Origin of the sequence: Micromonospora sp. NPDC005172, assembly GCF_040608555.1 — a bacterium.
Lineage (GTDB): Bacteria > Actinomycetota > Actinomycetes > Mycobacteriales > Micromonosporaceae > Micromonospora.
The window spans coordinates 1-57,551 of sequence record NZ_JBEXIL010000020.1 but is presented as its reverse complement, the minus strand read 5'-3'; the positions used below and the strand labels follow the sequence as shown (position 1 = coordinate 57,551).

The window sequence follows — 57,551 nt, the reverse complement described above, 5'->3', positions numbered from 1 at the left end:
GCCAGCGCGACGTCGACGCCGTCCAGGTACATCCGCATCCGGCGCGGGAGCGACATCTCGGTCAGGTTGGAGAGCTTGGCCGGCGGGTGGACCGGGGTCGCCGGGGCGGGCTCGGCGTGCTGTCCCTGGTGGTAGGCGTCCGCCATCCACCAGCCCAGTCGCAGCGCGGTGACGACGCAGGCGCGCTCGTCACGGATCAGCGGGTACGCGTCGTCCCGCGCGGTCGCCTCGGCTCGTGCGTCCGCCGCGCCAGCGCGGTGCAGGGGTGACATCGCCGCTGCCCTCCCGCCCGGTCGATCGACGGATGATCAACCGAGCGTACGGCAGCGTACCGTCGCTTATGTGGCTTTTTGTCGGTTTGGGGTGCCTCGCCCCGCCAACAGGCCCCGCGGGCGGACCGAGCGCACCGGCTCGCCCGCGACGCCCTGTTCGCGCAGGATGTGGTTCGCCGCGATGATCCCGGTCGACGCGGACCGTTCCATCAGGGCGGTCGGGAAGTCCGTCGCGATCCCGTCGCCGGCCAGATAGACACCGGGAGCCTCGGTGCGGACCCCGGGACGCCAGGCGTGGCTGCCCGGCGTGAACGCCGGCGCCTGCGCCTCCACCCGGGCACGCAGCTCCCGGACCCGCAGGTCAGCCGCCTCCGGCCAGAGTGGCACCAGCTCGCGGCGCATCCGCTCGGCCAACTCCTCGGCGGGCACACCGGGCTCGCAGGCGTACGCGTGCAGCTCGACGACCGAACCGCCGGTGCGGCGCGCCCAGCGCCGCGACTCGTTCTCCAGCCGGTGGTACAACGTCACCGAGTCCAGTGTGGGCTGCCGGGACACCCCGCTGAACACCGCCCGGTCGGCGGCGACGTCACCGTCGCACCAGTACCGTGCCACCGCGTACGGCGGGCCCGGCGTGCCGAAGCTGGGCATCCGCGCCGCCAGCCCCGGTGCCCGCGCGACCAGGTCGGGGGAGGTCGCCACCAGCGCGGCGAGCGCGGGCGGATCGACGGCCAGCACCACGTGGGCCGCCCGGTGGTCACTGCCGTCGGTGGTCGTCACCCGCCAGCCGTCGCCGTCGCGGTGCACCCCGGTCACGCCCGAGCGGGTGAGCACGCGACCGCCGTGCTTCTCCACATGCCCGGTCAGCGGCTGCCAGATCGCCGTCGCGTAATCCTCGTCGGGGCAGTCAAAGGCCAGCCCCTCCGGGTTGCCGAGCAGGTAGAAGTGGAACTGGGCGACCATCTCGGCGGCCGACATCTCCGCCTCGTGGTTGAAGAACGAGTGCGAGAAGACCTCGAACAGCATCGCCCGCGCCCGATCCGGCAGCCGCAGCGAGGCCAGCAACTCGTCGGCGGTGGTGTCGTCCAGCTCCGCGTAGGTGCGCACCGGGTCGTAGGTGAGCAGCGGCAGCGCCGCGTCCCGGTCCATCGACCGCAGGTCGGCCAGGCGCAGGCTGGGACTGCGCAGCAGCAGCGCCAGCAGGTTCGCCGGGGGCGCGGGAGGCAGCCTGCCGAACTCCTCGGTCGGCCACTCGGCGCTCAGGATCGGATAGCCCGGGATCGGCTTGAGAAAGCCCAGGTCGGGCTCGACGCGGCGGAGGATGGACCGCCAGTTGTAGTACTGCCGAAAGAACGCGTGGAAGCCGTGCTCGTTCTGCTGTTCCCCGTCGGGCAGGGCCTCGGGCCAGGCGCCCAGCCGTCCGCCGACGGTCGGTGCCGCCTCCAGCACCGTCACGTCCACGCCGCGCTCGGCGAGCACCACCGCCGCCGACATGCCGGCGATCCCACCGCCGACCACGACCGCCGTGACCGGTTGCGGCACGCGGTCGGCGCCAGCACCGCCCGGGTCCACCAGGTGCTGGCGTACGCCGATGAGCCGACCCACCACACGCGACAGCGCCACGGGTACCTCCCTCGTCTGCCGCCAGTCTCCTACGGCAGGCAGCGCCGCGCCCGGTCGGACGCGGGCCAGACGTACTCCAGGTCGTCCGGTGTGTCGACGCCGAAGATCGGGCCGTAGTGCGTCGGGTCCTTGCGGAGCAGGGACGATCGGTGGCTCAGGTGCAGGTCGTCGCGGCCGAGCCAGGGCGGCAGGTCACCCGCCTGGGCCAGCTCGTCCTGCGTACGTACGACACCTGCCCCGCACGCGGCGGCGAGGTCGACGGTCAGCGTCGTGGCGCAGGTGTCGGCCCGGCCCGGCTCGGTCCAGACCGCGCACATGTCCAGCCCGTAGCGGGTCAACGCCTCCTCGTACCCGGCCCACATCTTCACCGCAGGGTGGTTGCGCCAGCCGTACCCCGGCCAGGTGAGCCCGCGCAGCACCTGGATGGCCTCCACCCGCTGCTTGCCCAGCCGCTTCTGGTCCAGCACGCGGGCGCTGGCCAGAAAGTCCGGGTACGGGAGGAAGGTCTGCATGGCAGTGCTCTACCCACCGCCCGGGTCGCCATGCCTGCCCGGGGACGAACCGGGCGGGGTCGCCCGGGGTGTTCGTGCTGGTTACGATCCGGGCATGGCGGAGCCGTGGCGGGACCGGGCGCGACGGGCGGTCGAGTGGAACTGGCGGCTCCGCTCCGCCGGCGACCCGCGACCGCACTACGTGATCTGCGGCCGGGACGCCCTCGCCTACTACGTGGCCCGCGCGATGCTCGAATCCGACCTTCCCGTCGGCGGCGCACGGGTGACCGTCGTGGTGCCGGAGCGCTACCGCAGCACCGGTCCGGACGTGGCCGGCCTGCGCGGTGTCCGCGTGATCCGCTCGGAGCGCCTGGACGTGGCGACCTTCGAGGCGGCCGGGCTGGCCGGCGCGACCGGGTTGGCCCTGCTGCACCAGGACGACGTGGGCAACCTGTACGCCGCGCTCTGTGCCCAGGCCGTCGACCAGCGGGTCCGCCAGGTGCTGCGGATGTTCAACGGCACCCTCGCCGACGGCGTCCGCAAGCTGATCAAGGCACCCGTCGAGGTGCTCTCCGACGCCGAGATGGCGGCCCCGGCGTTCGTGGCCGCCGCACTCGGCGAGGTCGACCCCAGTTCCTTCCAACACCGGGACAAGACGTTGCGGGTGGCGCGCCGTGCCGACGTCCGGGCGCAGGACGTGGTGTGCGCGCTGGCCCGCCCCGACGGGCAGCAGGGGATGGAGCTGTTGCCTACCGAGCAGGCCGGCGCGGACCTGGTGCTCGCCGAGGCGACCGGTCAGCCGCCGGGCACCGAGGTCGCCGCGCGGCGGCTGGTCCGGGCCCGACGCCGACGACGTCCGGTCGCGGTGCTGCTGCGGGCCCTACGCGGCTTCGCCACCCGCAAGATTGGCATCGCGGTGATGGTGGTGCTCGCGGTGATCGCGGTGCTGGGCGCGCTGATCTCCCGCGCCGAGGACGTCTCGCCGTTGGAGGCGCTGTACCTGACGCTCGTCACCACGCTCAGCGGCGCCGACCCGGACACCGGCAAGGCCGCCGACGCCCAGATCATGCAGGTGGTGCTCAACCTGGCGGGGCTCGCACTGATCCCGCTGATCACCGCTGTGGTCGTGGACGGCATCGTCAACGCCCGGCTCGCCCTGCACACCGGTCTGCTGCAACCGGCTCGCGCCGGGCACGTCGTGGTGATCGGCCTCGGCAACGTCGGCACGCGGGTCATGGCCCAGCTGCGCGAGTACGACGTCGAGGTCGTGGCGATCGACAAGGACCCGGCGCCGCGCGGAGCGACCCTGGCCCGGCAGTTGGAGGTGCCCCTGGTCATTGGTGACGCCGCGCTGCCCGAGACCCTGGCCGCCGCGTCGGTCGCGAACTGTCAGGCGCTGGTGGTGGCGTCCACCGACGACGTCGCCAACCTGGAGGCGGCGTTGGCGGCCCGTGACCTCCGCGACGACCTGCGGGTGGTGCTGCGGCTCTTCGACGGCGACTTCGCCGAGCGGGTGGAGGAGAGCTTCGCTCTCGGGGTGTCCCGCTCGGTCTCCTATCTGGCCGCGCCAGCCTTCATCGGCGCGCTCACCGAACGCGCGGTCATCACCACCATCCCGGTCGACCGGCACGCGCTTCCGGTCGCCGAGGTGCCGGTCGCCGCCGGTTCCGAGCTGGACGGTCGGCCGCTGGACACGGTGAACCGGGACGGGCAGGTCCGGCTGATCGCCCGGACTCCGACCGGCGGGGCAAAGACGATCTGGTGGAAGGACCTCGACCCGCGACAGGTGATCTTCGCGGGCGACCGGCTGACGGTTGTCGCCCGCCGACGCGGGTTGGACTGGCTGACCCGCCAGTGCGCCCCGCCCGCGGCGACCAGCCCGGTGCCGCGCGCGACGGACCTCTCAGCGATCCCGCTGCCGCAGGCCGTGCCACACGGCCCCGGCGGCGAGTACGCCGAAACCGGCGACGACGCTGCCCAGCGGCAGGTTGAGCGCGAGCAGCAGGCAGCCGACCAGCCCGAGCCCGGCGAGCACCTGCACCGGTAGCCGTCGCCCCCGGTCCCGCCCCAACGTGAGCGCCGCCGCGTTGGTGATCGCGTAGTAGACCAGCACCGTGCAGCTCGAGAAGCCGATCGCCTGCCGCACGTCGCCGAGCAGCACCACCGCGATCACCACGGCGGCGACGGCCAGCTCCGCGCGGTGCGGCACCCGGTGCACGGGGTGTACGGCGGCCAGCGCGCCGGGCAGGTCGCGTCGGCGGGCCATGGCGAGCGTGGTCCTGCCGACCCCGGCGACCAGGGAGAGCAGCACCCCGACGACGGCGACGGTCGCCCCGGCGCGGACCACCCAGGCCAGACCCGGCAATCCGGCGGCGGTCACCACGTCGACCAGGGGCGCTGCGGACGCGGCCAGCCGGTCGGCACCGAGCACGCCGAGCGTGATCACGGCCAGCGCCAGGTAGATCGCGAGCACCGCCCCGAGCGCCAGCGGCACCGCGCGCGGGATGGTCCGCTCCGGGTCGCGGACCTCCTCGCCGAGCGTGGCGATCCGCGCGTACCCGGCGAAGGCGAAGAACAGCAGCCCGGCGGCGGTGAGCACACCCCGCGCGGAGCCGCCGGGGTCGGCCAGCCGGTCCAGGTGCACCGGCCCGCCGACCAGACCGACGACCGCGACGAGGGCCAGCACGGCGAGTACCAGCGCGACCAGCGCCTTCGTGGCGGTGGCCGTCTTACCGATGCCGCGCAGGTTCACGGCGGTGACCGCGAGCACCGCGCCGACGGCGACCAGCCGGGCTTGCCCCGGCCACAGGTACGCCCCGATGGTCAGCGCCATCGCCGCGCAGCTCGCCGTCTTGCCGACCACGAATCCCCAACCGGCGACGAATCCCGCCAGCGGTCCGAGGCGTTCCCGGCCGTAGACGTAGGTGCCGCCGGACTCCGGGTAGCGAGCCGCCAGGCGCGCCGAGCTGGTCGCGTTGCAGAAGGCGACGAAGCCGGCGAGCAGCAGCGCGGGCAGCAGTCCCGCGCCGCCGGCCGCCGCCGCGGCGGGCGCGAAGACCACGAAGACGCCCGCGCCGAGCATCGAGCCCAACCCGATGACGACCGCATCGCGTACGCCCAGCCGCCGTGCCAGTCGATCCACGAGCCGAACCCTAGGTGTACGACGTGAACGGCCGGTCCCACTCGCGTAACCGACCGGGGAGCGGCAGATCGTCCCACGGCACCCGGTGCAGCAGCCGGTCCAGGAGCAGGCCCAGCAGCAGCCCGGCCACCGAGTCGGTCAGCCAGTGCCAGCCCAGGTAGGTCGTGGTGGTGAGGACCACCAGCGGCGGCACGATGCGGATCACGGTGACGAGCCGTGCCGGCAGGTGTCGGCCGAAGCTACGGGCCAGCGGAGCGAGCAGCAGTGCGATGACGCCGTACCAGACGATGGCGTTGGCGACGTGCCCCGACGGGTAGGACTGCGCGAACCGCACCGGCAGGTCGTCGTGGAACAGCGGCAGGGTCTGCTCGGGCGTCAGGAACGGCTCCTTGCTGCTGGCGCTCGGTGCCGCCCGGGCCGTCCACACCTTGAGCGGACCGATCGTCAGGTAGGTCAGGATGAATCCGACCACCGGCGGCAGGATCGGCCGGATCGAACGCAGCCGGACTGCCAGCAGCACACCCAGCCCGGCGGCGATCAGGGTCAGCGGGGTGCCCTGGCCGAGGTGGTTGAACACCCAGGCCACCCAGTAGGCGACCGTCGGTCGATGCCCGTCGGCCCAGTCGGCGACCGCCCGGTCCAATCCGAAGAGTTGATCGGCGGCGAGGGCAACCGTCAACCCCACCAATCCGGCCAGCAGGAGGGCGTCGAACCACCAGCCGGCCGGGCGGACGGGCCGTAGCCGCAGGTCACGTCGTACACCCGTGGGTTTGAGCACGCGACCACGCTACCGGCCCGGCGCGAGGCCGGGGTCCGCGGCGCTGTGGGCCCAGCCACGATGTGAGGCGGATGCGGGGGCCGAGGCGTCATGCTTGTCCCCGTGCGGATCACGTCTGCCCTCGTCGACCCGGCGCTTCTCGACCTGCCCTGGTCGACACCGCTGGAGGAGTGGCCTGCCCAGCATCTGGTGGCCCTGCCGCAGGGCATCTCCCGACACATCGTCCGGTTCGTCCGGTTGGGCGACTATGTGTACGCCTTCAAGGAGACCCGGGAGCGGATCGCCGAGCGGGAGTACGACCTGCTCCGGTCGCTGGAGCGGATCGACTTTCCCTCGGTCGAGGCGGTGGCGGTCGTCGCGGACCGGCAGACCGACGACGGGGAACCCCTCGAGTCGGTGCTGATCACTCGGCACCTCCAGTTCTCGCTGCCGTACCGGGCGCTCTTCTCGCACACCCTGCGGCCGGAGACGATGAGCCGGCTGCTCGACGCGCTCGCCGCCCTGATCGTGCGGATGCACCTGACCGGCTTCTTCTGGGGCGACTGCTCGCTGTCGAACACGCTGTTCCGCCGGGACGCGGGGGCCTTCGCCGCCTACCTGGTCGATGCCGAGACGGGGGCGCTGCACCAGTCGCTCTCCAACGGTCAGCGTGGCGAGGACCTGGAGATCGCCCGGGTGAACATCTTCGGGGAGGCGCTGGACCTGCAGGCCGCCGGCCTGCTGCACGAGTCCATCGACCCGGAGGCGGTCTGCGAGGAGGTCGTGCAGCGCTACGAGCGGCTGTGGCACGAGATCACCTATGAGCAGGCGATCGAGCGGGAGGCCCGGCACGACATCGAGGGCCGGATCCGTCGCCTCAACGACCTGGGTTTCGACGTGGCCGAGGTGGCCATGTCGAGTGCCGAGGACGGGCGTTACCTGGTCCGGCCGAAGGTCGTCGACGCCGGCTACCACACCCGGCGGCTGCTGCGGCTGACCGGCCTCGACGCCGAGGAGAACCAGGCCCGCAAGCTGCTCAACGACCTGGACGCCTACCGCGCGGAGAGCGACCTGACCGACGAGCAGCAGGCGGCGCACCGCTGGCTGACCGAGGTCTTCGAGCCGGTGGTCCGGGCCGTGCCCGCGCACCTGCGTCGCAAGTTGGAGCCGCAGGAGCTGTTCGCGCAGATCATCGAGCACAAGTGGCTGCTCTCCGAGCGGGCCGGCCGGGACGTCGGGATGGCGCCCGCTGTGCAGACGTACCTGGCGGACGTGCTGGTGCACCGCCCCGACGAACAGGCCATCCTCGGCGTCGACGCCCCCGCCCTGGGCTGAGCCGACTGCCGCTTCGTCACTCCACCCAGGAGCCTGCGCGCAGCACCCGCACGACGTTCAGCTCGTCGTCGAGCACGACGAGGTCGGAGCGGAGACCGACCTGGAGGGCACCGAGCCGGTCGCCCAGACCGATCGCGCGGGCCGGGGTGGTCGCCGCCATCCGGGCGGCGTCGGCCATCGGGATTCCGGCGTGCACCGCGTGCCGGAGCGCCGCGTCCATGGTCAGCGTGCTGCCGGCGATCGCGCCGTCGCGGGCGAGCCGGGCCACGCCGTCGGTCACCGTGACGGCCTGACCGCCCAACTCGTACTCACCGTCGGCCATTCCGGCGGCGGCCATGGCGTCGGTGATCAGCGCGGCCCGGTCGGGCCCGGCGGTCGTCGTGGTGAAGGTCAGCATGCCGTCGTGCAGGTGCACGCCGTCGGCGACCAGTTCGCAGACCACCGTGGACGCGTCGAGCAGGGCCACCACCGGGCCCGGCTCACGGTGGTGCACCGGGCGCATGCCGTTGAACAGGTGCGTACCCACGCTCGCCCCGGCGGCGATCGCGGCCCGGGTCTGCTCGTAGGTGGCGTCGGTGTGGCCCACGGCGGCCACCACGCGCTGCGCGGTGAGCAGCTTGATCGCCTCCAGCGCTCCGTCGCGCTCCGGGGCGAGGGTGACCATGCGGATCGCGCCGCGGCCCAGCTCGATCAGCTCGGCCAGCTCGTCGGTCGACGGGTCGCGCAGGTACTCGGGGTTCTGCGCGCCGCAGCGGTCGGCGGAGAGGTAGGGGCCCTCGAAGTGGATTCCCGCCAGCACACCCTCGTCGACGAGCGGGGCGAACGCCTCGGTGGCCGAGCGCATCACCTCCAAGGGCGCGCTGACCAGGCTGGCCAACAGCGTGGTGGTGCCGTGTCCCAGGTGGAAGGCGGCCGCCGCCCGGGCCTGGTCGGCGTCCCCGGTGGTGAAGGTGTGCCCGCCGCCGCCGTGCGTGTGCATGTCGACGAAGCCCGGCAGGATCCAGTGCCCGTCGCGGACCGACGGATACTCGGCCACGGCGGTGATCCGTTCGCCGTCCCACTCGACGCACCCCTGCCGGATGACACCGTTCGGGGTCACCACTCGGCCGTTCACCCGTTCGGTCATCGTTCCTCCTGATGGTCAAGCACGGTCAGGGTGTCCAGCGCGAGGAGAGCGGCGCCCAGGCAGCCCGCCTCGTCGCCGAGGGCCGCCGCGACGAGACGCGGCTCCCGGTGGAAGGTCATCCGGTCGTGCAGGGCCGCCCGCAGGGGGACGAGCAGCAGGTCACCCGCCTGGGCGAGACCGCCGCCGAGCACGATCGTCGTCACGTCGAACAGCGCCTGCCCGGTGGCGAGGCCGTCGGCGAGTGCCTCGACGGCAGCTCGCCAGACCTGGGCGGCGAGTGGTTCGCCGGCCGCGGCCCGTTCCGCGACGGCGGCCGCCGTCGCCGGGGCGTCGGGGCTGCCGTCGGCCAGTTCGGTGTAGCGCCGGCCGATCGCGGACGCCGAGGCGACCGCCTCCAGGCAGCCGGGTCGCCCGCATCCGCAGCGTGGGCCGTCGGGTCGGACCATGATGTGGCCGATCTCGCCGGCCGCGCCGTGCGCACCGACGGCTGCCACCCCGTCGACCACGTGCGCGGCGGCGATGCCGGTACCGATCGCCACGAAGAGCACGTGGTCGGCGCCGCGTCCGGCGCCGAGCCGGGCCTCGGCGAGACCACCGACGCGTACGTCGTGGCCGAGCGCGGTGGGCAGTCCGAGCCGCCGCACCGCCAGGTCCCGCAGCGGTACGTCCCGGAAGCCCACGTTCGCCGACCACACCGCGACCCCGCGTGCCTCGTCCACGACCCCGGGGACCGCGACGCCGATCGCGACCGGGGTGAGGCCGTCGGCGCGGGCCTTGGCGGCCAGTCCCTCGGCGACGTCGAGGATGGTGTGGACCACGGCGGCCGGGCCGCGCGCGGCGTCGGTGGGGTGTCGTTCGGTGCGTACGGCGACGCCGTCCGGCCGGACCAGGGCGCACTTCATGCCGGTGCCGCCGATGTCCAGCGCCACGACCACCCGGTCGCTCATGCGAGTACCACGGACCGGGACAGGTGTCGGGGAGCGTCGGCGGACAGCGAGGCGGCCTCCCGCCAGCAGTCGGGTTGGCTCGCGATCTCCGCGTCCACGTACGCCATCGGTAACTCCTCGCAGGGCCGACCTGTCTGCGCAATACGGCTCGTTAGGGCCATATTTCGCGCGTTATTCTGCGCGAACCGGGGTGGTCGTGGCAACCGGCCGGCCGATCGCGCAGACCGGCCTTTTGCGCCCGCCCAGTTTCGCGCACTAGTGTGCACGCAATCAATCACCGAGCGTGCAGTTGCTGGGAGGGTCGCCGAGGTGGACCGGTACGCCAGATGGAACGCCCTGCTGGAGATGCTGACCGACAACGGTCGGGTCAGCGTCGAGGCGGCCGCCGAGCGGCTGGACGTCTCCCAGGCCACCATCCGGCGCGACTTCGACCAGCTCGCCCAGCAGCAGATGATCACCAGAACCCGGGGTGGCGCGGTCGCCAACGGCGTGTCGTACGACCTGCCCCTGCGCTACAAGACGGCCAAGCACTCGGCCGAGAAGCAGCGGATCGGGGCCGCCGCCGCGGCGCTGGTCACGCCCGGCACCGTGGTCGGCCTGAACGGCGGCACCACCAGCACGGAGGTGGCCCGGGCGCTCGCCGTCCGGCCGGACCTGAACACCAGCGCCGAAGGTGCCCAGCTCACCGTCGTGACGAACGCGCTGAACATCGCCAACGAGCTGCTCGTGCGGTCGCGGATGAAGGTCGTGGTGGCCGGCGGCGTGGTGCGCCCGAAGTCGTTCGAGCTGGTCGGCCCGCTGGGCGGCGCGTTGCTGCGTGAGGTCACCCTCGACGTCGCTCTGCTCGGCGTGGACGCGATCGACCCGCAGCTCGGCGCCGCCGCCCACCACGAGGGGGAGGCGGCCATGAACAACCTGATGGTGGCCCGTGCGAAGCGGGTCGTGATCATCGCGGACTCGTCCAAGTTGGGCGGTCACGCCTTCGCCCGGATCTGCCCGGTCGAGCGGGTCGAGACGCTGGTGACCGACTCCGGGGCCGCGCCCGAGGTGGTGGAGGCGTTCCGGGCCGCCGGCGTGCAGGTCGTCTGCGCCTGAACGGTCACGCTCCGTCGATGGAATGCATCGACCGGCGTGTCAATGCATACCGCGTATTGCGCACCGCTGCATACCGCGTATGGTGTCGGCTGTCACGCCCACCATCGGGGGAGGTGCAGCTTGCCAGCTGTCCTGGAGATCGAAGGTCTACGTAAGACGTACAAGAGTCGTCGACGCGGCACCCGCAACGCGCTCGACGGCTTCGACATGCGGGTCGACGCGGGGCAGGTGCATGGCTTCCTGGGTCCTAACGGGTCCGGTAAGACCACCACTCTGCGTACGCTTCTCGGCCTGATCCGACCCGACGGCGGACGGATGACGCTGCTCGGGCACGAGGTCCCCGACGCGCTGCCCACGGTCGCCGGTCAGGTCGGCGCGATCGTCGAGAGCCCGCAGTTCTTTCCGCACTTCACGGCACGGGACACGCTGTCCCTGCTGGCGGGTGCGGGCGAGGTGCCTGCCACACGGGTCGACGAGGTCCTGGAACTCGTCGGGCTGCGCGACCGGGCCGGCGAGCGGGTCAAGACGTACTCACTGGGCATGAAGCAGCGGCTCGCCGTCGCGTCCGCCCTCCTGAAGAACCCGAAGCTGCTCATCCTCGACGAGCCGGCCAACGGCCTCGACCCGGGCGGCATCCGGGAGATGCGCACCCTGATGCGCACCCTCGCGGAATCCGGGATGACCGTGGTGCTGTCCAGCCACATCCTCGGCGAGATCCAGCTCATCTGCGACTCGGTCACCATCATCTCGCTCGGCCGGCGGGTCGCCTTCGGCCCGGTCGACGAGGTGCTCGCCCAGCACTCGTCCGGCGCGGTCCGGGTCCGCCTGGAGGCGGTCAGCGACCTGCCGACGGCCACCGAGGCCCTCACCCGGGCGGGTGTCCGGGTCACCGGGCATCCGGACCACCTGATGCTGACCGGCGTCGACAAGCCGGCCACGATCACCCGGCTGCTCGCCGAGCAGCACCTGTACGTCAGTGAGCTGGCTCCGATCGCGGTCGATCTGGAGAGTGTCTTCCTCGAACTGACCGCCACCGCGCCGGTCCCCGGCCAGCACCGGCAGGTCGACGAGTCCACGAGGGTCGGTGGGACGGGTCAGCCCGGCCCCACCGGGGGAGGGTGGGGCGCGTGAGCCTCTATCGGACGGAGCTGCGCCGACTGACCAAGCGGCGCTTCACCCGCTACATGACGCTGCTCGGCCTGCTGGTGCTGGCCGCTGTGGTGGTCGGCGTCTTCTTCACCAACCAGAAGATCGACGCCAGTCAGATCGCCAAGGCCGAGCGGCAGGCCGACCAGCAGTACCAGGAGCAGGTCCGCTGGAGTGAGCAGGAGCGGGGCAACTGCGAGCAGGCCAAGAAGGCCGGCACGTCGAACGACGGTCGTTACCCCGAGGACTGTTCGGTGATCACGCCTCCGTCGCGGGACCAGATCGAGGCGGAGTGGTTCCTGCCGTCGACGTTCAACTTCCGCAAGACGTTCGACGAGACACTGGTCCCGTTCGCGGCGATCCTCGCCCTGGTCGGGTTCGTGGTCGGCGCGTCCTTCGTCGGGGCCGAGTGGAGCACCGGCGGCATGATGAACCTGCTGCTCTGGCGGCCGAAGCGGCTCACCGTACTACTCACCAAGCTGGCCGCGCTGCTCACCGGCATCCTGGCGGTGACGCTGCCGGCGGCGGTGTTGTGGTTCGCCGGATTTTGGGCGGTCGCCAGCTTCCGCGGCAGCACCGAGAAGATGACCTCGGGTGCCTGGCAGTCGTTCGCGCTGACCGGGTTGCGGGGCGTGGCGCTGGTGCTGGTGATCACCACCATCGGCTTCGCGCTGGCCTCGTTGGGCCGGCACACCGCGATGGCCCTCGGCGGTGTCGTGGCGCTGATGGTGGTCGGCCAGTTCGGCCTCGGCATCCTGCTGGCGATGGCGAACGTCAAGTTCGCCGAGGCGTGGCTGCTGCCCACGTACGCGCTGGCCTGGATGACGAAGACGGTCAAGCTGCAGAACTGGGAGTCCTGCAACGCGACCTACTACGGCGAGTGCAAGCCGGAGACGATGGACATCACCTGGCAGCAGTCGTCCGTGCTGTTCTCGATCGGGCTCGTGGTGATCCTCGGCGCGGCGCTCTGGGCGATGCGTCGCCGCGACATCTCCTGACCGTTCGGCAGCGGCGGAGGCCTCCGAATGCCCCGGGGGCTTCCGCCGCTCTTACTGGCTTGCACTGGCGCTTCGTGCTACCAGCTGAGCTTGCACATGCTGAGCCGCACCGCGTAGGGCTGTCACCACCGCCTCAACCGCAGTGGATTGGGCCCTCCTGACACTCATGGAGATGTAGATCCGTCGACGCGGCCAGTTCATCAGCGGCACGGCTTTCAGCCGGGGGTCGAGGTGGGTGGCAATCGCCAGCTCATTCATCAGAGTGATGCCGACACCGACGGCCACCAGGTTTTGGATGGCGACGATGTCAGAGGCGGTGACAGCGATGCGTGGCTCGAATCCGGCTGCCTCGCAAGCCGCGGTGAAGCGGTCGCGCACACTCTCCATCACCCATGATTCCTGCGACAGGTCCGCGAAGTCGATCTCTGGTTGATCGGCTAGCGGATGACCGCGGGGCAGGAGAACACATCTCCGATCGCTCATCAAGGAAATCCGGCGCAGCTTTCGTTCATCGGGGCTGGCGGCCTCATTCGTCCAGTCGCACATGACCGCGAGGTCGACCTCGTTGCGGACGACAAGCGGGGTGGCCTCTGCCGGCTCCAACTGCTGGACGACGACCTTCGTCGGTGTGCCCTGCCCGGCGAGCAGGTCCAGCATGACGGGCACAAGCGTGGAGCAGCTGCTCTGGAAGGCAGCGAGGCGGATCACCGTCCCGGTGTCGGCATTGAGCGCGGCGATATCAGCCTCGGCCGCGGAGAGCGCCGCGAGGACGACGTCTGCATGGCCGGCCAGCCGCCGACCTGCTTCGGTCAGGCGAATAGTGCGGTCGGCGTGCACCACCAGGGGCGTCCCGGCGGCTCGCTCGAGCTGACGCATCTGGTAACTCACCGCAGGCTGCGTGTAGCCCAGGGCGCTGGCGGCAGCCGTGTACGAGCCGGTGCGTGCCACCTGGGTCAGGGTGAGCAGCTGGCGTGCGTCAAACATGAGGGAAGCATATAAACCTACCTGATCGGTGGGTTAAATCTTTCTATTGGACGGTCGCTCCCGAAGCCGCCACGCTTGCCCGTGGGGGCGCTCGTGCCCCCACCCCGTCGAGCACATCACACCGGCGGCCAGGTTCCAGGTGGTCGCCGGCTTCGGAAGGTTGGCAATGGCACTCCTTCACACCCCTTCGACAGGGGCGTTGGCCAGAACAGGAATCAGGTTCACCGGCACAGTGGCGGCTCTGCTGCTGGCTGCGACCATCGCCGGCTGCGGTGGACAGAGCACCGCACTCCCGGGCGGGCAGAGTGGCACCTCCGTAGGAGGCGACAGCATCGAGAAGGTGCTTGCCGAGGCCCCGATCGCGGCACCCAACCTCATCTCCACCGGCACCACCATGGCCACAATCAAGGAGAAGGGGGTACTGACGGTCGGAGGCACCGAGACCGCGGCGCTCTTCTCGTTACGCGATCCGTTGACCGGCAAGCTCACCGGCTTCGATGCGACTCTGTCGCAACTGCTGGCGAAGTACATCACCGGTAAGCCGGAGACGAAGCTGGTCCAGGTCACGGCGCAGACCAGGGAACTGCTGCTGCAAAACCGAACCGTCGACACCGTCTTCGCCACGTACACGATCACTCCGGCCCGAGCCGAGAAGATCTCGTTCGCGGGACCGTACTACAGCTCGGGTACCTCCATCCTCGTGAAGAAAAATCGAACTGACATCAAGCAGGTGACGGATCTCGCCGGCAAGTCGGTGGCGACCCAGGCCAACTCAACCGCTGCGGCGACCTTGGCCAAGCAGGTTCCGGACGCGAAGGTGTTGCTCCTCGGCAGCAACGACGAGTGCGTGCAGGCCGTTCGGCAGGGACGCGCCGAGGCGTACGTGATCGATCAGGCGATCCTGGTTGGCGACGTGGCTCGCAATCCGGAACTCAAGGTGGTCGGCAATCCCTTCACCACGGAGCCGTACGGCATCGGCCTACCGCCCGGCGATGCCCAGTTCAAGACTTTCGTCAATGAGTGGCTGCGGTCGATCGTCGCATCCGGGCTCTGGGAGCGAACCTGGAAGTTGACGGTGGGAACCGCGGTCGAGGACGCAGCGCCGACGCCGCCGCAGCCGGGATCCGTGGCCGGAAGTTAGTCTGTCGATGGACGTCGTTGGCCACCTTGGCCCGCTGTGGGATGGTCTCCTGGTCACTCTCCAGTTGACCATCCTGTCCTTCGTCGGAGCGCTGCTCTTGGGCATTGTGCTGGCCGTCATGCGAATCTCCCCCATTCTGCCGTTACGGGTGCTGGCTGGCGTCTACGTGGAGGTGGTCCGCAATATTCCGCTACTCGTCCTACTGGTGATCTTCGTCTTCGGGTTGCCAGAGATCGGCGTCATGTACTCGCTCTTTCTCACCGTGGTGACCGCCATGGCCCTCTACGGGGCGGCTTTTGTGTCCGAGACGGTGCGTACGGGCGTGGCTACCGTGTCAGTCAATGAAGCCGAAGCAGCGCGTGCGCTCGGGATGACGACAACCCAGACGATATGGCACATCATTCTGCCGCGCGCTCTGCGGGCGATGATTCAGCCGCTCGGAAACGTCTTCATATCGATCTCCCTCAGTAGCTCGCTGGCGGCAGCCGTGGGTGTGAGTGAACTGACCGGGAAAACTGACATGATAAATCTGGAATACGCGGACGCCGGCGTGACGCTTCTGATCAGTGGTGCGCTCTACGTCGGGATCACCTTGAGCGGGGGCCTCTTCTTCGGTTGGATGGAGCGACGGTTGGCAGTCGGCCAATGAGAACCGAAGTTCATCGCCTGTTCGATCCACCCGGTCCGCGGGCGATACGCCGTAACCGCGTCATCGCCGTCGCCGTCGCCCTGGTGCTGCCGGCACTTGCGCTGCTGGTGGTTTCGCGGTTCGCTGCCGCGGGTCAACTCGAGCCGGGAAAATGGTCAACTTTCGGACAGTGGCCGGTTGTTCGATATCTTCTTGATGGCGTTGGAAAGACGCTCCTCGCGACCGCGGTCGCTACCGCCATGACCGTGCCCATCGGTCTGTTGGTCGCGCTCGCCAGGTTGGCGCGCAATCCGGTGACCCGACTACTCGCTGCTGCTTACGTCGAGCTGTTTCGCGCGGTGCCGGTCCTTTTGCTGCTGTTCGCCTGCATGATTGCGCTGCCTCGCTTCGGCGTGCGGATGCCGATATTCTGGCAACTCGTCGTTCCGGTTACGCTGTCCAATATCGCGGTGATCGCCGAGATATTCCGGGCCGGCATCGCCGCGCTGCCCCGGGGTCAGACCGAGGCGTCCTACGCCATCGGTATGACCTACTGGCAATCCATGCGCCTCGTGCTCATTCCGCAAGCTGTCCGACGGCTCCGGCCCGCACTCGTGACTCAACTCGTGCGGCTTCTGAAGGAAAGCACGCTCGGGTTCGTGGTCAGTTACACCGAGTTGCTATACGCGGGCAAAGTGCTTGGCGAATACACGCACGCGCTGATCCAGACCTACCTGGTCGTAGCGGTCTTCTATATCGCTATCAACTCTCTGCTCTCGTGGTTCGCGCGAGCGCTCGAACGTAGGCCAGCTCTGAAATCTCACTAGAAGAGCCGGCAAGCTTACTGGAAACCGTGCATCGCCGAAAGGGCTAATCGCCAGCATGTGCCGCCTCCTTGGCGTCGTCTCGTCGTCCCCAGACACCATCGTGCACCTTCTCGAAGAAGACCTGCCCAGCTTCACCGCCCTCTCCGAGGAACACGCGGACGGTTGGGGTGTGGCCTATCGGACCGTCGACGGGCTCGGTACGAGGCGTTCGGTGGAGCCTGCGTATCAGAGTTCGGCATATCACCAAACAGTCGGTGCCATCCGAACCGATCTCGCTCTGCTGCATCTCCGACTCGCCAATCCGGGTTCGCGGTTGACCGAGTCGAACACGCACCCGTTCGTGCTCGGAGCCACCGCTTTCGCGCACAACGGTCACTTCAGCCCGCCGGACGCGCTGGACGGCCTCATCGACCCGGATCTGCTGGCCCTGGCGGCTGGTGATACGGACAGCGAACGCTACTTCCTCCTCGTCCTGCAGGAGCTTCGAGGCGGCGAGGACCCGGTGTCCGCACTGCAAAAGGCGTCCCGAGCGGTTCGCGAACGTACGACGTTCAGCGGGTTGAACTGTCTCCTGCTGACACCTGACACGCTGTACGCCCACAGCGACAACGACCCGGAGTCGGAGGTCAGTCGCCGTAGAGGACCAGACTTCTTCCGGCTCAGCTACCGCAACACTCCCAATCGTGTCGTGGTGGCATCCAGCGGTTGGAGGCAGCCTCAGGCGCAGTGGACCGGTCTCGGTAGCGGTACCGTGCTGCAGATCGACCGCACCGGCCTGCGGGTGCGGGTGCACGAGCCCGGCGCCATCCCAAACCGCGTGCCGTGAGTCAACTGGATCTCGCCGACGTGGTTGGCCGCCGGGGGTCTGCTGGCATTCAGCAGTTCAGTACCTCGGCGGCCAGCCGCTGGAAATCCGCACCTCTGTTTCCGTTGGAGGTCTGGGCCGACACGCTGTGGATCGCGTCAACCCAATCTTGCTTCCCCGGGATGCTCAGGCTTCCGGACCTTGCCCTCACGTACTGCAGCGCGGTCGATACATCAACGTCGAGCATCAACCTCATCGCCTCCATGACCGTCGCCGCGCCAGCGGCCTGGTGGCCAGTCGTCTGTTCGATCAGGCTCACGCGTTCGCCGACGGGAATGCTGCTTCCCCGGTCGCCAATCAGCAGGCGGTTGCGTTCGATCGGGTCCTTCGACTCCTGGTAGTCGAAGACGAACTCGGCCTTGCCTGATGCTCCGAACTCGCCCAGCAACGGTGTGAACTTGTTGAACCATTCATCGCCGTCGACCTGCTGAACGATCGTCCTCAGGTCGTCGCGGGCTCGCTGAAGCACGGCGTCGGCCTCGGTCGCGCTGCGTCGCCGAGTTTCGGCGATCCTTCCGAAGAAATCGTTGACGATCTTCAGCTTCGCGTCCCTGTTCGGCGCAAGTAGCAGCTCGCCGACCGTTGTGCTGGTCGAGCCGTGGACCGGTCCGTCCAGCTCGGCGGCTCGCCGGAGAAACCCGGGTTTCAGACGGCCCTCTTCCAGGTCGACAGTGGTGGCGGGGGCGGCGGATATCCGCCAGATCGGGTTCAGTGCCAGGCCTAGGCCGTTGGTCGGCGACTTGGGCACGAGATGCACGATGCCGAGGTGGTAGATCTCCGACAACTTCTTGAGGCTGGCGTCGAGTGATGCCTCAGTCACCACGACGGCCTGCTGCCCCCTGAGGGCGAACTGTTGAACCAGGCGTCTGACGTCTCGGATGACCTCGCCGAGGGCCTCCACACCCCGCTCCTGCACGCCCAGGTAGATGACCTGGCGGTCGACGTTACGCGCGGCTTCGCGGATCTCGTTCTGCGTCTGTTCTCCTGGCAGGTGGCCACGCCAGTAGAGGTTGGATCGTTCCTCGTCGCGCACGACGCCCGGTGGCAGCAGCGCGTCGTCCAGGAGGGGCGGACTCGGGGGTTCTGCATACGGTGGGCGAGGATCGGCGGTGGACGCGTCGATGCCGGTGGCCTGCAGGAAACCGTCGAGGTCGACGAGTCGGCCGCCTGCGTCGAGCACGAGCACGTCGGTACCGGGTGCCGACAACTGCCTGTACCGGTCGTCGTCGACCGTCGCAACCTTGTCGAACAGGCCATGCTCCTGCGTGTCCAGCCACCGCAGCTGAACCTGCCCACTGCGGTCGTCAGCCAGAAGCCAGTACACGTGGGCCGGCTGACCGGTGGGCCGAACAGCCACGAGCATCATCGCACTCGGATTTCGCTCCATAGCCCGCCACAACCGTGCGGGATCGATCTGATAAGCGGGCGTCAGACTGGTACCGCCGAGGGCTGTGACGAGGTCAGACAGGTGCGGATCCGTGAACACGGAACCGTCGACGGTTCGGTTGCTGGTCCGACCGTGAAACGCGACGAACGCTCCCATGGCGCGCATCAGACAGTCTGACTCGTCATTCGGAAGCGGGTGGGCGGCAAACTGGTTTCTGGAGATCCATTCGCTGAGCCGTTCGGCCGAGCGGCCCGACTTCGAGTCGTTCCACACTGCGGCCACGGCCGCACCGAACGGACTCTCGGTGCCGGAGGCGGGCGACTTCGGCTTCTCGATCTCGGCCAGCAACTCCGTCACCCTGGTGTCCAACACACGTTTCCGACGATGCCACTCCTGCTGCTCACGTACCCAGGCGGCATTGAGGTCGTCGAGGGAGGTCGCGGTGGTCGGTGTCGGAGCCGACGTACTCGTGGCGTTGGGTGCGGCTCGTTGGCTCAGCTCACCCGCGAGCCGCGCGCGTTCGTAGGCCAAGTTCGCCGAGCGCCAGGCGATGAAGCTCTGCTGCTGCGACATCGCCGCCGAATTCGCCGCGGCGAGCCGCTCCATCGCCCGCGGGTCGTCGGCGAAACCTAGATGGTGCGCCGCGTCGACCAGGTCCATCCAGATCGGAGCGGCATCGGGAATCGTCACCATCAGCGCGGCTGTGGTGTCCGCGGTGGCCCTGGGCATACGGGCCATGACGACCAGTTGCTCGGTCCATTCGACCAAGGCGCTCGGCTCCCTGCTGTGGAGCAGGGACAGGTCGACGACACCGCCCAGGCCGGTGCCCACATCCTGTGAACCAGCCGAGCCGCTGGCTGCGTCGGCACCTGCGCCGACTCGGTTCGAACTCGACATATGGTCGCGGGCGCCCCAGTAACTATCCGTCGGCGCGCTGGTCGGGTCGGTCTGTCCAGTTTGACTGTCGACCTGTCCGGGCCGACCGGCACCCGCACCGGAGAACATCGCGACGTCGATCCGACTGTCGCTGCTGCTGATGCCGGAACTGGTGTTGCGCCCACCGCGCGTATCCCGGACGTGCGGCGGCTGTACGGAAACGAGCCGAGCGCGAACAATTCTGCTGTACAGGGTGAGGGTCATCTTGCCGCCCATCAGTCGCGGATCCTCGATCGGTATCTCGAGCGGACCGGACAGGCGGGTTCGTAGCGAGCCCCACAGCGTGCTCTGCCCCAGCGATGTGATCACCTGGTGCGCGACGAAGCCGCCGAGTTGCGCCTCGTCGCCAGCCAACCCAGCGCCGATCAGGGCTTGCATCGCCGCGGCCTGGACCGCCGCAGCGCCTCGGAAGTCGGCTACCTGGAACTGCGGCGGGAGCCGCAGCGACGTCGTGCGCTCTTTTCTGAACGAATGATTCCCTAATTGCCAGCGGCGAAGGTCGGTCTCTGCCGGGTGAGACACGATTCGGGTCCACGAGACGGGTGGGGGAGTTCCGAGATCCTTGGTATCCGTCCGGAGGTGGTTGGCGAACTTGTCGGTGACCAAGTCGTGTTTGATTCGCAGCGGAGCGCCCAGCGAAAGACCTCTGTGGTACGCGCTCGCCAACAACGTGACCCGTTGGCGCACCTCGGCCCATGTACCCGGCATGTCGACGGCCACCATTTCCCGATCTCCGACTGTCGAGACCTGGGCGCTCTGATGGGCTCTGCCAACCGTCCCGGTTGCGCCGGCGGACCCTGAGCGTTGCGGCTCCACGGCGCCGGCGAAGATTTCCGTCACTGTTTCGGTAGCCGCGTAGGCGACCTGCTGAAGGCTCCTCGTGGCCGTACTCGTCACGTCGAGCTCCAGGTTCCGCGGACCTGCGGTCACCTGCGTGATGTGAGGTGACGTCGGGAGCCCCCCGTCGTCCTGCGCAATCACCTGCAGGACGATCTGCACCGTTCGACGGCCGATTCTTCCCGGATAGGTGAGCAGGAAAGAGATGCCCCCGTCGATCAGTGCCCCCCAGTTTCCCTCAAGATGCTCGCTGGTCGTGTGCTCCAAGATCAGATCGGTGTTGTTCAACCCTGTGGCGTTGTCGCCGATCAGGGGCTCGGCGGCACCGACGCTGAGCTGTTGTGGAAAGTGGATGTTCCGAAGCCACGTAAGTACCTCGCTGCCTACCGCCGTCACGTTCAGCAGCCGTGCCGACCCAAGATTTCGTGGTGGAGTGAGCCGTACTTCACTGCCGAGGGTGAGCGAGGACGTCGGTATGGTGTTGAACGGCTGAGCCATGAAAAGAGAGGGTTCGGTGGAGGTTGGCGGCCGAGGGGGGCCCAGCACCCCCATTCGGCGAGCCGTCGCGGACATCATCAGCCCGAATGCGGTCGCATTCTCGACGGATCGGCTGGCGCTGAAGAAGCTGTCCATTCCGATCATGGGCTTGTTGACGAGAACGGCATGGACCACGAAGCGGACATGTGCCTGCACGGCTACCTGAAGCCCGCGATCGTGGTAATTAGTGTCGTTGCGTTCGATTTCTGTACTCAAGCTAGATGCCCGGACTTTCGACCTACCTGCGGTACGTCGGCGAACTGAAGCGCCTTGAGCCATCCCGGCCGACGACCCTGCGTGAGCGCCAGGACCGGCGGAGATTGATGCCTGCAGACCGCGCATCCGGGAACTGTTGACGCTGTGGTTCACGGCGATTCCATGCTCGATCGCGTGTTCAAGCATGCCCTGCGGGCCGATCTGGGGCGTCTCGACGAAGGCCCGGACGTACACCGAGCCGCTGACCGCCGGGTCGTTGATGATTTCACCGAGACCGTGCAGGCGGACGGCTTGCCGGGTCATCGTGGGTAGAAGCGCGGCCACCCGATCTGGAGTGAGCTGCTGGTGCAGCATGTAGTGCGAGAGGCTGGCGGGAGTAGTGATCCCGACGGCGGTGCCACGATCAGAGGCACCCTGTCGAATCATCAGTTGCCGGGCCTGGGTCACCGCTTCCTCGACCGCCGTCACCAGGGCGTCAGTCCCGTGGACATAGGAGAGGTGGTCCCAGTTGGTCACCATCCCCGTAGGTGCATCGCCCAGCGTCCGGTCACGCCAATGCCGCCGCTTGAGGTGGACGGGCGAAATCTTCGGCTCAGGCAGATCGACAACACCCGCCAGGGCCGCATTCTTCTCTTCGAAGGTGAGGTCCCGGGAGATGGAGAAACCGACAGGAAGGCTGAACGTGAGTAACCCCGCGTCGCCGGTGAGGCGAACCGGGCGTGGCTCGGCACCGTGCAGACGCTTCCAGAGTTGGTTGATCCGACTCACCGAACTCTTCAGCGCGTACACCCCGAGCGTGACCTCGAAATCCTGCACATAGACCGCTTGGGCCTTGTCACCACCATCGAGGAAGGTCTCGTTAGTGGTCTTGATCACGGCCGTTTGACGCCGACGCAGGTAGCGGAGCATCGCGCCGAAGAAACCGACACGCCCGACTCGGATCCTGGCGTTCGGCCCGATGCTGGTGTTGATCGCGCCGACGGATTCGGTAGTGTGGGTCACGCCGCGTTGCAGACGGTGCGGCGTCGAGGGCAGCGTTCGGTTCTGGGCAGGCTGCTCGACCTCTGCAGAGTCCTCGGGAATCGTCGCCATAGGCTGCGGTGGAGTTCGCTCGTCATTGCGAATGCCGACGTACTGCGGTTCTACGTCAGGCCGGGCGTTGCGGAGCTGAATGATCAGCGCCAAGGAGCGGGCGCCGTTGTCGAGATTCAGCCGAACAGCGATGTGCCCGGCGGTCAGGCTGAGGAAGTCGGCCGCCATCCGTGTCGCCCCAGCCTGCGTGGCGAGGCTCTCTTCATTGAGCATCGCTTGCATGATCCGACGGGTCACCATTCGTCTGGTCTGCGGCGAATCCCAGGCCGGCAGAAAGTCCCGAAACTCGGCGTTCTCTGGCAGATCCAATAAGAGTCGGAGGCGCTCCGCTATACGGACGGCGATTCGCTCGGCCCCGAAGAGGGTCGTCTGCCCGAGCCGGAGCTGACCATCGCGCCACATGTACGTGGGCAGGTGTCGACGCGCGGTAGGCATCGTGGCTACACGGAGGCGCTCGATCAGTTGGGCGCCTTCTGCCGACAGCGCTTCCGCCTCTGTCTGCTCGAGACGCGCCGTCGGCTCGACCACACGATGGATGGCTGCACGGTAGATACCGGCCGGCACCTCCTCTATCGCCTCAAGTTCCGAGACGACCGGGGCCGGGTCCACTCCGCGACGGTGCCAGAACCGCACTCGGTCTCGGGACGTGGCCCGCACGACTGTGGCCCGGTACCGGGTGCGCACCAGCACGGTCGGAACGTTCAATTCCTGCCCTGCGCGGCTGCTGGTAGCTGTTGCCGAGTTCGCACCAATTATGCTGCTTTGCGTGACCGCCATGCCTGCGGAGACGAGCGACAGGGGATAGATCGAGCTGACCGTGGCTTGCAGCCGGAAGCCGGTCCGGCTGTCAAGGCGAGTTCCTACGTCACTGACCGCTGTTGGCTGCTTGCGAAGCCAGGCGTCAGCGGCGGGGGTGCCGATCTGCTTAGCTGACACGAGCTGCAATCGAGTCCGCAGCCCTGCGGAGGACGGCACCCTGAACCAGGTCCGGTTGGACAGGAACCGAGGACCGTGGATGTTGCGAAGCAGCCGTTTCAGGGCTCTGCCACCCGACCAGTGACTGTAGATTTGCTGCCGGTTCTCGCTCGCGGCTGGTGCGATCGACTCGTCGTCGATCAGTTCGGCCACCTTGCGGGCTAGTCCGCCGTTCTCGTCACCGACTTGCACAGTCGACAGGCTGGGTGTCAGCAGCGTCACTGCCGCGTCGTCGAGCTCGTGCCTGGGCGCCGGGCCTGGCTCGGGCGTCATGAGCGCCAGACGCTTGGTGATCCGAAACCAGTGTGAGCCCACCGATGTCTCAGCCGCGTCGGCCGGCGGCTCGTTGTCGCGCCAGACGCGCAGAGTTAGCTCCGAATCGACGAGATACGAGTCGGCTTCGCCCCAGGATGCTTGGGCATCAGTCGTGGTCATGCTGGCCTGACTGCTTTGCGTTGTTCTTGCGTCCGAGACAGCTGCGCTGAGGGTCACGGGTACCCCCGCAGCCATCAGCGGTATCGGTAGCTGGAAGAACCCGCGCTGCGGGCGGCCACGACCGTGCTGGGCACTTGTCTGGTCCCGGCTGAACTGACTGAGCCGGTTGCCCGAGTCGATGCGGACCTGATCGGTCATCTTCGGTCGTGGCGTCAGGGACACCCAGACGATCTCCCGCCGACCTGATTTCCACCAGTGCCCCGACCGGGTCCGGACCACGAATGCTCGGCTGTTGTGAAGGAACGTCTCAGGTTCGGTGGAGAGTGCCTCGATCAAGGGATGATCATCGGCAGCTAGGTCGAATTCGCGCAGCGCGGAGCGTACGTGTTCGATGAGCCGCGCCGACCAGCTCGGCATGTCGAAGGGGGTCGCCGGCACGTTGAGCAGGTGCGGCACAGCAGCCACGGCGGCCCGGACCTTGGCCGTGTCATCCGGGGAGGCCTCCTTGACCAGTGCCCAGACCGCCTCGGCCTCAGCCCTGTCGGTGTGGCTCTGCGCTGTCGGCGGGTCGGCGGACAGCTCAGTTCGCCCGGGCGCTGGCTGACTGGCCGAAAAGATGGGGGTCTGCAACGTCGATACCGCGGCGCGGAGCCGAGCACCCCACCGCCCTGGGCGTCTCGGGCTGACGGGCGGATCGAGTAACGCCGCCAACGTGCGGTCATTACCGAGACCGCTGATCGGGTCAGCGGATTGCAGGAGCGCGGCGATGGTGGTCGCGTTCCCGGACGGGTCGATGAGCAGAACCTGTGTGCCGGGCGCGGTGAGTTGGCGGTTCAGGGAAGAGCCGGCGGATGCATCGGTCTCAGGAAGCCCGGCGGTGTGTACGCGGGCTACGGGTAGTTCAGGGATGACCCAACGTGCAAGAACGTGTCCGGCCTGGCCATCGGCGATCAGGCCGGACAGCGTGGCCGGGCTGGTGGCGAAGCGCACGAATGCCAGCGTGCCGGGCGTGCGCTGTAGAGCGGTGAACAACAACCGGACGTCGGCCAGCGGGCTGAAGTTTTGTCCAATCACCTGCGCGAGACGGGAGGGATCGAGGTTGGTAAGGATGTCCGAGGGGGAGGTCAGCTGCGGTAGACGTTGAAGTGCGGCAATGTACTTCTTCACCGCGGCGACCACGGTGTGCCGGTCGGGCAGGTCTGTCGTCGGGCTCAGGCGGTCCGGGTCGACTTCCCGGACGAGCGTCCGCATGGTGCCGGTTTGCAGTCGTGTGGCGAGTATCGGATCGTAGGCCTCGGGGCGCAGCCGGCCCGGTGGGGTGAGTGTGGCGTCGTGACGGCGGACCAACTCGATCAGTTGCGCGGTGCGTTCCCGCAGCGTCGCCAGGTACGCCGCTGGCGACGCGTGCGTACCGATCGGGTTCCAGTCCGGCAGGGAGGGTGGCTCGGCGCGTTGTCGACTCGCCTTGTGCGCTGCTTGGGGGTCAAAGTATCCGAGCTGCTCTATCGCCCACTGTTCGGTGCGTCGGTAGCGCGCGTTCACCAGGTGCTCGGTGGGCAGCACGAGCACGGCATTCGCCTCGCCCTGCGCGTCGAACGGCAGGAGCCGCGTGCTGTACCGCTCCAAGGAGTCGGGTGCTCGTGCCAGGGTCGGAAGGCCAACCTGGTCGGCGCGGGTCATTGCCGGTGCCACGCCGGGTGCGAGTCCGTGGGGTACGTGCACCATTCTCGCGAGTAGGTCCAACGACTGGTCGCGCAGGATGACGGCGGCGGCCCCCTGGTCGACGACCGCTGTGTCGATGTGCACCTGGTGCAGGCCCGGCACTGGCGATGCGTTGAGCACCGCGTCGGGCACAACACCGTTGGGGCCGATCCACATACCTGAGCGCACCCAGGTAAGGGTGAACTCGGTGCAGACCGCTTCGGCAGGCTGGCCCACCTCGTGTTCCCTTCCTGCGGACAAACCCCGACAGCGTCGCCGCAACTTAGAGGCCGGATGTTTCGTGCGTGCTCTTGGTCAGTTGTCATCGGATGACGAAGTGGATGTTGGTCACTCGCACGCTTGACCTCGGAGGCGCGTTCGGGCGTGCCGCAGCAGGAGGTCGTGGTGTGTCGGCGGAAAGATAGCGGTCGGCAATATCCTACTATCCATAGCGCTTTAGTAGTGATCTCAACGGGTCTGCGCTCGTGGCCGTTCTCGGGCTCAGCGAAAAACACGCGAAGTCAGCCTGCCGGCCACGTCACTTGCTGCGACCCTGATCAGCCATGGCTAGGCTGAATGGCATGCCCACCGATCCCGCCCCGGCCGAAGTCGGGCCGTCCATTGACGATCGTCGGGCGGACGACAGCGCCGCTAGTGGGCTGCCCGTCCCCACACCGCGGCCGGCACCGGCCATCGAGACCGCGGATGGGCCGGGGCCGCCCATCGAACTCCCCGCCGAGGTCGAGTTGACCGAGCGGGAATGCGCCATCCTTGCCTTCGAACAGCGCTGGTGGCGGCACGCCGGCGCCAAGGAGCAGGCCCTGCGGGACACCTTCGGGATCTCCGCGACCCGCTACTACCAGTTGCTCAACGGGCTGCTGGACAATCCGGCCGCACTCGCCGCCGATCCCGTACTGGTCAACCGACTGCGCCGGCTCCGCTCGTCGCGGGCTCGCAATCGCCGCCGCTGACCTTCGACCTACTCCTTGTCGTGCCCCTGTGGCCCGTTGCCGATGGCGAGGAACGTCAGCGCCCACCCGGTGAACGAGAGGTCGATGCCGGCGATGCCGGCCAGGTGCGGGTGATCCGACTTGAGCCCTGATTCGTGCAGCCGCTTCACCATGCGATCCCGCTGACGCTGTGCACGGTCTGCGCGGTTCCGCCGCCGCCGTCCGCGATCCGCCGCATACACCGTTCCTGCCGCGTCCGGTCGTCCGAAGACTCCGGAAATGACCGCTGCTGACGCTACCGATCGTGCTGCCTCCGATGCGGTGGGTTGGCCTCATTGGGTGCGCTTGCCAGGCCAGCACAGCTACCGGTTCGCATGTCGGCCGCTTGGGCGGGTAGGCGACGGGTGTTCCGGGGTCGCCAGGCGACCGAGCACCCAGGAGGGGAGCGGAGCATGACGGCAACGAATCAGAGCGGTAGGGGGCAGCAGGCCCGGCAGGAGGCGTCCCGCGTCGGCCACCAGGCCACGCAGGCCGGAGGGCAGGTCGCCCACACCGCCGCCGAGCAGGGCGGGCAGGTGGCCGCCGAGGCGCGCCGACAGGCCCGGCAGTTGACCGGCCAGGCCGGCGGACAGCTTCGGGAACAGGCGCAGACGCAGCAGCGGCGGGCCGCCGACGGTCTCCGCGACATCGGTCGCGAACTGGGATCGATGGCCGAGCGTGACGGCGATTCCGGGCTGGCCGGTCAGGCGGTGCGCCGGGTGGCCGACGCCGCCCAGCAGGCCGCCGGCTGGCTCGACGAGCGCGAGCCCGGCGAGGTGCTCGACGATGTCCGCACCTACGCGCGGAGTCACCCGGGGACCTTCCTGGCCGGCGCGGCGGTGGCCGGACTTCTGGTCGGACGGCTCACCCGTGGGCTGACCGGATCGTCCTCCGGCAACGGCGGGAGCGCAGGCACGCCGAGTGCCCAGCCGGCCGCCCCGCAGGGCGCACCGGCGGAGACCGGGCAGGCGCAGCCGTACGTGGGGGCGGCGCGGGCGCAGAACGTCTCGCCCGCCGGTCGTCCGCAGGGGGATCTGCCCGGCGGGGTGGCGCCGTGAGCGCCCCCGAGAAGGAGCGGACCCAGGCATCGGTCGGTGACCTCCTCGGCGACGTGACCAGGGACATGTCCACCCTGGTGCGCAAGGAGGTCGAGCTGGCCAAGGCCGAGCTGCGCGAGGAGGTCAGCCAGGCGGGCAAGGCCGGCGGTATGTTCGGCGGTGCCGGGCTCGCCGGGTTCCTGGCGGTCCTCTTCGTGTCGTACGCCGCGTGGTGGGGACTGTCCAACACGATGGACCAGGGCTGGGCGGCGTTGATCGTCGCGATTGTCTGGGCCGCTGTCGCCGGTGGACTCTTCCTCAACGCACGGGCCCAGCTGAAGCGGGCACGCGCGGTACTACCTCGGACGAAGCAGACCGCCCGCGAGTTGCCGGACGCCCTGCGGGGCCGGTGACCGAGTCGGTAGGGAGCAGACCATGTCCAGTGATCCGGATCGGATCCGGCGGGAGATCGAGACCACCCGCAACGAGTTGAGCAGTGACGTCGACGCCCTGGCCGACAAGGTCAACCCGCGTCGGATCGCCGGTGACAGCGTCGGGCAGGCTCGCGGCGCGCTCACCCGAGCGAAGGAGAAGATGATGGGCAGCTCGAACCATCTGGGGCAGGAGACCGGCCAGCGGATGTCGCACGCCGCAGGCTCCGTACGCGACGAGACCCGGTCGCTCGGGCAGCAGTCCCGCGCGCAGGCGCAGGGCAATCCGCTGGCCGCCGGGCTGGTCGCCTTCGGCGTCGGCCTGCTGGCTGCCTCGCTCGTTCCGCCGAGCGGGCGTGAACGGCAACTCGCCGGCCGGGCGCGGGACATGGTGAGTGAGCATTCGGGTGAACTGCGTCAGCAGGCGAGCCAGGTCGGCCACCAGGTCCAGGACAACCTCCGGGAGCCCGCGCAGCAGGCGGCCCAGTCGGTGCGGTCCAGCGCCCAGCAGGGGATGTCCACGGTACGCGACCAGGGTCGCTCGGCCGCCGGTCAGGTGCAGGGACAGGCGCATGCGGCCGCCGACGACCTTCGGCAGCGCTGATGTGCCGGGGCCGGCGTCGATGATGCGGGTACGCACCGCGTCCGCGCCGGCCCCGGGCCGGCCGGTCAACGAGGACCTGGTCTTCCAGTTCGGTCCGCTGGTCGGTGTCCTGGACGGCGCGACCGTGCCGGACGGCTTCGATACCGGCTGCGTCCATGGACCGGCGTGGTACGTCCAACACCTGGCCGCCCGGCTCGCGGTGGCGGAGGCGGCTCGTCCGGCGGCCCGCCTGACCAGCAACCTGGCCGCCGCCATCCTCGCCGTCCGCGCCGACCACGGTGGGCAGTGCGACCTGGACCATCCGGGCACACCGTCCAGCACCGTGTGCCTGCTGCGTGACTGCGGCGACCAGGTGGACCACCTGGTGCTCTGCGACAGCCCGCTGGTGCTGGACGTGGGCGGTCAGGTGAGCGTGGTGACCGACGACCGGCTGGACACCGCGATGGCCGAGCTGCGACAGACCCTGGCCACCGTGCCGGCGGGCGCGTCGGACCCGGTCGAGCGTTTCCGGCACGCGGTGGGCGTCCAGCGGGAGCGGATGAACCGTACCCACGGCTACTGGGTCGCGGCGGCCGACCCGGACGCGGCGTTCCACGCGGTGACCGGGACAGCGCCGCGGCGAGGTTCGGCGGCCCTGCGCCGGGCGGCGCTGCTCAGCGACGGCGCGTCCAGTCTCGTCGAGCAGTTCGGGCTGACCGACTGGGCCGGACTGCTGGACCTGCTGAGCGCCGAGGGTCCGGCCGCGCTGCTCAGCAGGGTGCGGGACGCCGAACGCGACCATTCCGACCGGCTCCGCCGGCACAAGCCGAGCGACGACGCCTCGGTGGTGTTCTGCGAGTTCGGGTCGGTCGTCCCATAGGCCAGATGACGACGGAGCGTGAGGAAAGACACCCGAACCGCCCGACCGGCCGGTACCCGTAGCCGGACCGCCATCCGATGCCGAATGGGGTGGACTTCGGCCGATGGGGCCGGCAGACTGCGGCACGTGGCGGGTGCGGTCCGGCTGGAGCCGGTGGACGAGCGGAATCTGGAGCCGTTGCTCTCCGTAGCGGCTGCGGAGGCCGAGCCGGGCGAGGTGATGCCCCCCGTCGAAGCGCCCGCCGGCTGGTCGCTCGCCCGCCGGGAAGCCTTCCGTGAGTTCCACCGGGCGAGCTTCGCCGGCCTGGATGGCCCGACCGGCTCCCAGATGTACGCGATCCTCGTCGGCGGCGAGGTGGTGGGGATGATCCGGATGACGCGTTGTGACGAGCCGGGCACGGTGGAGACCGGCATGTGGCTCGGCCTCTCGGCGCGCGGGCAGGGGATCGGCGCGGCCGCCCTGCGCGAATTGCTCAATGTCGCCGCCCGCGTCGGCATGCGTGCGGTGGTCGCCGAGACGACGTCCGACAATATTGGCGCGCTCGCCGTCCTCGAAAAGTGCGGTGCGAAACTGCGCGAGGACAACGGAAAGGTGCACGCCGAGATCTGCCTGGATTCCACGCCACCGGCTTTGTGACTGGGTCTCTTCTCTTTCGCTTATCCAGTGTCTTCCCTGCTCAGAACCTCCCTGTTGTCCCGTCTGTGCCATCCGGTTCCGATTCTCCGAATGCCGCTGACCGGTTGTCGGTCGAAATCGTCCGGACGGTTTCACGGCAATTCCGTCGGGTACTGCCCGCCGGGTCCGCAAATACGGGACGTCTGATCGAGGGTGTGGTTTGCGCTTCTCCCCGGTCACCCTCCTTCGCCCCTGAGCGGGCAGACGTCCCGGACCCGCCGGGGAGCGAGGGAGACCTGATGAAGACCGGAACACGAATCGGACTGGCCGTGGGCTTCGGCTACGTGCTGGGCCGTCGTCGCAAACTGCGTACCGCGCTGACCCTGGCGGCCGCTGTGGCTGCGGGTCGCGCGAGCCGCGACCCGGGCGGTCTGCTGAGGCGGGGTGGTGCCCTGCTCCAATCGTCCCCACAGCTCAGTAGCCTCAGCCGGCTCGGAGGACCGCTTGTCAACGCCGGTCGGTCCGCCGCGACCGCCGCGGCCGGCAGCGGCGTCGACGCGCTCACCGGCCGGCTGCGCGGTTCCGCCGATGCGCTGCGCCGCCGCACCGGCAAGCAGGGCGGCGATGGCAACCAGCGCGGCAACGGCAACCCGGGCGGTGACCGCAACCCGGGCGGTAACGGGAACCAGGGCGGCAACGGGAACCAGGGCGGCAATGGCGACCGCGACACCGCGAACAACCGGGGCGATGCGGCGACCGGGCAGCGGCGGGGGCGGTGACCATGGCCGGAAACAGCAACCCGGGCGGCCTCGGCGGCAAGATCCGCGGCCCGCTGGCCGATGAGGTGCGCAACCTCGCCGGCGCGATCGGCGAACGCGCGGTGAGCGTGGTGACGGATCGGCTCACCGGCGCGACCGGCCGCCTGAGCGAGTACGCGCGTCAGGGCGGTGGGCCTGGCCTGATCGCCGCCGCCACCGGAGCGCAGAAGCTGGCCGAGGGCGGCTCACCGGTCAAGGCGATGCTGCACGCCGGCGTGGCCGGCGGTAAGGAGAAGGTGATGTCGGCTCTCGGCCGCGTGGGCGGTAAGGGCGGTAAGGGCGGTAAGGGCGGCAAGAAGCAGAAGGTCACCAACATCGTCGAGACGATCGAGGTCGGTGTGCCGGTGCGGGCCGCGTACAACCAGTGGACGCAGTTCGGCGACTTCCCGAGCTTCATGAACAAGGTCGAGCAGGCCGAGAACGACGGGCCCGAGAAGATGACCTGGAAGGCGCAGGTCTTCTGGTCGCACCGGACCTGGGAGTCGACGATCGTCCGCCAGGTGCCGGACAAGCTCATCCACTGGCGGTCCAAGGGCGAGAAGGGGTCCGTCGACGGCACCGTGAGTTTCCACGAGGTGACCCCGGACCTGACCCGCATCCTGGTGGTGCTCGAGTACCACCCGCAGGGTCTCTTCGAGCACACCGGCAACCTGTGGCGGGCCCAGGGTCGGCGCGTACGGCTGGAGTTGAAGCACTTCGTCCGACACGTGATGACCGAGGTGGCCCTCGACCCGGACCAGGTCGAGGGCTGGCGCGGCGAGATCCGCGACTCCCAGGTGGTCAAGGACCACGAGACGGGCCTGCGTGAGGAGCGGGAGCAGCAGGAGCGCGGCGAGCCCGAGGACGAGGAGTACGACGAGGGGCCCGCCGAGGAGCAACCGCGCCGCCGGCCCGCAGGACGCCAGCGCCAGCGCCCACCACGGCGACCGGCCGAACCGGAGTACGACGAGGAGTACGAGGCGTACGAGGACGGCTACGACGAGGGGTACGCGGACGACGAGTCCGACGAGGAGCCCCCTCCGGCACCCCGCCGTCGCGCTCCGGAGCGGGCCCGCCGCCCGCAGCCACGTGAGGAGCCGCAGCGGCCGCGACCGCCCGTCCGGCGGGGTTCGGAAGTGCCGCGCCGGCCCGTGGTGCGCCGTCGTCGCGAGGAGGACGAGTGACGCTGGCGTCCGGCGCTGACGCCGTCGGCGGTGCCCTGGAACGGGTGGGCTCCGCCGGCTCGGCCCGCTTTTGCCCACCGTTTGACTCGTGCTGGGCGGGTGGGCGGCGACCCGACCGGGGTCACCGCCCACCCACCCGTCAGGCCGGCAGTCGTACGACGTCGTAGTCGACGGTCGGGGCGGGCTCGACGTCGAACCGGCTGTTCACCACGTACAACGCCGAACCGAGCAGGTCGCCGGTCGCCGGTGACCGCAGCGCCGGGCTGGTGATCTCCCGCCGGACCACCCCGGCGGTTCGGTCGGCGTTCAACTCGACGACCGCGACGACGTTGCTCAGGTTCCGGATCACGTAGAGGGTGCGACCGCGCAGCACCAGCCCGTCGGCCCGGTCCACCGAGTAGCCGCCGAGGTCGACGACACGGCTCGCGCCGGTGCGCGGGTCGACGCGTACCAGCCGGCCGGCCACCATCTGTGCGACCAGCAGGTCCCCGTCGGGCAGCGCCACGATCCCGTTGTTGAACGCGTCGGGTGACGCGGCCGGCCCGGTGAGCGGCAGTATCCGGGCGGCGGTGGCGGGAGACAGCCGACCACCCGGGAGCAGCGGTACGACGTACAGCACCGGAAGGGCCGAATCGGTGAGGTAGACGGCGTTCCTGGTGACCACGAGGTCGTTGACGATGCGGCCCGGCTCGTCGGTGAGCTGGTAGCGGGCCAGGAGAGCGCCTGTCACCCCGTCGTGGACGCTGGCCGTGCCGGCGGAGAAGTCGGCGGTCCACAGGCGGCCCTGGGGGTCGAGTTTGAGGCCGGCCTTCTGCTGCCCGGGGGCGCCCGCGATGAACATCGAGCCGTGTCCGGTCCGGAGGTCACCCCGCCAGACCGCGCCGTTGCCGACCGACCCGACGTAGACGGTGGTGCCCCGGCCGATCGTCAGCCCCTCCGGGCTGAACCCGTCGGGTAGGGCGATCCGGGACGGGAACGCCGCCGTCGGGTGGGCGGTCGCCACCGAGCCGGCCGTGCTGAGGGTGGCCACCGCCACGAGCGGGACGGCGAGAAGAGAGAGCAGCCTGCGCAAGGGGAACACCGCCTGTCGTCGAGTGGATCTCTCCACTGGGGAACGTGTCGCCCTGGTAACGCTCCGCGTACGACAAAAGGTTGGAGGCGGTGATCATTCCCGTCGGGTGGCGTACGCGGCCAGCCAGGCGACCTGGTCCGGGTCCAGGGACGGGCGGACGCGCTCTCGCGCGGTCGCCACGTGCGCGGCGGTGACGGTGGCGGCGGCCAGTGACTCCCGCATCGCCGCGAGGGCCGCCTCCCGGACCACCGCGGCGCAGTCCGCCGCCGAGAAGCCGGTCAGCTCCTCGCCGAGAGCCGCCAGGTCGACGTCCGGCGCCAGCGGGACGTGCTTGGACGCGGCCCGCAGGATCTGGGCGCGGGCCGGCCCGTCCGGTGGCGGGACGTAGACCAGCCGCCCCAGCCGGCCCGGTCGCAGCAGCGCCGGGTCCACGAGGTCCGGCCGGTTCGTGGCCCCGACCACCACCACGTTGCGCAGCGCCTCGACCCCGTCCAGTTCGGTGAGCAGCGCGGCGACCACCCGATCCGTGGTGCCGCCGTCGGTGGCCTGCCCGCGTACCGGGGCCAACGCGTCGACCTCGTCCAGGAAGATCAGCGTCGGTGCCGCCTCCCGGGCTCGGCGGAACAGTTCGCGGACGGCGCGTTCGCTCTCGCCCACCCACTTGGACAGCAGCTCGGCACCCTTGACCGAGAGCACGTTCGCCCGGCCCGAGCCGGCGAGCGCGGTGACCAGGTACGTCTTGCCGCAGCCGGGCGGCCCGTAGAGCAGCACGCCGCGCGGTGGCTGCACGCCGAGGCGGGCGAAGGTGTCCGGGTAGGTCAGCGGCCACAGCACCGACTCGGTCAGCGTCTGCTTGACCTCGTCCAGGCCACCCACGTCGTCCAACGTCACCGACGCCAGCTCCAGCGTGGACGCGGCCATCGTCGTCGGCCGGACCACCTCCAGGGCGGCGGTGAAGTCGGCCATCGACACCGTCGGTGTCGTCGCCGACTTCTGCCGCAGTGCCGCGCGTACCCCGGCCTCCCGGACCAGCGCGGCCAGGTCCGCCGCGACGAAACCGGGGGTACGCCCGGCCACCTCGTCCAGGCGCACGTCGTCGGCGAGCGGGACCTGCCGGGTCAGCACGGTGAGCTGTTCGCGGCGCAGGGCCGCGTCGGGCAGCGAGACACCGATCCGCAGTGACAGCAGGTCCGGTGCGCGCAGTACCACGTCGACGGCCTCCGGCCGGCTGGTCGTGCAGACAACTGCGGCTCCCGCCCGGACGACCTCCGCGAGCACCTGCCGGAACACCGTGGCCAGCGGGCCGGGCTCGTCCGCCGGTGCCAGCGCCTCCACGTCGGTGACCAGCAGCACCGCCGGCCCTCCGGCAACCGCCGCAACCGCCGCGGCGCGCAGCCGGTCGGCGGCGGCCTGGTCGGCCAGCGCAGCCACCTCGGGCGCCCAGAGCGGGTGTACGCGGGCACCTACCCGAGCGGCGACCGCCCGGACCAGCGCCGACTTCCCCGAGCCGGCCGGTCCGGAGAGCAGCACGCCCAGCGAGATGGTGGTGCCCAGCCGGCCCAGCACCTCCCGGTGGTGGAAGCCGAGGTCGAGGAGTTCGCTCAACTCCTCCGCCTGGGCGCGTAGCCCCGGCAACTCGTCCACGTCGGGCGCGTCCGTCTCCGGTGCGGCGTCGACCGTCCCGGGCTGCCGGGCCGGTAGTGGCTCACCGTGGGTGGCCGGCCCGTGCTCCCAGGCGACCACCGTGTCCATGGTGACCAGCGACCCCGCCGACGGCTCGACCGCGACAACGGTGAGCAGGGTGCTCGTCCAGGCGAAACCGACGCTGGTGGCGAGGCTGCGCCGGGCCGCCTCGACGAGGCTGCGCGTCGAGGCGTCCGGTAGCACGTCCTGCGGTAGCAGCGACACGTCGTCACCGGCGGTGACCACCTTGCCCAGTAGGGCGAGCCGGAGCATCTCCGGGCTGACCGCCGCCGCCACCTCCACCGGCCCGGCCAGGGTGACCCGAGCCGCCGGGATCAGCGGCAGCGGCGAGACGCGCACGGAAGCGCCGTCCCGCAGACCCAGGTTGCCGAGCGTGAGGTCGTCGGCATAGAGCAGCGCGCTGCTCGCGCCGGCCCCGGCCGCCGCGACGATCCCGGCGGTCTCCCGGCGTCCCGCCAGTCGTACCGGCGCGCCGGGGCGCAGGCCCAGCGCGGTGAGCGCCTCCGGGTGCAGGCGCACGATGCCCCGTCGAGCGTCCAGCGCCGCGGGCCGCAGGCTCGCCGTCAGGGTCAGGTCGGGTTGGGCCACCGCTCGACCGTAGCCGCCGTCCGCCGCTCCCGGTGATCAGCGACGCGGATCCAGCTCGTCGAGCAGGGACGGGTCGCGCCGGATCAGCTCCGCGAGGCGGGCTGCCGGGTCCGGGGTCAACCCGTCCGAGCCGGGCGCCCACGCCGGCACCGTGCGACCGGACAGCGGCCAGGACGGCGGGGGTTCCACCGGGGCCGCCGCCGGCTCCGGGCCGACCGTCACGTCCGGGCCGTCCCAGGACACCCGCAGCGGGTACGTCCGACCGTCGTGCTCCACGCGGACGGTCACCGCCAGCCCGGGGTGGGCGCCGACGACCTGGCGTACCGCCTCGGCGACCTCCTCGACCGGTCCCCAACCGGCGGTGTCGCCGGGGTCGACTCGTTCCGCGTGCCGGGCCGACCCGGCGGTGCGCCCCGCCACGGTGACGTCCGGCGCGGCGGTCGGGTCCGGCGGTGGCGCGATGTCGTCACGGTCGTTGGCCCGCCGGCGCAGCGCCTCCTCGCGCCGGGCCAACCGGGCCAGCGTCTCGTCCAGGTCGCCCCTCACCAGCATCACCCCTTCCCGCCACGGCCGGAGCCGGTCGGCTCAGGCCTTCCTCTCCCGGGTGGCCCGGTCCAACGCGCGGTCCAGGACGACCAGCAGGGCGTCCCGCACCGAAAGCCGGTCCCGGGCGTCGAACTGCACCAGGGGCACGTGGTCACCGATCGCCAGCGCCCAGCGGATCTCCCCGAGTTCCAGTGCCAGCCGCCCGTCGAACGCGTTGACCCCCACCACGAACGGCAACCCCGCCCGCTCGAAGAAGTCGATCGCCGGGAAGCAGTCGTCCAGTCGTGCGCTGTCGACCACCACGAGCGCCCCGAGCGCGCCCCGAGCCAGGTCGTCCCACATGAAGCCGAACCGGGACTGCCCCGGAGTGCCGAACAGGTAGAGCTTCAGGCTGCGGTCGATGGTCACACAGCCGAAGTCCATCGCCACCGTGGTGGTCGTCTTGGTCGACCGTATGCCCGGATCGTCTACGCCGATGCCGGCGCTGGTCATCTCGGCCTCGGTGGTCAGCGGCGCGATCTCGGAGATCGCTCCGACGGTGGTGGTCTTGCCCACCCCGAAACCACCCGCGATGAGGATCTTGACCGGCACGGGCGGCGCCGCCGGCGGCCGGTTGACCGGTCCGGTGTCGGCCGGCGGCCGGTACGGCGGCGGCGGGCCGGTCGGCGACTGCGGGCCGACGCGCCCGGACACCGGAGCGGCGCCCGATGCCGTGCCGTAGCGGGCGGTGGCGCTGTTGCCGGCGAGACCCCCGATCGGGACGCCCGGCCATTCAGGAGATCGCACGAAGTCCATCAATCACTCGCAGGATGAGGTCGGGGTCGAGGGCGTCGTTCGCGTCGGTCGCGTGCACGTCCAGGTGCCCGGCGGCCCGCAGGTCGCCCACCAGCACCCGGGTCACGCCGAATTGCAGCCGGGTCCGGGCGGAGAGTTCGGCCACCGAGATCGGGTCGGCGCAGAGCGCGATGATCGCCTGGAGCTCCGGTGCCAGCAGGCCGACGGGCGAGCCGGTCCAGCGGGTGCCGTCCCGGCGCAGGGTCACCTGTGTCTCCAGCCCGATCGCCGGATCCGCGCCGGCCACCCGTCCGGCGGTGAGCACGAACGGCCGCAGGCCGGTCGGGACGCCGTCGTCGGGTTCCGGCTCCGGCGCCGCCGGCGCGCCGCCCCCACCCGGGTGCGGCGTGCGCAGGTAGGGGCGGATCCGTACCCCGGGCTCCGGGTCCGGGTCCTCGCCGGCGACGTCGGGAGTCACTGCTGAACGGCGTTCTTCAGCTCGGCGATCAGTCGCGGGGTGAGCGCGCCACCGGCCCGCCCGGCGAAGAGGGTCATCTCGTACGCGACGGTGCCCAGGTTCGCCGAGCGGTCGGCGACGACGCCGAGCACGGAACCGCTGCTGATGGCGCTGATCAGCAGGTACCCGTCGGCCATGTCGACGATCACCCGGTTGAGGCCGCCGAGCGCGTACCAGCTGGCCGCGCCTCCGGCGAGGCTGGTCATGCCGGAGACCACGGCGGCCAGGCGCTCCGCGTTGGAGCGGTCCTTGATGGCCGACATGGCCATCAGCAGCCCGTCCGAGGAGACCGCGATCGCCTCCAGCACCCCGGCGGTGCTGGATGTGAAGGAGTCCAGCAGCCAGTTGAACGTGCGGGCCTCGGGGCTGAGGTCCCCGGTGGTGCCCGGCTGGGTCTGGTCGACGTTGTCGTGCAGGAAGGGGCTGGTCACCGTGATGATCCTTCTTCGTTCCGACGATCTGGGCTGACTTCGCGGAGAGCGCGGGCGACGCCCGCCTCGAACTCGGTGATGAGGGCGCGCACCTCGGTCGGGTCGCCGAGCTGCGGGCTGGCCGGTCGGTGTGGCGGCGAGACCGTCAGGTTCGCCCCGGGCACCCGGCGGCTCAGCCGGGGACGGCTGTGGGCGGTCCCGCCGGTGTCCGCCACGGCAGGGCCGAGGCCTCCGGGGGTGGCGGGCAGGTCGACGGTAGCGCTGGGATCGGCCGCCGTGTGCCCCGCGCTGGCGGGCGGCTCGGTGACCGTCCGCATCGACCAGTGCTCGGCGGGGCGGCCGGCGGCCGGTGCGACGCTCGACTCGGCCCGGCGTACGCCGGACTGGAACGCCTCGACCAGCGCGCGGGCAGCGTCCGGGTCGGCGCTGGTGGCGTCGACCGGTCGGGTGGGCGCGGCGGTGGCGGGAAGGCTCGCGCCGGGCACCCGCTGCCGGACGCGGGGAGTGGCGGACGCCCCCGCCGGGGCGGTGCTCTGTCCGACGGGGGCGGGCTGCGGTGTCGTGGGCGCGGTCGTGGCGGGGTCGGCCGACTCCCGAGCGCCGAAGGCGTCCCAGGACTCGCCGGATTCCAGGCTACGGGTGGCCCGGCTGAGCAGATCCGTGTCGAACCCGGCCGGCGCGGCGGCGGTCGGTGTGGCGAAGGCTGGTTCGGCGACGGCCGGCTCGGCGGCCGGCGGTGCGGTGACGGCCGGTGCCGCGACGGCTCCCCGGGCGCGGGCTCCTCGGGCGGAGTCGAGAGCCGGCCGTCGGCCCCGGTCCGGTACGGCGGCCCGGGCGACCGTCGCCCCGGCCCGGTCGGCGCGACGCAGCACCAGCGACGCCTGGGGGATCTCGACCTGCGCCGTCACCCCGCCACCCACGGTGGCGGTGAGGCTCACCTCCCAGCCGTGCCGGCGGGCCAGCCGGCCCACCACGAAGAGGCCGAGCACCTCGGTCGGCGCGAGGTCGAGACGTTCACGCCGGGTGAGCCGCGCGTTCTCCTCGGCGAGCCGCTGTTCGCTCATGCCGATGCCGTGGTCCACCACGGTGATCCGGGCGCCCCGCCCGGCGGTCTCGCCGGCCACGAGGACCCGGGTGTGCGGCGGGGAGAAGACCGTCGCGTTCTCCATCAGCTCGGCGAGCGCCAGGACGAGGTCGCCGACGATGGCCGGTGCGGCGGCGACGCCCGCCGGCACCTGCACCTCGACGCGGGTGTAGTCCTCGATCTCACCGAGCGCCAGCCGGACCACGTCGGCCAGCGGCACGGGCGCGGTGTGTGCGTCGGCACCGGCCGAGCCGGAGAGCACCACGAGGCTGCCGGCGTTGCGCCGCAGTCGGCTGGAGATGTGGTCGAGCCGGTACAGGTGCTCCAGCCGGCCCGCGTCGGCCTCCTGCTGCTCCAGCCGGTCGATGAGCGCGAGTTGCCGGCTCACCAGGTTCTGGGTACGCCGTCCGACGTGCCCGAACATCTGCGCCACGTTGCGCCGACCGGCGACCTGCCGCTCCACGAGTTGGGCCGCCGTGTTCTGCACCCGGTCGAATGCCCGGGCCAGTTCACCGATCTCGTCGCTGGACCGGATGACCACCGGTTCCAACCGGACCGGCTGGACGCGCTCCGTCTCGTCGTCGGTGACCCGGACCAACTCCGCCTCCGCGACCCGGGCGACCCGGTCGGCGGAGCGGGTGAGCTGGGTCAGCGGTCGGGCCACCGTACGCGCCACCGCGGCGCTGAGCAGCACTACCAGCGCCAGGATCAGGGCCGCTGCCGCGCCCACCAGGTACGCGGCGGTGAGCGCCCGACGCTGGTCGGCCTTCACCTCGGCGAGGACATCGGCGACGATCTTCTTCTCGACGAACTGGCCGAGCCGGATCATCGTGCGGACGGCCGGGAAGAGCGCCTCCATCGGCACGTCGCGGACCGCGCCGGCCGGGTCCCGGGCGCTGGTGATCAGGAAGTCGGGGCTGGTACGGGCGGCCACCGCGGCGTCGTTGAGCTGAGCCACCTTGAGCTGTTCGGGAGTGATCAGGCTGCGGAAGCGCGCGTTGTCGACCTGGAGTGCGGCGATGCACGCCACGTAGCCGGCGGTGGTGTCCGGAGTACCGATCGCCTTGACCAGGATGCTCAGGGTGGCGCAGGCGCCGATGCCCTCGTCCGCGCGCAGCAGCCCGTCTAGGGCGAGCACCTGGCGGCCGGGCAACGTCTCGGTGTCCACGCTGAAGACCAGCCGGAGCGACCCGATCAACTCTCTGTTGACCGGCCCGAAGGCGTCCATGACCTGGCCCGGGTTCGCGGTTCGGGCCAGCACCCCCCGGCGCAGGTCGACGAGCCTGGACACCCCGTTGAGCGCGTGGTCGACCTGCTCGGTCATCGCGTCGCCGCCGTCGGCCCGCAGATCGGCCACCCGGTCGTCGACGTCGGCCGCCTTGCGGGTCACGTCGGAGCGTTCGACCTGGCCGAGGAGGAAGCCGATCGACAGGATGCGCTCCTGCTGAAGGTCCTGCACGAGGCTGCCGACCCGGCTGGCGAGCCGTACCTGGTCGGTGATGTCGGCGGCGCGTTGCGCGGCGGCCACCCGGTCGAGCACGACGGGCACCGCGAGGCCGACCATGCTCAGCAGGGGAATCACCACGAGCAGCGCGAGCTTCCCGCGGATCCGGAGCCTAGCGAGCAGCATCGAAGGGCCCCCACTGCTCGGCGACCGGTTCGTGGGCCGCGCCCACCGGTTGCAGCGTCCGGGTGTCGGTCGCGGCCGGCGGCTGCCAGGGGTCGCCGGGCGGCGGGGCGACCGGGCTCGCGGCGTCCGGGGTGGCGACCCGCCGACCTGCCCGCCGACCGGCGGCGACCAGCAGCCAGGCGAGCCAGGCCAGGACCAGCGCGGCCACCGTGCCCGCCCCGACGGCCAGCCACCGGTCCCGGGTCAGTCCGTCGATCCGTTCGGTGAGCAGGGTGTCCAGTTCACCGAGGATGACGGGCTGAAGCTGCCGTGCGGCGTTGCGCGAGTTGAGCGCGGTGGCCCCCAGTTGGCCCTGGTCGACGGTGCCGGACGCGCTCGGCGTCGAGTACAGGGCCAGCGCCTCCACCGACCGCTGGTAGGCGTCGAGCGGGGTCAGCACGTTGGCCCCCAGGTCGGTGCTCTCCGAGTTGTCCACGGCGGAGCGCAGGTTGTCGACCACGTCGGTCGCGGGCGACAGGGCGGACACCCGCAGCCCGGTCAGCTCCATGAGGGTGCGGGGCCGCGTGGCGGCCGGTCGCCGGCCGGCGAGCGTGCCCAGGTCGGCGAGCCGGCCGGCGGCCACCACCGCCTCGGGCAGTTCCTGGCCGGCGCTGTCCTGCAGGAAGAACGAGTCGGCACCGGGGTCACGGATCAGCCCCGAGCTCTCCCGGACCTTGCGGTGCAGGGCGAGCAGCAGGTCGGTGACCTCGCCGTACGCGGTGTAGGCGGCTTCCGGGTCGGCGGGGCTGCGATCGCGCAGCGCCTCCACTTTGGCCCGCAGGCCGGCCCACCGTTCCTGCGTGCGCAGTTCTCCGCCGATGCGCGCGTCCACCGCGGCGGCCTGCTCGACCGCGCGGGTCAGAGGCTCCCCGGGGACGGGGCGGCCGGCGACGGCACTGGTCTGGGCCTCCACCAGCGTCTCGGTGACCGGGGCCAGGGCGCGTAGGTACTCCACGCCGAGTCGTTCCCGCTCGGCCACGCTCCGGTCGTCGGCGGTGTGTCGCCAGGTGGACGCGAAGAGCGTGCCGACCGGCGCGAGCAGCGCGACGATGAGCAGCAACGGCAGCGAGCGGCCGAGCATGGACGTTCGTCGACGGGCCCGCGGCGCGGGGACTGTCATGGTGTTTCTCCTCCGGCGTCGGGCGGGGGATCGGCGCGGTGTCGGGGTCGCCGACAAGTCCCGTCCACCGGACCGGAAAACTAACCGAACCCCCAGGCGAGCCGGCCGGTCGGGGTGAGTCAGGTTTGCGTCAGTTCGAGCGATGTCACCGTTCGTCAGGGTTCCGGGCACGCTCTGTCCGATTCCCAGGTGTGACATGAAGGGATCGAGGGGGATATCCGCGAAAGATCGGAATTCACGCGATCCGAACTCAACTCACTGGCCCGCCATGGAGGATGCTCGGTCGCGCCGGCTCGGATCACCGATCGGGGCAACCGGACGGACGTACGGCGGATCTCAGCCAACGCTCAGGCTGCGAGCCGTACCGTACGCCGCATGAGATCGCCGTCGCCGGCCGCGTGGTTCCGGCGTGCCCTGCCCACCCGCCGTCGCGTGATCGCCGCGGCGGTGGTCGCCGTGCTGCTGGTGGTCGCCGTCACCTGGGCGGTGTGGCCGCAGGGATCGGGCGTACGCACCCAGAGCGCGATGCTCACCGTCCGCTCCGGACCGTCCGGTGACCAGCCCGTGGACCTGGACACGACCCTCTACCTCCCGCCCGGCGCGTCGTCCGGTCGGAAGGTCCCCGCGGTCCTGCTCGCGCACGGTTTCGGCGGCACCAAGGAGTCGGTGCGCTCGGACGCCGAGGAGTTCGCCGGACGTGGGTACGCGGTGCTCACCTGGACCGCGCGGGGTTTCGGCCGCAGCGGCGGCGAGATCCATCTGGACAACCCGGACTACGAGGTGCGCGACGCCGAGCGGCTGCTGGACTGGCTGGCCGCCCGGCCCGAGGTGCGTACCGACGCCCCCGGCGACCCGAAGGTCGGCGTGGTCGGCGGCTCGTACGGTGGCGGGCTCGCCCTGCTGCTGGCCGCCCAGGACCGCCGGGTGGACGCGATCGTCCCCATGATCACCTGGAACGACCTCTCCCGCGCCTTCCTGCCGGAGAGCACCGGCGGCGCGCCGACCGAGGGTGTGTTCAAGAAGGGCTGGGCCGGTCTCTTCTTCGGCGGGGGCGGCAACGTGGGCAGCGGCCCGGCCGGGCTCGCCGGTACGACCGCCGCCCAGCCCGAAGGAGCGCCCGCGTCCGCCGGCCCACCGAGCCCGGGGCCGGGCGCCGGTCCTGGAACCGCGTCCGGTGGCCTCCCGGCCGGTGCCGCGGACCCGTCCTGCGGGCGGTTCGCCGCCGACGTCTGTGCCGCGTACCTGCGGATCGCCACCACGGGCCGGGCCGACCAGGCGGCCGTGGACGTGCTGCGCCGCTCCAGCCCGGCGGGTGTGCTGGACCGGATCAAGGCCCCCACCCTGCTGGTGCAGGGCGAGGCGGACACGCTCTTTCCCCTCGGCGAGGCGGACGCGAACGCCAAGGGGATCGCCGCCGCCGGCACCCCGGTGCGGGTCGCCTGGTTCACCGGCGGGCACGACGGTGGCACCGGCCCCCGTTCGGATTCGGACCGGGTGAAGTTCCTGACCGTCCAGTGGCTCGACCACTACGTCAAGGGCGAGGGCGACGCGCCCGGCGACGACTTCACGTGGTCCCGGATCGCCGGCTTCGACGCGCTCGACCGGGGTCTGGTCGCCACCGGCTTCCGCCGCGCCGACTACCCGGGCCTCGCCGGCAACGCCCGTCGGGAGGTGGTGGTCGCCGGTCCGGCGCAGCCGATCGCGAATCCGCCGAACGGCAACCCGGCCGCCATCTCCTCGATCCCGTTCGCCGGTGGCCTCGCCTCCCTGCTCGACGGTGTGGCCGGCGACATCCCCGGCCAGCACGCCCGCTTCGAGTCGGCGCCGCTGACCGAGGCCGTGGACGTGGCCGGCGCGCCGACCGTGACCGTGCGGGCCGCCTCGCCGACCGGTGAGGCGGTGCTCTTCGTCAAGCTCTACGACGTCGACAAGGACGGGGCCGCCACCCTGCCGAACGGGCTGGTCGCCCCGATCCGGCTCAGCGGTCTGCCGCAGCGGGTGCAGGACGCCCGCCCGGTCACCGTGACGCTGCCCGGGATCGTCCGCCGGATCGAGGCTGGCCACCGGCTGCGCCTGGTGGTCGCCAGCTCCGACCAGGCATACACCACGCCCGCCGCGCCCACCGTCTACACGGTGGCCGCGGACGGCGCGGTCACCCTGCCGACCGTCGACGGCGAGCCCATCGGAACCGCGGCGACCGTCTGGCGCTGGGTGCTCGCCGGCCTCCTCGCCGCCATCGTGCTCGGGCTCGTCGTGGTCGTCGCCGTGGTCCGCCGCCGACACCGTCGCCAGGACCGGTCGGTGCATCCGGAGTACGCGGACACGCCGCTGGCCGTGCGGGCGCTGCGCAAGGAGTACGCGGACGGCTTCGTCGCGGTGTCGAACGTGGACTTCGAGGTGCACCCGGGCCAGGTGGTGGGCCTGCTGGGGCCCAACGGCGCGGGCAAGACCACCACCCTGCGGGTGCTGATGGGGCTGACCCAGCCGACCGCCGGGGAGATCTACGTCTTCGGTCGTCGGCTGGTACCCGGCTCGCCCGTGCTGTCGAGGATCGGCGCGCTGGTGGAGGGGCCGGGGTTCCTGCCGCACCTCTCCGGCCTGGCCAACCTCAGGGCGTACTGGCGGGCCACCGGGCGGCCGGCCGAGGACGCGCACTTCGACCAGGCGTTGGAGATCGCCGGGCTCGGCGACTCGGTGCACCGGAAGATCAAGAACTACAGCCACGGCATGCGTCAGCGGCTCGCCATCGCCCAGGCCATGCTCGGTCTCCCCGAGCTGCTGGTGCTGGACGAGCCGACCGACGGGCTGGACCCGCCGCAGATCGCCGAGATGCGCCGGGTGCTCCAGCGGTACGCCACCGACGGCCGGGCGGTGCTGGTCTCCAGTCACCTGCTCGCCGAGGTGGAGCAGACCTGCACGCACGCGGTGGTGGTCAACAAGGGCCGGATCGTCGCCTCCGGGCCGGTCCAGGAGATCGTGGGCGAGTCGCCGAGCGTCCTGTTCGACGTCACCGATCCGGAGGCGGCTCGGGCGGTGCTGGACCGGCTGCACGGCGTACGGGTGCTGCCGGAGAGCGACGGGCAGCTCGTCGTCGACACCAACGGCACGGCTCGCAGCGAGGTGGTGGCCGAGCTGGTACGCGCCGGCATCGGAGTGGACCGGGTGGTGCCCCGGCGGCGCCTGGAGGACGCGTTCCTCGCCCTGGTGGGCGAGAACTCTCGGGGAAGCGGTGACCGGTGATGGCTGGATCTTTCGTCGAAGCGCCGGTGGGCGTCACCGATCCGGCCGGCGCGGCCCTCGGCTACCGGCCGTCGGCCACCATGCCCTTCGGGGCGGAGTTCCGCCGGCAGGCATCCCGGCGGCGAACCCAGCTCGCGCTCGGGTTCATGGTGCTGCTGCCGCTGATCATCCTGATCGCCTTCCAGTTCAACTCCGGTGGCGACGACGACAACGGCAACAACGAGTTCGCCAGCCTTGTCGACCTGGCCACCTCGGGCGGGCTCAACTTCACCCTCTTCTCGATCTTCGTGTCGGCGTCGTTCCTGCTGGTCGTGGTCGTCGCGCTGTTCTGCGGCGACACGGTGGCCAGCGAGGCGAGCTGGGGGAGCCTGCGCTACCTGCTGGCCATCCCGGTGCCCCGGGCACGACTGCTGACGGTGAAGCTGGTGGTCGCGCTCGCGTACTCGAGTCTGGCCCTGGTGCTGTTGGCCGGCACCGCCCTGCTCGCGGGCACCCTGCGCTACGGCTGGTCGCCGCTGCGCAGCACGGTGGCCGCCGAGCTGGAGCCGGGCGAGGGGCTGCTCCGGCTGCTCGCGGTGCTCGGCTACCTGGCGGTCGTACTCCTGGTGGTGGCCGGCCTGGCGTTCCTGCTGTCGGTGACGACGGACGCCGCGCTCGGCGCGGTCGGTGGCGCGGTCCTGCTGTGGATCCTGTCCAGCATCCTGGACCAGATCACCGCCCTGGGCGCGCTGCGGGACTTCCTGCCCACCCACTTCAGCACCGCCTGGCTGGGGTTGCTGTCCACGCCGGTGCAGACCGACGACGTGGTACGCGGCTGCATCTCGGCGATCAGCTACGCGACGCTGTTCTGGGGGCTGGCGTTCTGGCGCTTCACCCGCAAGGACATCACGTCGTAGGTTCGCGCCAGGCGCTGACCCCGATCCGGCCGGTGTTGCCCACGTCGATCGGGCCGTCCGGGTCGACCTCCTCGGCCGGCTGACCTGCGGCGGGAGCCACCGTCAGGTACGCACCGTCGGTGGCGACCACCGTCGAGTCGGTCACCAGGTTGCGCCAGAGGACGGAAGCGATGGCCCGTTCGCCTCTTTGCAGCGTGATCGGCTGCGGCGGCTGGTCGAAGCCGGACGTGATGTCCTTCGCCCCGTTCTGAACCGCCAGAATGATCGGCTTGCGCTGCTCGTCGAGGACCCACACCGTCGGGTATCCGTTGAGCCGGTACGGGCGGTCACCGCAGTTGACCAGCTCCAGGCCGAGGGCGCGCAGCCCCATCGCGGCGTCCCCGCCGGTCGACCGGATGCGGACACCGGATGCCGGGCACTCGGCAACCGGCGTGGTGCCCGCCTCGGGCGCGGTCGTGGTCTTGGGCGGCGGGCCGGTGGGGTCGCCGCCCTGCCCCGCGTGATCGCGCGGCACGCAGGCGCTGAGAGCGAGAACCAAGACGGCCGCCGCACCGATGTGTCGCCCGCTGGCGCTCCGGAAGATCATCCCCCGATCCTCGCGCACCGACCCGGCCCGTTGGTGCCCGGCCTTGTCGCCGCTCGCGCTAGATCGCCGCTGTGCGCCTGCCGGTGCTCAAGATCCGCGCAACTTCCCTGTTGTTGCTGCTTGCGGCGCCCGGGAGGCAGCAACAACCCTGATGTTGTGCGGATCTTCGGGCGCTGAGGGGCTGGGGTGTGGTTACCGGGCGGCCGATGCCAGGATCTCCTCCAGATTGTCGGTCATCCCCCTCGGCCCGTCGCGCGATCTGCACGGTGGGGACCGAAGTGCTGCGCAGTTCGGCCATCTGGGACGTCGTCGTCCGGCTCGCACAGCCTGTCGGAGTGGCGGGTGGGCAGGGCGCAGCGGGGGCTGCCGGGTCAGGCAGCACCCTCCGGTGGCCCGCCACCGAGTCGGCCGCGGCGTTCGAATTCCAGCAGATCGGCGAGGTCCTGCTCCTCCTGTTGACGGGCCTCCTCCGCCTGCTTCTCGCGGCGCCGTTGATCGTATTCGGCATACACGTGCCCGACTCGGGCCTCGGCGTCAGTGGCCGAAATTCCGCCAGCGCCGGCCAGCACCTGCCGTTCATTGAAGGTCAGGAACGCGTCGGCGCGCTGAACCCATTCCGCCATCAGGATCTGCTGTCGGCGGCGCGCCCGGTCCTCGGCGAAGTCGAGGAACATCGTGGTCAGGCGATTCAACTCGCTGATCTCGTCAGCGGTCAGGTAGTTCTTGGAGACAGCGATGTCCGCCTTGCGTACTTGCTGGCCCCGCCAGGTGGTCAAGCCCATGGTGGGTGAACTCGGGTCGGCCCGCTTCACCATCAGCTCACCAGCGGTGTGGCCGGTGACCGCGTAGATCAACTTGTTCTGGATGGTGGCGAAGAAGGTCCTGGCGGTATCGCTGGTCCCGGAGTAGTCGGCGCTGGTGGCGGCGAAGATGTCGCGGACCTTCTGGTAGAAACGCTTCTCGGACGCCCGGATGTCCCGGATGCGTTCCAGCAGCTCGTCGAAGTAATCCGCAGCGGCGGCGTCCTTGAGCCGCTCGTCCTGCATGGCGAAGCCTTTGACCAGGTATTCCGACAGCACGGTCGTGGCCCATTGGCGAAACTGCACCGCGCGGGGTGTGGTCACCCGGTAGCCGACAGCCAGGATCATGTCGAGGTTGTAGACCTTGACCTCGCGCCGCACCTGCCGCGTGCCCTCGATTCGAACCATCAACTCAGAGTTGATAGTTGCCTCGGTCACTTCTCCATCGGCCAGCACCCGGGACAGGATCTGCTCGATGTTCTGCACCGAGGTGCCGTACAGCTCGGCCATCTGGGCCTGCGTCAGCCAGACCGTCCCCTTGGTCGCCCGAAGCTGGACGACCGAGCTGCCGTCGTCGGCGCGGTAGAGGATCAGCTCGCCAGCAGGATCAGTCATCCGTGGCTCCTTCGGTGAGGGCTCGGGTGATCCCGGTGGCGTCGAACCGGGCGGGCTGGAAGTCGGCGGCTGAGGCGAGGCCGAGCAATTCCAGTCGGTCACCGTGTTCGGGATGGCCGGGATCGGTCAACACCTCGACAAGTTCCGCGTAGCCCCAGACGCCGCCACAGTCCTCCGGCGGAGCCGCCCGCCGCCCGCCCGTGCAGCGGGGATACCCGACCGGTTGTCGGTCCAGCATCTTCTCCACGGCGATCTCGTGTGTCCAGTTGTCGCCGAGGTCGTACGTGTACCTGAATCGGTCGCCGACGCCGGGCGCGACCTGTTCCAGGGTGACCGGGGCTTCGGCGCGGTAGCCCAACTCCCGGTCGGCGACCCCGAAGTCGCCGTAGGGGGTCTCGAAGACGTGCAGGTGGGCGTCGTCCCAGCCGAAGGCCACCTGGATGATGTGGTGCAGGTCGGCCAGGCTCGTGTCGGCGGGCAGTTCCAGACGCCGCCAGATCGGGGGCTTCGCCCCCCGCAGACTCACCTTGAGTTGGTAGATGGGCGCGGCCGGCGCGGTTTTTCTCCGCTTCGCCGGCAGCTTCCGCCCAGCAGTGCGCCGTCGTGCGCGGGTTTGGATCTGCTGCGCCTGCCCGGCGATCTGGCTGATGATGTCCAGCAGTTCGAGGGTGGTCTGACGGGTGTCTGCGTCGTGCTCGGCTGGTGGGCGCGTCGGCTCGGGCAGCGTGCTGATCCGGGCTCGCAGCAGCAGCGCGAGCAGGTGGTAACCCGGCCCGTCCTCATCCTCGCCGTCGAACTCGTCGTCGAACTCCGCGGGGTCGCGTTCCTGGTCGTGGTCTGCGCGGGCGTCGAGGGCCCGTTCGACCTGCCACCGAAAGTCGGCCGGGTCCAACAGTTCCTCGGCGATCGTCAGACCGGCACGGCGGCCGTTCTGCTGGATGGTGGTGACAACCTCGGCCAGGGCGTCAGCGGGAAAGAACACGATATCGGCAGCCGCGTCACAGTGGAGGTGGTCGACGTGGACGACGAACCCGTACGAGCGCCCCGCCCGCTCGAAGGCGCAGACGAGCATGGAGGCGCTGCCCGCCGGGTCGGCGAACCGCCGACATGGGCCGACCCGCACGGGCTGGCGTAGCTCACTGGCCCAACTCGGCGCTTCGACGCCCGCGTCCATCAGACGCCGGGCGGCGGCCGCTGCGACGGTGCCCTCCCGGACGGCGTCGATCGCGAGCAGTACGGCGAGCGCCTCCGGCGTGCCGATCTCGGCAACGGCCGGCAGCATGCCATCGTTGAGAGCCTCGGTGAAGTCTTCGCCGGCAAGATCACCGGCGGACAGGAAATTCGCGGCAAACAACTCGGCCTCGACGGGATCGTCCGTCTTGATCAGGTGTGCACCCTCGCCGACCAGGTCGACGATGAAGCTCTGCGGGTCGACGTCGGCGCCCGAACACGCCGGGCAGTCGCACTGTTCGACGTCGGTGAGCTGGGCACGACGAACAACCTGCTGCCCGGACCGGCTGGGCTTGGCGCGCTTACGGCGGCGACTCTCGGGGCTCATCCGAGCATGTTTCCACGACCGCCCGGGTGGCTTCACACAACTCGCCGGGGTGGTCGGCGCGCAGCGCACAGCGGGCACCGCCGGGTAGGCGGTTGTCGCACCAGACGCGGGTACGCAGGAACTGCCGGTCCTCCTCGCTGAGCGTCGTCTCGCCGAAGTCGATGGCGAGCACATGACCGAGGGAGTGGCGCAGCGCCATGGCCAGCGCCGCAGCGTCGTCGATCCGGTGCAGGGTGGTCGGCAGGTGAATGATCCAGTGCGGTTCGGTCATCGGGACCACCGGTTGTTTGGTGCGGTCGAGACGGCGCGGACGAGCTGGGGAAGCAGTAGCCGGATGGGCTGGTAGATCACAGTGGACCGCCTTCCGTTCGATGCTGGTTGCGGGCGGCGCCGGGGCGGGCGGGGTCGGCCGGCACGCCCGCGCGTGACGTACCGGCCGGAGCTCAGCACCCACCCCGGGCCCTTTCCTTCCCACGCAGGTCCGCGGGCAGGTTCAGGTGGTGGCGGGTTCCGCGCCGGACAACCCGCCGGTGTACGACGTGAGCGCGGCGACCGCCGCGGAAAGGCTCTCGGTCATCAGCCCGAGCTGGTCGGCAGCCCGGTGCCACTGCCCGGCCGCGGTCTCGGTCGCCGGGTCGTTGGTCGAGTCGTGCTGGTCGGTGTCGAGGAGCTGCCGCCCAGCAGTGGTGATCCGGGCCGGGAGCGCGCCGATCCGGTTGGCCGCACCGGCCAACTGGTCTCGGACGGTGTCCAGCACCTCGACCAGAGCGCCGATGGTGGCCCGACCCTGATGGCCGGCGTCGGTGCGGAGCAGGTGGACGCCGTCACTGAGCTGCCGTTCCGCGTCACCGGCCAGGTCGAGCGCATCCTCGCCGCTGCGCCGCGCCAGCCGGATCGCCGGATGGGCGCAACCCGCCCCGGTCCGTTCCAGCAGCACAGCGGCGGCGGCGACGGCGAGGTACGTCTCGCGCAGCTCCGCCGTCACCTGCTCCACGGACCAGATCGCGCTCGCCGCCGGCACTTCCGTCTCGGTCTCCGACACGGTCACGGGTGGACTCCTCTCGTGGGGTTACGGGGGATGCCGGGGCAGCGCCACAACCAGCCCAGCTCGGGTCCTGGACCACCTTTGAGCGCTGCCCCGGCTTCAAACCGGGCAAAGCCCGGAGGGTGAACCAACCCTGGTGCCAACCCGGACGGCTCACCTTCATGCTATTGCACCTAGTGACATAGGTCAACCAAGTTGTTGAGGCGCGAACTCGTGTCGTGATCAGATGGGATTGCCAACCCGGAAGGAACACCGATGCCCGCAATCCCTTTGAGCTATGCAGACATCGCGGCTGACATCGCCGCCCGGATCAGGAGCGGGGAGTACGGGCCAGGTACCAAGATTCCGTCATACGCGCAGCTCAGTGACCTGTACTCGGTGTCGGTATCCACTGCGGCTCGCTCGGTGGCACTCTTACGCGATCGGGGTGTCGTTGTTGGCGCTCCGGGGCGGGGAGTGTTCGTTCCCGAGCCAGACTCTGACGAGGCCGACGGCTAAATAATGCGTAGGTCGGTAGCCGCTTGCCCCACATTCGGGGCAGCTCGACAGGGTGTGCGGGCACCACGCCAGCCGGTACGTTGAGGGTTCGGGAGCGCTCCCAATGCGCGAGAGTCACTGGGGTGTCGGTCAAATCAGGGCAAAGTCGCAATTACAGCATTGCGCCTCAGGTTCTCCCGCCGGGGATTTTCCCACTAGCAAAGAACTTATTAACATCGATGCCTTGAGGCCCCACCATGGAAGAGATCTGTTCCCTTCGATGGAGGTCTCCATGAACGTCTCTCGGCTCGGCGGGCCGATCCTGTCCCTGTTCCGCATCGTGATCGGCCTGCTGTTCACGCTGCACGGCCTCTCGTCGGTCTTCGGGTTGTTCGGCGGCAACCCGATGACCGGCAAGGCGGTACCGCTCGGCACCTGGCCGGGCTGGTGGGCCGCCCTGATCCAGCTCATCTGCGGCGCGCTGGTGCTGGTCGGACTCTTCGCCCGACCAGCCGCGCTTCTCGCGTCCGGCTCGATGGCGTACGCCTACTTCGTCGTGCACCAGCCGGACGGCCTGCTGCCGCTGTACAACGGCGGTGAGCAGGCGGCCCTCTTCTGCTGGTCGTTCCTGCTGGTCGCGGCGCTCGGGTCGGGCCCGTGGGCGCTCGACGCGCTGCTCTTCAAGCGGCGCGTCCAGGTGCCGTCGATGGCCGAGCCCAGCCCGGTGAACGCCTGACCGCACGCTCACTGCGCGTCGCCGGAGCCTAGGCGAATCGGCTCCGGCGACGCGCGCGTGGGTGCAGGGGTCAGGCCGTCGGTCGGGATGTGAGGACCGCGTCCAGGAGGCCGGGGTAGAGCGTGTCCACCTCGTCGCGGCGCAGTCGGACCAGGCGGCTCGTGCCGGCGGCCCGGGTGCGGGTCAGGCCGGCCTCGCGCAGCACCTTGAGGTGGTGGCTGCGGGTCGCCTTGGAGACGCCGAAGTCGAAGCTGCCGCAGGCGGCCTCACCGCCGTCGGCGAGCGCCCGGACGATCTGCAACCGCACGTCGTCGGCGAGTGCGGCCAGCACGGCGGTGACCGGTACGGCGGTCAGGTCGGGTTCGTGCAGCTCCATGTGACCAGTCTAACCCTTGTTCGACAACGATCGAACAACACCCTATGGTCGGTGTCGTTGGTTCGAAGATACTCGAACAGGAGCTGACGATGCGATCCCGCGCCGCCGCCTACCCATTGCTCGCCGCGCTCGCCTGGGGTGCGATGTTCCCGATCCTGGCCACCGCGCTGACCACTGTCGACCCGCTCAACCTGACCACCGCCCGCTATCTGTTCGCCGCCGTCATCCTGGTCGGCATCCTGCTGCTCCGCGAGGGGTCGGCCGCGCTGCGGCTCGGCGGTCGGGGAGCCGAGGTAATGGTGCTGGGCGTCGTCGGCTTCGCCGGTTTCAACCTGCTCACCAACCTGGCTCTCGAACACGCCGCCCCGCAGCAGGTCTCCCTCTTCGTGGCGACCACCCCGATCATCACCCAACTGGTGCGGTGGGCCCGGGACGGCGTACGACCGAAGCCCTTCCTGCTGGCCCTCTCCCTGGTGGCGCTCCTCGGAGTCGGCCTGGTGATCACCCGCGGGAGCCTGGCCGGGCTCGGCCAGTTCGGTCTCGGCGGCCTCATGATGATCGGCGCGGTGCTCGGCTGGGCCATCTACACCCACGGCGCGACCCGGTTCGGCGCCTGGTCGCCGCTGCGTTTCACCACGCTGACCGCGCTCGCCGGCACGGCCGCCATGCTGGCCGCGAGCATCGGCGCCGACGCCGTCGGGTGGCAGCACGCGCCGGCGGCCGCGGACCTCGTGGCGATCACCCCGCAACTGGCGTACGCCGTGCTCGTCGCCGCAGTCGTCGCGGTGCTGGCCTGGAACACCGGTGTGCAGCGGCTGGGCGCCGCCAACGCGGCCCTGTTCATGAACCTGGTCCCGGTGACCACCTTCGTCGTGCAGATCGCCCGTGGCTACCGTCCGGAGACGGTCGAGCTGGTCGGGGCGGCGATCACCATCGCCGCGCTGGTCGCCGCGAACCTCGCCGCGCGGACCCGTCCCCGGCCCTCGCCGCCGCCCCGGCCGACGGCGGTCACCGACCCCGGCGCGGTGGTCGACCCAGTGGCGGTGGCGCACCGCTGACCCACTGGCTGGGATGCCCGGTGGAGGCGCCGGGCAACGTTGCCTAGACTCGACGGCACAACTGCATACCTCATCCAGAGGGGCTGAGGGATACGGCCCGACGACGCCCCGGCAACCACCCCGCGCGCTCACCGCTGAGCGACCCGCGGGGCAGGTGCCAATTCCGTCCCCGCCGCACCGTGCGATGCGGGGAAAGATGAGAGGACCCTCGACATGACGTCGACGCTCGCCGCCTCCGGCATCGACACCTCCGCCAGCCCCGCCCGTGCCCTCGTCTGCCGCGCCTGTTCGGCCCGCTACCCGCTCGCCGCCCAGCACGCCTGCTACGAGTGTTTCGGCCCGCTGGAAGTCGACTACGACACCGCCGCGCTGGCCACCGTGACCCGCGAGCAGATCGAGGCCGGGCCGGACAACATCTGGCGGTACGCCGCGCTGCTGCCCGCCGGGCAGGACCCGGCCACCCGGGTCACCCTCGACCCGGGGCTGACCCCGCTGGTGGCGGCCCCGCACCTCGCCGCCGAGTTGGGCATCACCGCGCCGCTCTGGGTCAAGGACGACAGCGCCAACCCGACCCACTCGTTCAAGGACCGGGTCGTCTCGGTGGCGTTGACCGCCGCCAAGGCGCTCGGGTTCACCCGGTTCGCCTGCGCGTCCACCGGCAACCTGGCCAACTCGGTGGCCGCGCACGCCGCCCGCGCCGGCGTGCCCTCGATCGTCTTCATCCCCTCCGACCTGGAGCAGGGCAAGGTCATCACCACCGCCGTGTACGGCGGCGAACTGGTCGCCATCGACGGCTCCTACGACGACGTCAACCGGCTCTGCGGTGAGCTGGTGGAGACCGACGAGTTCGAGGACACGGCCTTCGTCAACGTGAACGTCCGCCCGTACTACGCGGAGGGTTCCAAGACCCTCGGCTACGAGGTGGCCGAGCAGCTGGGCTGGCGGATTCCCGCCCAGGTGGTGATCCCGATGGCCAGCGGCGAACTGCTCACCAAGATTGACAAGGCGTTCTCCGAGCTGGTCGAGATCGGCCTGGTCGACGCGCCGGCCGGCGGCTGGAAGGTCTTCGGCGCGCAGTCGGCCGGCTGCAACCCGATCGCCACGGCCCTGCACGCCGACACGGACACGATCATCCCGGTCAAGCCCACCGGCATCGCCAAGTCGCTCAACATCGGTGACCCGGCCGCCGGCCTCTACGCACTGGAGGCGGTGCGTCGCACCGGTGGCTGGATGGAGTACGCCGACGACGACGAGATCCGCGCCGGCATCCGCGACCTGGCCCGTACCACCGGGGTCTTCGCCGAGACGGCGGGCGGCGTGACCGCGGCAGTGTTGCGCAAGCTGGTCGAGTCCGGCCGGCTCGACCCGACGGCGGAGACGGTCGTCTTCAACACCGGCGAGGGTCTGAAGACCATCGACGCCGTGGCCGCACAGGTCGGGCCGACCCACCACATCAAGCCGTCCCTGCGTGCCGCCCGGGACGCGGGGCTTCTGGGCTGAATCCGCCCGGTGACTGGGTTTTCGCTGTGAGTGTGGAAAACCCGCCGCTCAGGACTTGACGGCAGGAACCGGACGGCGCAAGATGCTCCGTGCGGGAGGGCATTTCGCCGAAGACTTTTGAAGTTCTTGCGACCCAACGCCGGAGGCGTTGTGCGAATGCCCCTCCCGACCACGTCCGACAGGGCCAGCGAATAATCGCTGGCCCTGTCGCTTTTGCGGCTGTCAGGCTCACCGGCATGAGCATCACGATCGTGCCGTTCGACGGCACCGACCGGGCCGCGGTCGACGAGGCGTACCGGATCGGAGCGGCGGCCACCGAGGCCGACCTGCCCGACTTCCCACCGTCCTGCCGGCAACGCTTCGACGGGTTCTTCCACGCCCCGATGCCCGGCACCCGCTCGCTCTGGGCGCTGGCCCGCCTGGACGGTACGCCCGCCGGTTACCTCCAGCTCGACCTGCCGCAGCTCGACAACACCGACAACGCCACCGCCGAGCTGAAGGTCCATCCGGACCTGCGGCGTCGTGGTGTCGGCCGGGCCCTGCACGAGTACGGGGTACGCCTGCTGCGCCAGCACGACCGCAAACGGGTGACGGCGATGACGGTCTCCGCGCTGCCCGGCGGTCCGGCCCGACCGGTGGCGGGTCACGCGTTCGCCGCCGCGATGGGCGCGCACTCCGCGCTGGCCGAGGTGCGTCGCCGGCTGACCATCGCCGACATCGACCGGCTCGCGCTGCGGGCGGCCCTGGCCGACGCGCAGCCCCACGCCGAGGGCTACCGGTCCGTCTCCTGGCAGGGCACCACCCCACCCGAGTACGTCGCGGACGTCGCCTACCTGGACGGCCGGCTCATGACGGACGCGCCGCTGGGCGACGTGCAGTGGGAACCGGAACAGGTCGACGCCGAGCGCATCCGGGGCAACGAGCGCGCCCTGGACGCCCGGGGTAGGCGGCGCTACCACCTCGGGATGCTGCACGAGGCGTCGGGCCGGCTGGTCGCCTGGACCCTGCTCGACGTGGGCGCCTCCGTCGACTGGCACGCGTTCCAGCAGATCACCATCGTCGACCCGACCCACCGTGGCCACCGGCTGGGCCTCATCGCCAAGGCGGAGAACCTGCACCATCTGCTCACCCACGAGCCCGCGGTACGCGTCGTCGACACCTGGAACGCGGCCAGCAACAGCTACATGGTGGCGATCAACGAGCAGCTCGGCTTCCGCCCGGTGGACGCCTGGGACAACTGGCAGCTCACCCTCTGACGGGTATCCGCCCCTACTGCTCGCCGACCGGGCTGTTGCATGATGGCGGGCATGACGGAGACCCCGCATTCCCTGTACGACAGGCACGCCGACACCCTCAACCGTGCGCTGACCGCGATCACGGAGCGGGGCTACTGGTCCGCCTATCCCGAGTCCCCCAGCCCCCGCGTGTACGGCGAGACCGCCGCCGCCGACGGCAAGGCCGCCTTCGAGGCGTACCTCGGTGGTGACTTTCCGCTCGATCAGCCCGGCGCTGGCGGGCGGATCGCCACCGAGACGAGCCCGTTCGGGGTCGACCTGGCGGTGCGGTACCCGCACGCCGGCACCGACGAGCTGGTCACCGCCGCCTCCGCCGCGCTGCCGGCGTGGCGCGACGCCGGTCCGCAGGCCCGGGTGGGTGTCTGCCTGGAAATCCTCGACCGGCTGCACAAGCACATCTTCGAGCTGGCCAACGCGGTGCAGTTCACCAGCGGGCAGGCGTTCGTGATGGCGTTCCAGGCCGGCGGCGCGCACGCGCTGGACCGGGCGCTGGAGGCGCTGGCGTACGCGTACGCCGAGATGACCCGGCACCCGGGCACCGCCGGTTGGGAGAAGGCCGCCGGCAAGGGCGACCCGCTGCGGATGACCAAGACGTTCCACGTGGTCCCCCGTGGTGTGGCGCTGGTGATCGGGTGCAACACCTTCCCGACGTGGAACTCGTACCCCGGGCTGTTCGCCTCGCTGGTCACCGGCAACCCGGTGATCGTGAAGCCACACCCGCGCGCGGTGCTGCCGCTCGCGATCACCGTGAAGTACGCGCGGGAGGTCCTCGCGGAGGCCGGCTTCGACCCGAACCTGATCCTGCTGGCCGCCGAGGCGCCGGGCGAGAAGCTCGCCAGCGACCTGGCGCTGCACCGGTCCGTCAAGATTGTCGACTTCACCGGCTCCACCGAGTACGGCGACTGGCTGGAGACGCACGCCCGGCAGGCGTCGGTCTACACCGAGAAGGCCGGCCTCAACACCGTGGTGATCGACTCCACCGACGACTTCACCGGCATGTGCCGCAACCTTGGTTTCACCCTGACCCTCTACAGCGGTCAGATGTGTACCACCTCGCAGAACATCCTCATCCCGGCCGGGGGCATCGAGACCGACCAGGGGCACAAGAGCTTCGACGAGGTGGCCGGTGGAATCGCCGCGGCCGTCGGCAAGCTGACCGCCGACCCGGCCCGGGGTGTCGAGCTGACCGGCGCGATCGTCAACGACGGGGTGTTGGAGCGGTTGGCCGAGGTGACCAAGGTCGGCGAGCCGGTCCTGGAGTCGCGGACGGTGGCCCACCCGTCGTACGCCGACGCGGTGGTGCGTACCCCGACGATCGTCAAGCTGACCGCGGACGACGCCCAGACGTACGGCCGGGAGTGGTTCGGGCCGATCTCGTTCGCCATCGCGACCGACTCCACCGCGCACAGCCTGGAGCTGCTGCGCAGGACGGTCGGCGAGAAGGGCGCGCTCACCGCCGGGGTCTACTCGACCGACGAAGCGGTGCTGGACGCCACCGAGGCGGTCGCCGTCGAGGTCGGGGTGCACCTGTCCTGCAACCTCACCGGCGGTGTCTTCGTGAACCAGTCGGCGGCCTTCTCCGACTTCCACGGCAGCGGCGCCAACGCGGCGGCCAACTCGGCGTTGACCGACGGGGCTTACGTGGCGAATCGGTTCCGGATCGTGCAGTCGCGGCGGCCTGCCTGATCTTTGCTTGCGGTGGGGGTTTCCGGGGCGGTGCGTGATTGGTCGCGGTTGGGGTTTCCGGGGCAGCCCGCCCCGCTCCGGGCGGTCAGGCTTGATCCCTGCGCGGGGCGGGCCCGGAGCGGGAGTGGTCGCTCAAGCAGCTCATCGACCGGGTCGTCACGACCTACCGCAC

Annotated in this window: 48 protein-coding genes, 1 pseudogene and 1 riboswitch (1 of these 50 running past the window's edge); of the genes and pseudogenes, 25 read left to right on the top strand and 24 right to left on the bottom strand. The window is 70.4% G+C overall.

Annotated elements, in window-relative coordinates; all coding sequences use genetic code 11:
* The 3 genes from ABZV06_RS16350 to ABZV06_RS16340 all read right to left on the bottom strand — a co-directional run.
* Window positions 1-272: the 5' end (the start) of a hypothetical protein gene (locus ABZV06_RS16350; protein WP_355242372.1), read on the bottom strand. Its footprint begins 964 nt before the window's first position; 272 of the gene's 1,236 nt are visible here — the first part of the coding sequence; it begins with the start codon at window positions 270-272; its stop codon lies beyond the left edge, outside the window.
* A gap of 66 nt (window positions 273-338) precedes the next feature.
* Window positions 339-1,892, bottom strand: a complete 1,554-nt coding sequence (locus tag ABZV06_RS16345; protein ID WP_355622146.1) for an FAD-dependent oxidoreductase — start codon at window positions 1,890-1,892, stop codon at window positions 339-341.
* A gap of 29 nt (window positions 1,893-1,921) precedes the next feature.
* Entirely contained in the window at window positions 1,922-2,404 is a 483-nt protein-coding gene (locus ABZV06_RS16340; RefSeq protein WP_355242378.1) for an MSMEG_6728 family protein, read from the bottom strand.
* On the opposite strand from ABZV06_RS16340, the pseudogene ABZV06_RS16335 reads away from it, so the two are divergent.
* A pseudogene (locus tag ABZV06_RS16335) lies at window positions 2,316-3,845 on the top strand (NAD-binding protein); the annotation flags it as partial. The gene ABZV06_RS16340 and the pseudogene ABZV06_RS16335 sit on opposite strands and share 89 nt — an antisense overlap.
* 441 nt (window positions 3,846-4,286) lie before the next feature.
* Here ABZV06_RS16335 and ABZV06_RS16330 read toward each other — a convergent pair.
* Window positions 4,287-5,525, bottom strand: coding sequence for an APC family permease (locus ABZV06_RS16330; protein WP_355622143.1), 1,239 nt, complete (start codon window positions 5,523-5,525; stop codon window positions 4,287-4,289).
* Window positions 5,526-5,535: 10 nt separating this feature from the next.
* Window positions 5,536-6,273 carry a phosphatase PAP2 family protein gene (locus ABZV06_RS16325; protein WP_355622212.1) on the bottom strand — a complete coding sequence of 246 codons (738 nt, stop codon included), beginning with the start codon at window positions 6,271-6,273 and terminating at the stop codon, window positions 5,536-5,538.
* A gap of 120 nt (window positions 6,274-6,393) precedes the next feature.
* On the opposite strand from ABZV06_RS16325, the gene ABZV06_RS16320 reads away from it, so the two are divergent.
* The gene (locus ABZV06_RS16320) at window positions 6,394-7,617 is read left to right on the top strand and encodes a DUF4032 domain-containing protein (protein ID WP_355242388.1); all 1,224 of its coding nucleotides are present in this window, start codon (window positions 6,394-6,396) and stop codon (window positions 7,615-7,617) included.
* Window positions 7,618-7,633: 16 nt separating this feature from the next.
* Here the strand turns inward: ABZV06_RS16320 and nagA are convergent, their stop codons facing one another.
* Entirely contained in the window at window positions 7,634-8,743 is a 1,110-nt protein-coding gene (gene nagA / locus ABZV06_RS16315) for an N-acetylglucosamine-6-phosphate deacetylase (protein ID WP_355242390.1), read from the bottom strand.
* A complete protein-coding gene (locus ABZV06_RS16310) occupies window positions 8,740-9,690 on the bottom strand; it encodes an ROK family protein (protein WP_355622140.1) in 951 nt (316 codons plus the stop codon). Before ABZV06_RS16310 ends, nagA begins: the two co-directional genes overlap by 4 nt.
* 309 nt (window positions 9,691-9,999) lie before the next feature.
* Between ABZV06_RS16310 and ABZV06_RS16305 the strand changes: the two genes are divergently transcribed.
* The 3 genes from ABZV06_RS16305 to ABZV06_RS16295 all read left to right on the top strand — a co-directional run bounded on the left by ABZV06_RS16305 (window position 10,000) and on the right by ABZV06_RS16295 (window position 12,929).
* On the top strand, window positions 10,000-10,785 hold the full coding sequence (locus ABZV06_RS16305) for a DeoR/GlpR family DNA-binding transcription regulator (RefSeq protein WP_088987368.1): 786 nt from the start codon (window positions 10,000-10,002) through the stop codon (window positions 10,783-10,785).
* A 120-nt stretch (window positions 10,786-10,905) separates the two neighbouring features.
* Window positions 10,906-11,916 carry an ATP-binding cassette domain-containing protein gene (locus ABZV06_RS16300; RefSeq protein WP_355622137.1) on the top strand — a complete coding sequence of 337 codons (1,011 nt, stop codon included), beginning with the start codon at window positions 10,906-10,908 and terminating at the stop codon, window positions 11,914-11,916.
* Window positions 11,913-12,929, top strand: a complete 1,017-nt coding sequence (locus ABZV06_RS16295; RefSeq protein ID WP_355242399.1) for an ABC transporter permease subunit — start codon at window positions 11,913-11,915, stop codon at window positions 12,927-12,929. Before ABZV06_RS16300 ends, ABZV06_RS16295 begins: the two co-directional genes overlap by 4 nt.
* Before the next feature lie 51 nt (window positions 12,930-12,980).
* Here the strand turns inward: ABZV06_RS16295 and ABZV06_RS16290 are convergent, their stop codons facing one another.
* Window positions 12,981-13,913, bottom strand: a complete 933-nt coding sequence (locus ABZV06_RS16290; RefSeq protein WP_355242402.1) for a LysR family transcriptional regulator — start codon at window positions 13,911-13,913, stop codon at window positions 12,981-12,983.
* A gap of 232 nt (window positions 13,914-14,145) precedes the next feature.
* On the opposite strand from ABZV06_RS16290, the gene ABZV06_RS16285 reads away from it, so the two are divergent.
* Genes ABZV06_RS16285 through ABZV06_RS16270 form a run of 4 tightly spaced genes read left to right on the top strand, consistent with a single transcriptional unit; the run spans window position 14,146 to window position 17,335 of the window.
* Entirely contained in the window at window positions 14,146-15,054 is a 909-nt protein-coding gene (locus tag ABZV06_RS16285) for a glutamate ABC transporter substrate-binding protein (protein WP_355242405.1), read from the top strand.
* Between the two features lie 7 nt (window positions 15,055-15,061).
* Window positions 15,062-15,703, top strand: a complete 642-nt coding sequence (locus ABZV06_RS16280; RefSeq protein ID WP_355242408.1) for an amino acid ABC transporter permease — start codon at window positions 15,062-15,064, stop codon at window positions 15,701-15,703.
* A complete protein-coding gene (locus ABZV06_RS16275; protein ID WP_355242411.1) occupies window positions 15,700-16,509 on the top strand; it encodes an amino acid ABC transporter permease in 810 nt (269 codons plus the stop codon). Before ABZV06_RS16280 ends, ABZV06_RS16275 begins: the two co-directional genes overlap by 4 nt.
* Window positions 16,510-16,564: 55 nt before the next feature.
* On the top strand, window positions 16,565-17,335 hold the full coding sequence (locus ABZV06_RS16270) for a class II glutamine amidotransferase (RefSeq protein WP_355242414.1): 771 nt from the start codon (window positions 16,565-16,567) through the stop codon (window positions 17,333-17,335).
* Window positions 17,336-17,384: 49 nt separating this feature from the next.
* On the opposite strand, the gene ABZV06_RS16265 is transcribed toward ABZV06_RS16270, so the two are convergent.
* Window positions 17,385-25,727: a hypothetical protein gene (locus ABZV06_RS16265; protein ID WP_355622134.1), complete on the bottom strand. Its 8,343-nt coding sequence runs from the start codon at window positions 25,725-25,727 to the stop codon at window positions 17,385-17,387.
* Window positions 25,728-26,071: 344 nt separating this feature from the next.
* On the opposite strand from ABZV06_RS16265, the gene ABZV06_RS16260 reads away from it, so the two are divergent.
* Window positions 26,072-26,461, top strand: coding sequence for a DUF3263 domain-containing protein (locus tag ABZV06_RS16260; protein ID WP_355242420.1), 390 nt, complete (start codon window positions 26,072-26,074; stop codon window positions 26,459-26,461).
* An 8-nt stretch (window positions 26,462-26,469) separates the two neighbouring features.
* Here the strand turns inward: ABZV06_RS16260 and ABZV06_RS16255 are convergent, their stop codons facing one another.
* On the bottom strand, window positions 26,470-26,613 hold the full coding sequence (locus ABZV06_RS16255) for a hypothetical protein (RefSeq protein WP_355242422.1): 144 nt from the start codon (window positions 26,611-26,613) through the stop codon (window positions 26,470-26,472).
* 279 nt (window positions 26,614-26,892) lie between these two features.
* On the opposite strand from ABZV06_RS16255, the gene ABZV06_RS16250 reads away from it, so the two are divergent.
* The 7 genes from ABZV06_RS16250 (at window position 26,893) to ABZV06_RS16220 (ending at window position 32,006) form a co-directional block, all read left to right on the top strand.
* Window positions 26,893-27,537 (top strand): hypothetical protein, encoded by a 645-nt coding sequence (locus ABZV06_RS16250; RefSeq protein ID WP_355242425.1) that lies wholly within the window; start codon window positions 26,893-26,895, stop codon window positions 27,535-27,537.
* Entirely contained in the window at window positions 27,534-27,929 is a 396-nt protein-coding gene (locus ABZV06_RS16245; protein ID WP_355622131.1) for a phage holin family protein, read from the top strand. The genes ABZV06_RS16250 and ABZV06_RS16245 overlap by 4 nt, the downstream gene beginning before the upstream one ends.
* 22 nt (window positions 27,930-27,951) lie before the next feature.
* The gene (locus ABZV06_RS16240) at window positions 27,952-28,551 is read left to right on the top strand and encodes a DUF3618 domain-containing protein (protein ID WP_355622129.1); all 600 of its coding nucleotides are present in this window, start codon (window positions 27,952-27,954) and stop codon (window positions 28,549-28,551) included.
* Window positions 28,520-29,410, top strand: a complete 891-nt coding sequence (locus ABZV06_RS16235) for a hypothetical protein (RefSeq protein ID WP_355622126.1) — start codon at window positions 28,520-28,522, stop codon at window positions 29,408-29,410. Before ABZV06_RS16240 ends, ABZV06_RS16235 begins: the two co-directional genes overlap by 32 nt.
* Window positions 29,411-29,536: 126 nt before the next feature.
* A complete protein-coding gene (locus ABZV06_RS16230; RefSeq protein ID WP_355622124.1) occupies window positions 29,537-30,046 on the top strand; it encodes a GNAT family N-acetyltransferase in 510 nt (169 codons plus the stop codon).
* Between the two features lie 278 nt (window positions 30,047-30,324).
* Window positions 30,325-30,804: a hypothetical protein gene (locus ABZV06_RS16225; protein ID WP_355622121.1), complete on the top strand. Its 480-nt coding sequence runs from the start codon at window positions 30,325-30,327 to the stop codon at window positions 30,802-30,804.
* Between the two features lie 2 nt (window positions 30,805-30,806).
* Window positions 30,807-32,006, top strand: a complete 1,200-nt coding sequence (locus ABZV06_RS16220) for an SRPBCC family protein (RefSeq protein WP_355622118.1) — start codon at window positions 30,807-30,809, stop codon at window positions 32,004-32,006.
* A 139-nt stretch (window positions 32,007-32,145) separates the two neighbouring features.
* Here ABZV06_RS16220 and ABZV06_RS16215 read toward each other — a convergent pair whose 3' ends face one another.
* The 8 genes from ABZV06_RS16215 to ABZV06_RS16180 all read right to left on the bottom strand — a co-directional run bounded on the left by ABZV06_RS16215 (window position 32,146) and on the right by ABZV06_RS16180 (window position 41,511).
* A complete protein-coding gene (locus ABZV06_RS16215) occupies window positions 32,146-33,078 on the bottom strand; it encodes a superoxide dismutase (protein WP_355622115.1) in 933 nt (310 codons plus the stop codon).
* Window positions 33,079-33,171: 93 nt separating this feature from the next.
* A complete protein-coding gene (locus ABZV06_RS16210) occupies window positions 33,172-35,370 on the bottom strand; it encodes an AAA family ATPase (RefSeq protein WP_355622112.1) in 2,199 nt (732 codons plus the stop codon).
* Window positions 35,371-35,406: 36 nt separating this feature from the next.
* Entirely contained in the window at window positions 35,407-35,916 is a 510-nt protein-coding gene (locus ABZV06_RS16205) for a hypothetical protein (protein WP_355242452.1), read from the bottom strand.
* 39 nt (window positions 35,917-35,955) lie between these two features.
* Window positions 35,956-36,711 (bottom strand): ATP/GTP-binding protein, encoded by a 756-nt coding sequence (locus tag ABZV06_RS16200; protein ID WP_355242455.1) that lies wholly within the window; start codon window positions 36,709-36,711, stop codon window positions 35,956-35,958.
* Window positions 36,689-37,168 (bottom strand): DUF742 domain-containing protein, encoded by a 480-nt coding sequence (locus ABZV06_RS16195; protein ID WP_355622104.1) that lies wholly within the window; start codon window positions 37,166-37,168, stop codon window positions 36,689-36,691. Before ABZV06_RS16195 ends, ABZV06_RS16200 begins: the two co-directional genes overlap by 23 nt.
* Window positions 37,165-37,638, bottom strand: coding sequence for a roadblock/LC7 domain-containing protein (locus ABZV06_RS16190; RefSeq protein WP_355242461.1), 474 nt, complete (start codon window positions 37,636-37,638; stop codon window positions 37,165-37,167). Before ABZV06_RS16190 ends, ABZV06_RS16195 begins: the two co-directional genes overlap by 4 nt.
* Window positions 37,635-40,352 (bottom strand): nitrate- and nitrite sensing domain-containing protein, encoded by a 2,718-nt coding sequence (locus ABZV06_RS16185; RefSeq protein WP_355242464.1) that lies wholly within the window; start codon window positions 40,350-40,352, stop codon window positions 37,635-37,637. The genes ABZV06_RS16190 and ABZV06_RS16185 overlap by 4 nt, the downstream gene beginning before the upstream one ends.
* Window positions 40,339-41,511, bottom strand: a complete 1,173-nt coding sequence (locus ABZV06_RS16180; RefSeq protein ID WP_355242467.1) for a hypothetical protein — start codon at window positions 41,509-41,511, stop codon at window positions 40,339-40,341. The genes ABZV06_RS16185 and ABZV06_RS16180 overlap by 14 nt, the downstream gene beginning before the upstream one ends.
* A 375-nt stretch (window positions 41,512-41,886) precedes the next feature.
* Between ABZV06_RS16180 and ABZV06_RS16175 the strand changes: the two genes are divergently transcribed.
* Together ABZV06_RS16175 and ABZV06_RS16170 are read left to right on the top strand one after the other, a co-directional pair.
* Window positions 41,887-44,751: an alpha/beta fold hydrolase gene (locus ABZV06_RS16175; protein ID WP_355242470.1), complete on the top strand. Its 2,865-nt coding sequence runs from the start codon at window positions 41,887-41,889 to the stop codon at window positions 44,749-44,751.
* Complete coding sequence (locus ABZV06_RS16170) at window positions 44,751-45,647, top strand: ABC transporter permease (RefSeq protein ID WP_355622101.1); 897 nt, start codon at window positions 44,751-44,753, stop codon at window positions 45,645-45,647. Before ABZV06_RS16175 ends, ABZV06_RS16170 begins: the two co-directional genes overlap by 1 nt.
* On the opposite strand, the gene ABZV06_RS16165 is transcribed toward ABZV06_RS16170, so the two are convergent.
* The 5 genes from ABZV06_RS16165 to ABZV06_RS16145 form a co-directional block, all read right to left on the bottom strand.
* Window positions 45,637-46,233, bottom strand: coding sequence for a DUF4232 domain-containing protein (locus ABZV06_RS16165; protein WP_355242475.1), 597 nt, complete (start codon window positions 46,231-46,233; stop codon window positions 45,637-45,639). The genes ABZV06_RS16170 and ABZV06_RS16165 overlap by 11 nt on opposite strands.
* Before the next feature lie 371 nt (window positions 46,234-46,604).
* Window positions 46,605-47,543 carry a virulence RhuM family protein gene (locus ABZV06_RS16160; protein ID WP_355622098.1) on the bottom strand — a complete coding sequence of 313 codons (939 nt, stop codon included), beginning with the start codon at window positions 47,541-47,543 and terminating at the stop codon, window positions 46,605-46,607.
* A 97-nt stretch (window positions 47,544-47,640) separates the two neighbouring features.
* Window positions 47,641-49,206, bottom strand: a complete 1,566-nt coding sequence (locus ABZV06_RS16155) for a plasmid pRiA4b ORF-3 family protein (protein WP_355622095.1) — start codon at window positions 49,204-49,206, stop codon at window positions 47,641-47,643.
* Window positions 49,181-49,477: a hypothetical protein gene (locus ABZV06_RS16150; RefSeq protein ID WP_355242483.1), complete on the bottom strand. Its 297-nt coding sequence runs from the start codon at window positions 49,475-49,477 to the stop codon at window positions 49,181-49,183. The genes ABZV06_RS16155 and ABZV06_RS16150 overlap by 26 nt, the downstream gene beginning before the upstream one ends.
* 222 nt (window positions 49,478-49,699) lie before the next feature.
* Window positions 49,700-50,254 (bottom strand): hypothetical protein, encoded by a 555-nt coding sequence (locus tag ABZV06_RS16145; protein ID WP_355242486.1) that lies wholly within the window; start codon window positions 50,252-50,254, stop codon window positions 49,700-49,702.
* Between the two features lie 252 nt (window positions 50,255-50,506).
* Here ABZV06_RS16145 and ABZV06_RS16140 point away from each other — a divergent pair, with 252 nt between their 5' ends.
* Complete coding sequence (locus ABZV06_RS16140) at window positions 50,507-50,749, top strand: GntR family transcriptional regulator (RefSeq protein WP_355242489.1); 243 nt, start codon at window positions 50,507-50,509, stop codon at window positions 50,747-50,749.
* Window positions 50,750-51,020: 271 nt separating this feature from the next.
* The gene (locus ABZV06_RS16135) at window positions 51,021-51,464 is read left to right on the top strand and encodes a DoxX family protein (RefSeq protein WP_355622092.1); all 444 of its coding nucleotides are present in this window, start codon (window positions 51,021-51,023) and stop codon (window positions 51,462-51,464) included.
* Window positions 51,465-51,534: 70 nt separating this feature from the next.
* On the opposite strand, the gene ABZV06_RS16130 is transcribed toward ABZV06_RS16135, so the two are convergent.
* The gene (locus ABZV06_RS16130; RefSeq protein ID WP_355242495.1) at window positions 51,535-51,840 is read right to left on the bottom strand and encodes a metalloregulator ArsR/SmtB family transcription factor; all 306 of its coding nucleotides are present in this window, start codon (window positions 51,838-51,840) and stop codon (window positions 51,535-51,537) included.
* 89 nt (window positions 51,841-51,929) lie between these two features.
* Between ABZV06_RS16130 and ABZV06_RS16125 the strand changes: the two genes are divergently transcribed.
* From ABZV06_RS16125 to paaN, 4 genes are all read left to right on the top strand, one after another.
* On the top strand, window positions 51,930-52,898 hold the full coding sequence (locus ABZV06_RS16125; RefSeq protein WP_355622089.1) for a DMT family transporter: 969 nt from the start codon (window positions 51,930-51,932) through the stop codon (window positions 52,896-52,898).
* A gap of 67 nt (window positions 52,899-52,965) precedes the next feature.
* Window positions 52,966-53,101, top strand: a riboswitch (SAM riboswitch).
* 10 nt (window positions 53,102-53,111) lie between these two features.
* The gene (gene thrC, locus ABZV06_RS16120; protein WP_355622086.1) at window positions 53,112-54,398 is read left to right on the top strand and encodes a threonine synthase; all 1,287 of its coding nucleotides are present in this window, start codon (window positions 53,112-53,114) and stop codon (window positions 54,396-54,398) included.
* A gap of 236 nt (window positions 54,399-54,634) precedes the next feature.
* Window positions 54,635-55,654 (top strand): GNAT family N-acetyltransferase, encoded by a 1,020-nt coding sequence (locus ABZV06_RS16115; RefSeq protein ID WP_355622083.1) that lies wholly within the window; start codon window positions 54,635-54,637, stop codon window positions 55,652-55,654.
* Between the two features lie 51 nt (window positions 55,655-55,705).
* Window positions 55,706-57,379 carry a phenylacetic acid degradation protein PaaN gene (gene paaN / locus ABZV06_RS16110; protein WP_355622080.1) on the top strand — a complete coding sequence of 558 codons (1,674 nt, stop codon included), beginning with the start codon at window positions 55,706-55,708 and terminating at the stop codon, window positions 57,377-57,379.
* Window positions 57,380-57,551 lie beyond the last annotated feature (172 nt).

Coding starts and splice junctions, on each gene's coding strand:
- ABZV06_RS16225 (WP_355622121.1), top strand. CDS start 30,325: ATGAAGACCGGAACACGAATCGGACTGGCCGTGGGCTTCGGCTACGTG.
- ABZV06_RS16165 (WP_355242475.1), bottom strand. CDS start 46,233: ATGATCTTCCGGAGCGCCAGCGGGCGACACATCGGTGCGGCGGCCGTC.
- ABZV06_RS16310 (WP_355622140.1), bottom strand. CDS start 9,690: ATGAGCGACCGGGTGGTCGTGGCGCTGGACATCGGCGGCACCGGCATG.
- thrC (WP_355622086.1), top strand. CDS start 53,112: ATGACGTCGACGCTCGCCGCCTCCGGCATCGACACCTCCGCCAGCCCC.
- ABZV06_RS16250 (WP_355242425.1), top strand. CDS start 26,893: ATGACGGCAACGAATCAGAGCGGTAGGGGGCAGCAGGCCCGGCAGGAG.
- ABZV06_RS16200 (WP_355242455.1), bottom strand. CDS start 36,711: ATGGACTTCGTGCGATCTCCTGAATGGCCGGGCGTCCCGATCGGGGGT.
- ABZV06_RS16160 (WP_355622098.1), bottom strand. CDS start 47,543: ATGGCCGAGCTGTACGGCACCTCGGTGCAGAACATCGAGCAGATCCTG.
- ABZV06_RS16340 (WP_355242378.1), bottom strand. CDS start 2,404: ATGCAGACCTTCCTCCCGTACCCGGACTTTCTGGCCAGCGCCCGCGTG.
- ABZV06_RS16115 (WP_355622083.1), top strand. CDS start 54,635: ATGAGCATCACGATCGTGCCGTTCGACGGCACCGACCGGGCCGCGGTC.
- ABZV06_RS16240 (WP_355622129.1), top strand. CDS start 27,952: ATGTCCAGTGATCCGGATCGGATCCGGCGGGAGATCGAGACCACCCGC.
- ABZV06_RS16275 (WP_355242411.1), top strand. CDS start 15,700: ATGAGAACCGAAGTTCATCGCCTGTTCGATCCACCCGGTCCGCGGGCG.
- ABZV06_RS16270 (WP_355242414.1), top strand. CDS start 16,565: ATGTGCCGCCTCCTTGGCGTCGTCTCGTCGTCCCCAGACACCATCGTG.
- ABZV06_RS16280 (WP_355242408.1), top strand. CDS start 15,062: ATGGACGTCGTTGGCCACCTTGGCCCGCTGTGGGATGGTCTCCTGGTC.
- ABZV06_RS16235 (WP_355622126.1), top strand. CDS start 28,520: ATGCGGCCGCCGACGACCTTCGGCAGCGCTGATGTGCCGGGGCCGGCG.
- ABZV06_RS16260 (WP_355242420.1), top strand. CDS start 26,072: ATGCCCACCGATCCCGCCCCGGCCGAAGTCGGGCCGTCCATTGACGAT.
- paaN (WP_355622080.1), top strand. CDS start 55,706: ATGACGGAGACCCCGCATTCCCTGTACGACAGGCACGCCGACACCCTC.
- ABZV06_RS16135 (WP_355622092.1), top strand. CDS start 51,021: ATGAACGTCTCTCGGCTCGGCGGGCCGATCCTGTCCCTGTTCCGCATC.
- ABZV06_RS16140 (WP_355242489.1), top strand. CDS start 50,507: ATGCCCGCAATCCCTTTGAGCTATGCAGACATCGCGGCTGACATCGCC.
- ABZV06_RS16255 (WP_355242422.1), bottom strand. CDS start 26,613: ATGGTGAAGCGGCTGCACGAATCAGGGCTCAAGTCGGATCACCCGCAC.
- ABZV06_RS16180 (WP_355242467.1), bottom strand. CDS start 41,511: ATGACAGTCCCCGCGCCGCGGGCCCGTCGACGAACGTCCATGCTCGGC.
- ABZV06_RS16155 (WP_355622095.1), bottom strand. CDS start 49,206: ATGAGCCCCGAGAGTCGCCGCCGTAAGCGCGCCAAGCCCAGCCGGTCC.
- ABZV06_RS16175 (WP_355242470.1), top strand. CDS start 41,887: ATGAGATCGCCGTCGCCGGCCGCGTGGTTCCGGCGTGCCCTGCCCACC.
- ABZV06_RS16320 (WP_355242388.1), top strand. CDS start 6,394: ATGCTTGTCCCCGTGCGGATCACGTCTGCCCTCGTCGACCCGGCGCTT.
- ABZV06_RS16220 (WP_355622118.1), top strand. CDS start 30,807: ATGGCCGGAAACAGCAACCCGGGCGGCCTCGGCGGCAAGATCCGCGGC.
- ABZV06_RS16130 (WP_355242495.1), bottom strand. CDS start 51,840: ATGGAGCTGCACGAACCCGACCTGACCGCCGTACCGGTCACCGCCGTG.
- ABZV06_RS16125 (WP_355622089.1), top strand. CDS start 51,930: ATGCGATCCCGCGCCGCCGCCTACCCATTGCTCGCCGCGCTCGCCTGG.
- ABZV06_RS16185 (WP_355242464.1), bottom strand. CDS start 40,352: ATGCTGCTCGCTAGGCTCCGGATCCGCGGGAAGCTCGCGCTGCTCGTG.
- ABZV06_RS16150 (WP_355242483.1), bottom strand. CDS start 49,477: ATGACCGAACCGCACTGGATCATTCACCTGCCGACCACCCTGCACCGG.
- ABZV06_RS16290 (WP_355242402.1), bottom strand. CDS start 13,913: ATGTTTGACGCACGCCAGCTGCTCACCCTGACCCAGGTGGCACGCACC.
- ABZV06_RS16170 (WP_355622101.1), top strand. CDS start 44,751: ATGGCTGGATCTTTCGTCGAAGCGCCGGTGGGCGTCACCGATCCGGCC.
- nagA (WP_355242390.1), bottom strand. CDS start 8,743: ATGACCGAACGGGTGAACGGCCGAGTGGTGACCCCGAACGGTGTCATC.